Origin of the sequence: Halalkalibacterium halodurans (assembly GCF_004376175.1) — a bacterium.
Classification (GTDB): domain Bacteria; phylum Bacillota; class Bacilli; order Bacillales; family Bacillaceae_D; genus Halalkalibacterium; species Halalkalibacterium halodurans.
This window is the reverse complement of record NZ_SNUY01000022.1, coordinates 1-55,353: the sequence shown is the minus strand read 5'-3', so window position 1 is coordinate 55,353 and position 55,353 is coordinate 1. Positions and strand designations below refer to the sequence as shown.

General features: G+C 42.6%; 63 protein-coding genes and 1 tRNA gene. 35 read left to right on the top strand and 29 right to left on the bottom strand.

Annotated features, from left to right (window positions below):
• Nucleotides 1-241 precede the first annotated feature (241 nt).
• From E2L07_RS09280 to E2L07_RS09270, 3 genes are all read left to right on the top strand, one after another.
• Complete coding sequence (locus E2L07_RS09280) at nucleotides 242-877, top strand: class I SAM-dependent methyltransferase (protein ID WP_134229417.1); 636 nt, start codon at nucleotides 242-244, stop codon at nucleotides 875-877.
• A gap of 80 nt (nucleotides 878-957) precedes the next feature.
• Nucleotides 958-1,287, top strand: a complete 330-nt coding sequence (locus E2L07_RS09275; protein WP_010899033.1) for a hypothetical protein — start codon at nucleotides 958-960, stop codon at nucleotides 1,285-1,287.
• Nucleotides 1,288-1,355: 68 nt separating this feature from the next.
• A complete protein-coding gene (locus E2L07_RS09270; RefSeq protein ID WP_053430669.1) occupies nucleotides 1,356-1,610 on the top strand; it encodes a hypothetical protein in 255 nt (84 codons plus the stop codon).
• A 95-nt stretch (nucleotides 1,611-1,705) separates the two neighbouring features.
• Here the strand turns inward: E2L07_RS09270 and E2L07_RS09265 are convergent, their stop codons facing one another.
• Nucleotides 1,706-2,005 carry a hypothetical protein gene (locus tag E2L07_RS09265; RefSeq protein ID WP_010899031.1) on the bottom strand — a complete coding sequence of 100 codons (300 nt, stop codon included), beginning with the start codon at nucleotides 2,003-2,005 and terminating at the stop codon, nucleotides 1,706-1,708.
• Between the two features lie 222 nt (nucleotides 2,006-2,227).
• Here E2L07_RS09265 and E2L07_RS09260 point away from each other — a divergent pair, with 222 nt between their 5' ends.
• Nucleotides 2,228-3,166, top strand: a complete 939-nt coding sequence (locus tag E2L07_RS09260; protein ID WP_053430670.1) for a beta-ketoacyl-ACP synthase III — start codon at nucleotides 2,228-2,230, stop codon at nucleotides 3,164-3,166.
• Nucleotides 3,167-3,203: 37 nt separating this feature from the next.
• On the top strand, nucleotides 3,204-4,439 hold the full coding sequence (gene fabF, locus E2L07_RS09255) for a beta-ketoacyl-ACP synthase II (protein WP_053430671.1): 1,236 nt from the start codon (nucleotides 3,204-3,206) through the stop codon (nucleotides 4,437-4,439).
• Nucleotides 4,440-4,535: 96 nt separating this feature from the next.
• Here fabF and E2L07_RS09250 read toward each other — a convergent pair whose 3' ends face one another.
• Together E2L07_RS09250 and E2L07_RS09245 are read right to left on the bottom strand one after the other, a co-directional pair.
• The gene (locus E2L07_RS09250) at nucleotides 4,536-5,819 is read right to left on the bottom strand and encodes a CCA tRNA nucleotidyltransferase (RefSeq protein ID WP_134229416.1); all 1,284 of its coding nucleotides are present in this window, start codon (nucleotides 5,817-5,819) and stop codon (nucleotides 4,536-4,538) included.
• 88 nt (nucleotides 5,820-5,907) lie between these two features.
• A complete protein-coding gene (locus tag E2L07_RS09245) occupies nucleotides 5,908-6,147 on the bottom strand; it encodes a hypothetical protein (RefSeq protein ID WP_134229415.1) in 240 nt (79 codons plus the stop codon).
• A gap of 72 nt (nucleotides 6,148-6,219) precedes the next feature.
• Between E2L07_RS09245 and E2L07_RS09240 the strand changes: the two genes are divergently transcribed.
• The gene (locus E2L07_RS09240) at nucleotides 6,220-7,449 is read left to right on the top strand and encodes an IS4 family transposase (RefSeq protein ID WP_134228582.1); all 1,230 of its coding nucleotides are present in this window, start codon (nucleotides 6,220-6,222) and stop codon (nucleotides 7,447-7,449) included.
• Between the two features lie 171 nt (nucleotides 7,450-7,620).
• Here E2L07_RS09240 and E2L07_RS09235 read toward each other — a convergent pair whose 3' ends face one another.
• A complete protein-coding gene (locus E2L07_RS09235; protein WP_134229414.1) occupies nucleotides 7,621-8,139 on the bottom strand; it encodes a hypothetical protein in 519 nt (172 codons plus the stop codon).
• 131 nt (nucleotides 8,140-8,270) lie between these two features.
• Nucleotides 8,271-8,858, bottom strand: a complete 588-nt coding sequence (locus E2L07_RS09230; protein ID WP_010899026.1) for a cell wall hydrolase — start codon at nucleotides 8,856-8,858, stop codon at nucleotides 8,271-8,273.
• A gap of 363 nt (nucleotides 8,859-9,221) precedes the next feature.
• Here E2L07_RS09230 and E2L07_RS09225 point away from each other — a divergent pair, with 363 nt between their 5' ends.
• A complete protein-coding gene (locus E2L07_RS09225; protein WP_134229413.1) occupies nucleotides 9,222-9,995 on the top strand; it encodes a CAP domain-containing protein in 774 nt (257 codons plus the stop codon).
• Between the two features lie 411 nt (nucleotides 9,996-10,406).
• A complete protein-coding gene (locus E2L07_RS09220; RefSeq protein ID WP_134229412.1) occupies nucleotides 10,407-11,594 on the top strand; it encodes a D-alanyl-D-alanine carboxypeptidase family protein in 1,188 nt (395 codons plus the stop codon).
• 270 nt (nucleotides 11,595-11,864) lie between these two features.
• On the opposite strand, the gene E2L07_RS09215 is transcribed toward E2L07_RS09220, so the two are convergent.
• The 3 genes from E2L07_RS09215 to E2L07_RS20795 form a co-directional block, all read right to left on the bottom strand.
• A complete protein-coding gene (locus tag E2L07_RS09215; protein ID WP_010899023.1) occupies nucleotides 11,865-12,062 on the bottom strand; it encodes a hypothetical protein in 198 nt (65 codons plus the stop codon).
• 24 nt (nucleotides 12,063-12,086) lie between these two features.
• Nucleotides 12,087-13,037, bottom strand: a complete 951-nt coding sequence (gene coaA, locus E2L07_RS09210; protein ID WP_134229411.1) for a type I pantothenate kinase — start codon at nucleotides 13,035-13,037, stop codon at nucleotides 12,087-12,089.
• 263 nt (nucleotides 13,038-13,300) lie between these two features.
• Nucleotides 13,301-13,441 carry a hypothetical protein gene (locus tag E2L07_RS20795; protein ID WP_153231710.1) on the bottom strand — a complete coding sequence of 47 codons (141 nt, stop codon included), beginning with the start codon at nucleotides 13,439-13,441 and terminating at the stop codon, nucleotides 13,301-13,303.
• Between the two features lie 138 nt (nucleotides 13,442-13,579).
• Here E2L07_RS20795 and E2L07_RS09205 point away from each other — a divergent pair, with 138 nt between their 5' ends.
• The 4 genes from E2L07_RS09205 (at nucleotide 13,580) to E2L07_RS21515 (ending at nucleotide 15,768) form a co-directional block, all read left to right on the top strand.
• On the top strand, nucleotides 13,580-14,461 hold the full coding sequence (locus tag E2L07_RS09205; protein ID WP_134229410.1) for a DUF2268 domain-containing putative Zn-dependent protease: 882 nt from the start codon (nucleotides 13,580-13,582) through the stop codon (nucleotides 14,459-14,461).
• Entirely contained in the window at nucleotides 14,458-14,685 is a 228-nt protein-coding gene (locus tag E2L07_RS09200) for a YuzI family membrane protein (RefSeq protein ID WP_041820753.1), read from the top strand. Before E2L07_RS09205 ends, E2L07_RS09200 begins: the two co-directional genes overlap by 4 nt.
• A 93-nt stretch (nucleotides 14,686-14,778) precedes the next feature.
• On the top strand, nucleotides 14,779-15,525 hold the full coding sequence (locus tag E2L07_RS09195; RefSeq protein ID WP_010899019.1) for a YjbA family protein: 747 nt from the start codon (nucleotides 14,779-14,781) through the stop codon (nucleotides 15,523-15,525).
• Nucleotides 15,526-15,645: 120 nt separating this feature from the next.
• A complete protein-coding gene (locus tag E2L07_RS21515; RefSeq protein WP_010899018.1) occupies nucleotides 15,646-15,768 on the top strand; it encodes a hypothetical protein in 123 nt (40 codons plus the stop codon).
• A gap of 49 nt (nucleotides 15,769-15,817) precedes the next feature.
• Here E2L07_RS21515 and trpS read toward each other — a convergent pair whose 3' ends face one another.
• The 3 genes from trpS to E2L07_RS09180 form a co-directional block, all read right to left on the bottom strand.
• Nucleotides 15,818-16,810 (bottom strand): tryptophan--tRNA ligase, encoded by a 993-nt coding sequence (gene trpS / locus E2L07_RS09190; protein ID WP_010899017.1) that lies wholly within the window; start codon nucleotides 16,808-16,810, stop codon nucleotides 15,818-15,820.
• 111 nt (nucleotides 16,811-16,921) lie between these two features.
• The gene (locus E2L07_RS09185) at nucleotides 16,922-17,101 is read right to left on the bottom strand and encodes a hypothetical protein (RefSeq protein WP_010899016.1); all 180 of its coding nucleotides are present in this window, start codon (nucleotides 17,099-17,101) and stop codon (nucleotides 16,922-16,924) included.
• A 316-nt stretch (nucleotides 17,102-17,417) separates the two neighbouring features.
• The gene (locus E2L07_RS09180) at nucleotides 17,418-18,851 is read right to left on the bottom strand and encodes a DDE-type integrase/transposase/recombinase (protein ID WP_134228568.1); all 1,434 of its coding nucleotides are present in this window, start codon (nucleotides 18,849-18,851) and stop codon (nucleotides 17,418-17,420) included.
• 173 nt (nucleotides 18,852-19,024) lie between these two features.
• Here E2L07_RS09180 and E2L07_RS09175 point away from each other — a divergent pair, with 173 nt between their 5' ends.
• Entirely contained in the window at nucleotides 19,025-19,579 is a 555-nt protein-coding gene (locus tag E2L07_RS09175; protein WP_134229409.1) for a TlpA disulfide reductase family protein, read from the top strand.
• A gap of 37 nt (nucleotides 19,580-19,616) precedes the next feature.
• Here the strand turns inward: E2L07_RS09175 and E2L07_RS09170 are convergent, their stop codons facing one another.
• Both E2L07_RS09170 and E2L07_RS09165 read right to left on the bottom strand, forming a co-directional pair.
• Nucleotides 19,617-20,609, bottom strand: a complete 993-nt coding sequence (locus E2L07_RS09170) for a sodium:calcium antiporter (RefSeq protein ID WP_010899014.1) — start codon at nucleotides 20,607-20,609, stop codon at nucleotides 19,617-19,619.
• Nucleotides 20,610-20,696: 87 nt separating this feature from the next.
• Nucleotides 20,697-21,236: an HD domain-containing protein gene (locus E2L07_RS09165; protein ID WP_053430681.1), complete on the bottom strand. Its 540-nt coding sequence runs from the start codon at nucleotides 21,234-21,236 to the stop codon at nucleotides 20,697-20,699.
• A 221-nt stretch (nucleotides 21,237-21,457) separates the two neighbouring features.
• Here E2L07_RS09165 and trhA point away from each other — a divergent pair, with 221 nt between their 5' ends.
• The 5 genes from trhA (at nucleotide 21,458) to spxA (ending at nucleotide 24,367) form a co-directional block, all read left to right on the top strand.
• Complete coding sequence (gene trhA, locus E2L07_RS09160) at nucleotides 21,458-22,105, top strand: PAQR family membrane homeostasis protein TrhA (RefSeq protein ID WP_010899012.1); 648 nt, start codon at nucleotides 21,458-21,460, stop codon at nucleotides 22,103-22,105.
• A gap of 125 nt (nucleotides 22,106-22,230) precedes the next feature.
• A complete protein-coding gene (locus tag E2L07_RS09155; protein ID WP_010899011.1) occupies nucleotides 22,231-22,458 on the top strand; it encodes a hypothetical protein in 228 nt (75 codons plus the stop codon).
• Nucleotides 22,459-22,751: 293 nt separating this feature from the next.
• Nucleotides 22,752-23,318: a GNAT family N-acetyltransferase gene (locus E2L07_RS09150; RefSeq protein WP_134229408.1), complete on the top strand. Its 567-nt coding sequence runs from the start codon at nucleotides 22,752-22,754 to the stop codon at nucleotides 23,316-23,318.
• 44 nt (nucleotides 23,319-23,362) lie between these two features.
• On the top strand, nucleotides 23,363-23,488 hold the full coding sequence (locus E2L07_RS21510) for a hypothetical protein (RefSeq protein ID WP_010899009.1): 126 nt from the start codon (nucleotides 23,363-23,365) through the stop codon (nucleotides 23,486-23,488).
• A 483-nt stretch (nucleotides 23,489-23,971) separates the two neighbouring features.
• A complete protein-coding gene (gene spxA / locus E2L07_RS09145) occupies nucleotides 23,972-24,367 on the top strand; it encodes a transcriptional regulator SpxA (protein WP_134229407.1) in 396 nt (131 codons plus the stop codon).
• Nucleotides 24,368-24,396: 29 nt separating this feature from the next.
• On the opposite strand, the gene E2L07_RS09140 is transcribed toward spxA, so the two are convergent.
• Complete coding sequence (locus tag E2L07_RS09140) at nucleotides 24,397-25,068, bottom strand: TerC family protein (RefSeq protein WP_010899007.1); 672 nt, start codon at nucleotides 25,066-25,068, stop codon at nucleotides 24,397-24,399.
• Nucleotides 25,069-25,465: 397 nt separating this feature from the next.
• On the opposite strand from E2L07_RS09140, the gene mecA reads away from it, so the two are divergent.
• The 4 genes from mecA (at nucleotide 25,466) to pepF (ending at nucleotide 31,116) form a co-directional block, all read left to right on the top strand.
• Complete coding sequence (gene mecA, locus E2L07_RS09135) at nucleotides 25,466-26,104, top strand: adaptor protein MecA (protein ID WP_053430684.1); 639 nt, start codon at nucleotides 25,466-25,468, stop codon at nucleotides 26,102-26,104.
• A 216-nt stretch (nucleotides 26,105-26,320) separates the two neighbouring features.
• Nucleotides 26,321-27,832, top strand: coding sequence for a cardiolipin synthase (cls, locus tag E2L07_RS09130; RefSeq protein ID WP_134229406.1), 1,512 nt, complete (start codon nucleotides 26,321-26,323; stop codon nucleotides 27,830-27,832).
• Between the two features lie 182 nt (nucleotides 27,833-28,014).
• The gene (locus E2L07_RS09125; protein WP_134229405.1) at nucleotides 28,015-29,232 is read left to right on the top strand and encodes a competence protein CoiA family protein; all 1,218 of its coding nucleotides are present in this window, start codon (nucleotides 28,015-28,017) and stop codon (nucleotides 29,230-29,232) included.
• A gap of 87 nt (nucleotides 29,233-29,319) precedes the next feature.
• On the top strand, nucleotides 29,320-31,116 hold the full coding sequence (pepF, locus tag E2L07_RS09120) for an oligoendopeptidase F (RefSeq protein WP_134229404.1): 1,797 nt from the start codon (nucleotides 29,320-29,322) through the stop codon (nucleotides 31,114-31,116).
• Between the two features lie 87 nt (nucleotides 31,117-31,203).
• Here pepF and E2L07_RS20790 read toward each other — a convergent pair whose 3' ends face one another.
• The 3 genes from E2L07_RS20790 to E2L07_RS09110 all read right to left on the bottom strand — a co-directional run bounded on the left by E2L07_RS20790 (nucleotide 31,204) and on the right by E2L07_RS09110 (nucleotide 32,906).
• Nucleotides 31,204-31,377 carry a hypothetical protein gene (locus E2L07_RS20790; protein WP_166740050.1) on the bottom strand — a complete coding sequence of 58 codons (174 nt, stop codon included), beginning with the start codon at nucleotides 31,375-31,377 and terminating at the stop codon, nucleotides 31,204-31,206.
• 200 nt (nucleotides 31,378-31,577) lie between these two features.
• Entirely contained in the window at nucleotides 31,578-32,498 is a 921-nt protein-coding gene (locus tag E2L07_RS09115; protein ID WP_134229403.1) for a ClpXP adapter SpxH family protein, read from the bottom strand.
• Nucleotides 32,499-32,513: 15 nt separating this feature from the next.
• Entirely contained in the window at nucleotides 32,514-32,906 is a 393-nt protein-coding gene (locus E2L07_RS09110) for a globin domain-containing protein (protein WP_134229402.1), read from the bottom strand.
• A gap of 173 nt (nucleotides 32,907-33,079) precedes the next feature.
• On the opposite strand from E2L07_RS09110, the gene E2L07_RS09105 reads away from it, so the two are divergent.
• On the top strand, nucleotides 33,080-35,104 hold the full coding sequence (locus E2L07_RS09105; protein ID WP_134229401.1) for a molybdopterin-dependent oxidoreductase: 2,025 nt from the start codon (nucleotides 33,080-33,082) through the stop codon (nucleotides 35,102-35,104).
• Nucleotides 35,105-35,166: 62 nt separating this feature from the next.
• Here the strand turns inward: E2L07_RS09105 and E2L07_RS09100 are convergent, their stop codons facing one another.
• Both E2L07_RS09100 and E2L07_RS09095 read right to left on the bottom strand, forming a co-directional pair.
• Nucleotides 35,167-35,865, bottom strand: coding sequence for a lytic transglycosylase domain-containing protein (locus E2L07_RS09100; RefSeq protein WP_134229419.1), 699 nt, complete (start codon nucleotides 35,863-35,865; stop codon nucleotides 35,167-35,169).
• A gap of 56 nt (nucleotides 35,866-35,921) precedes the next feature.
• Nucleotides 35,922-36,500 carry a CYTH domain-containing protein gene (locus E2L07_RS09095; protein ID WP_134229400.1) on the bottom strand — a complete coding sequence of 193 codons (579 nt, stop codon included), beginning with the start codon at nucleotides 36,498-36,500 and terminating at the stop codon, nucleotides 35,922-35,924.
• Nucleotides 36,501-36,656: 156 nt separating this feature from the next.
• Between E2L07_RS09095 and E2L07_RS09090 the strand changes: the two genes are divergently transcribed.
• From E2L07_RS09090 to E2L07_RS09075, 4 genes are read left to right on the top strand one after another with little or no spacing between them, the layout of a single operon-like run.
• A complete protein-coding gene (locus tag E2L07_RS09090; RefSeq protein WP_134229399.1) occupies nucleotides 36,657-37,037 on the top strand; it encodes a UPF0738 family protein in 381 nt (126 codons plus the stop codon).
• Nucleotides 37,038-37,058: 21 nt separating this feature from the next.
• A complete protein-coding gene (gene yjbM / locus E2L07_RS09085) occupies nucleotides 37,059-37,694 on the top strand; it encodes a GTP diphosphokinase (protein ID WP_010898996.1) in 636 nt (211 codons plus the stop codon).
• Nucleotides 37,695-37,710: 16 nt separating this feature from the next.
• A complete protein-coding gene (locus E2L07_RS09080; RefSeq protein WP_134229398.1) occupies nucleotides 37,711-38,508 on the top strand; it encodes an NAD kinase in 798 nt (265 codons plus the stop codon).
• Entirely contained in the window at nucleotides 38,498-39,406 is a 909-nt protein-coding gene (locus E2L07_RS09075; RefSeq protein ID WP_134229397.1) for an RluA family pseudouridine synthase, read from the top strand. Before E2L07_RS09080 ends, E2L07_RS09075 begins: the two co-directional genes overlap by 11 nt.
• Before the next feature lie 52 nt (nucleotides 39,407-39,458).
• Here the strand turns inward: E2L07_RS09075 and E2L07_RS09070 are convergent, their stop codons facing one another.
• Complete coding sequence (locus E2L07_RS09070) at nucleotides 39,459-39,899, bottom strand: hypothetical protein (RefSeq protein ID WP_134229396.1); 441 nt, start codon at nucleotides 39,897-39,899, stop codon at nucleotides 39,459-39,461.
• A 53-nt stretch (nucleotides 39,900-39,952) separates the two neighbouring features.
• On the bottom strand, nucleotides 39,953-40,693 hold the full coding sequence (gene prpE, locus E2L07_RS09065) for a bis(5'-nucleosyl)-tetraphosphatase PrpE (protein ID WP_134229395.1): 741 nt from the start codon (nucleotides 40,691-40,693) through the stop codon (nucleotides 39,953-39,955).
• A gap of 148 nt (nucleotides 40,694-40,841) precedes the next feature.
• On the opposite strand from prpE, the gene E2L07_RS09060 reads away from it, so the two are divergent.
• A complete protein-coding gene (locus E2L07_RS09060; protein WP_134229394.1) occupies nucleotides 40,842-42,902 on the top strand; it encodes a cation:proton antiporter domain-containing protein in 2,061 nt (686 codons plus the stop codon).
• 162 nt (nucleotides 42,903-43,064) lie between these two features.
• Nucleotides 43,065-43,844, top strand: a complete 780-nt coding sequence (fabI, locus tag E2L07_RS09055; RefSeq protein WP_050769032.1) for an enoyl-ACP reductase FabI — start codon at nucleotides 43,065-43,067, stop codon at nucleotides 43,842-43,844.
• A 51-nt stretch (nucleotides 43,845-43,895) separates the two neighbouring features.
• On the opposite strand, the gene E2L07_RS21045 is transcribed toward fabI, so the two are convergent.
• Nucleotides 43,896-44,318 carry a hypothetical protein gene (locus tag E2L07_RS21045; RefSeq protein WP_208402014.1) on the bottom strand — a complete coding sequence of 141 codons (423 nt, stop codon included), beginning with the start codon at nucleotides 44,316-44,318 and terminating at the stop codon, nucleotides 43,896-43,898.
• Between the two features lie 136 nt (nucleotides 44,319-44,454).
• Between E2L07_RS21045 and E2L07_RS09045 the strand changes: the two genes are divergently transcribed.
• Nucleotides 44,455-44,805 carry a DUF1360 domain-containing protein gene (locus E2L07_RS09045; protein WP_010898988.1) on the top strand — a complete coding sequence of 117 codons (351 nt, stop codon included), beginning with the start codon at nucleotides 44,455-44,457 and terminating at the stop codon, nucleotides 44,803-44,805.
• 15 nt (nucleotides 44,806-44,820) lie between these two features.
• Here the strand turns inward: E2L07_RS09045 and E2L07_RS09040 are convergent, their stop codons facing one another.
• From E2L07_RS09040 to E2L07_RS09030, 3 genes are all read right to left on the bottom strand, one after another.
• On the bottom strand, nucleotides 44,821-45,768 hold the full coding sequence (locus E2L07_RS09040; RefSeq protein WP_134229393.1) for a CgeB family protein: 948 nt from the start codon (nucleotides 45,766-45,768) through the stop codon (nucleotides 44,821-44,823).
• Between the two features lies 1 nt (nucleotide 45,769).
• Complete coding sequence (locus E2L07_RS09035) at nucleotides 45,770-46,513, bottom strand: hypothetical protein (protein ID WP_134229392.1); 744 nt, start codon at nucleotides 46,511-46,513, stop codon at nucleotides 45,770-45,772.
• A gap of 165 nt (nucleotides 46,514-46,678) precedes the next feature.
• Nucleotides 46,679-47,368 carry a BMQ_0737 family morphogenetic spore coat protein gene (locus E2L07_RS09030; RefSeq protein WP_134229391.1) on the bottom strand — a complete coding sequence of 230 codons (690 nt, stop codon included), beginning with the start codon at nucleotides 47,366-47,368 and terminating at the stop codon, nucleotides 46,679-46,681.
• A 602-nt stretch (nucleotides 47,369-47,970) separates the two neighbouring features.
• Here E2L07_RS09030 and E2L07_RS09025 point away from each other — a divergent pair.
• Nucleotides 47,971-48,672, top strand: a complete 702-nt coding sequence (locus E2L07_RS09025) for a hypothetical protein (RefSeq protein WP_134229390.1) — start codon at nucleotides 47,971-47,973, stop codon at nucleotides 48,670-48,672.
• Nucleotides 48,673-48,700: 28 nt separating this feature from the next.
• Here E2L07_RS09025 and E2L07_RS09020 read toward each other — a convergent pair whose 3' ends face one another.
• Together E2L07_RS09020 and E2L07_RS09015 are read right to left on the bottom strand one after the other, a co-directional pair.
• Entirely contained in the window at nucleotides 48,701-49,348 is a 648-nt protein-coding gene (locus E2L07_RS09020; protein WP_010898983.1) for an HD domain-containing protein, read from the bottom strand.
• Complete coding sequence (locus E2L07_RS09015) at nucleotides 49,345-51,687, bottom strand: ATP-dependent helicase (RefSeq protein ID WP_134229389.1); 2,343 nt, start codon at nucleotides 51,685-51,687, stop codon at nucleotides 49,345-49,347. The genes E2L07_RS09020 and E2L07_RS09015 overlap by 4 nt, the downstream gene beginning before the upstream one ends.
• A gap of 109 nt (nucleotides 51,688-51,796) precedes the next feature.
• Here E2L07_RS09015 and E2L07_RS09010 point away from each other — a divergent pair, with 109 nt between their 5' ends.
• Nucleotides 51,797-51,982, top strand: coding sequence for a hypothetical protein (locus E2L07_RS09010; protein ID WP_134229388.1), 186 nt, complete (start codon nucleotides 51,797-51,799; stop codon nucleotides 51,980-51,982).
• 41 nt (nucleotides 51,983-52,023) lie between these two features.
• On the opposite strand, the gene E2L07_RS09005 is transcribed toward E2L07_RS09010, so the two are convergent.
• Nucleotides 52,024-52,095 (bottom strand) — tRNA-Gln (locus tag E2L07_RS09005).
• Nucleotides 52,096-52,210: 115 nt separating this feature from the next.
• Here E2L07_RS09005 and comGA point away from each other — a divergent pair.
• Both comGA and comGB read left to right on the top strand, forming a co-directional pair.
• Nucleotides 52,211-53,257 carry a competence type IV pilus ATPase ComGA gene (gene comGA, locus E2L07_RS09000; RefSeq protein WP_134229387.1) on the top strand — a complete coding sequence of 349 codons (1,047 nt, stop codon included), beginning with the start codon at nucleotides 52,211-52,213 and terminating at the stop codon, nucleotides 53,255-53,257.
• Entirely contained in the window at nucleotides 53,247-54,284 is a 1,038-nt protein-coding gene (comGB, locus tag E2L07_RS08995; protein ID WP_041820735.1) for a competence type IV pilus assembly protein ComGB, read from the top strand. Before comGA ends, comGB begins: the two co-directional genes overlap by 11 nt.
• A gap of 33 nt (nucleotides 54,285-54,317) precedes the next feature.
• On the opposite strand, the gene E2L07_RS08990 is transcribed toward comGB, so the two are convergent.
• Nucleotides 54,318-54,791 (bottom strand): glutathione peroxidase, encoded by a 474-nt coding sequence (locus E2L07_RS08990; protein WP_010898978.1) that lies wholly within the window; start codon nucleotides 54,789-54,791, stop codon nucleotides 54,318-54,320.
• 270 nt (nucleotides 54,792-55,061) lie between these two features.
• Here E2L07_RS08990 and E2L07_RS08985 point away from each other — a divergent pair.
• The coding region (locus E2L07_RS08985; RefSeq protein ID WP_208402012.1) for a UPF0236 family transposase-like protein at nucleotides 55,062-55,353 on the top strand (292 nt) is incomplete at its 3' end.

The window sequence follows — 55,353 nt, the reverse complement described above, 5'->3', positions numbered from 1 at the left end:
GGTTTTCGGCGTTATGATCGCTTGCGAAACCGTATTCTCTTGCATCATCAATTCAAACATCAAACATTCGGGGTAGGATAAGAGGGGCTCGCCCTCCTATGCCACCCCAACATTTGACTAAGAACCAGTAAAAGAAGCTTTTTGCCCTTTAAGAAAGTTTACTTGCAATAAGCAAAAGCTTGTGATGATATTACATTTTTTCCTGTAGTACGAATAGGGTTCAAATAAAAACGGGGAAGTGATGGGATTGGGGTCAAGCAATCGTCAGACGGATGACTGGAATGCGAAACTTTATGATGAGAGGCACCGTTTTGTATCAGCATATGGGGAAGATCTTATTCAATGGTTAGCGCCGAAGGAAGGGGAATGCGTTCTTGACCTTGGATGCGGAACAGGAGATTTAACCGAGCAAATTCATCAGCTAGGGTCAAGGGTAATCGGTGTTGATGTGTCAGAGTCAATGATCGAACAAGCCAAGGGAAAGTTCCCTCACCTTGATTTTCAAGTGGCAGAAGCGACAGACTTGAGCTTTTCTGAAACATTCGATGCTGTATTCTCGAATGCTGTCTTTCACTGGATAAAGGACGCAGAAGAGGCCTTAACGGTCATTTATCGTTCACTGAAGCCGGGTGGAAGATTTGTAGCGGAATTTGGCGGAAAAGGAAATGTGGAGACGATTGTGAACACTTTAGCAGATGCGATGAGTCAGGCCGATAGCCGTTGGTCAAAAGAGGAGTTACCATGGTTCTTCCCAAGCATTGGTCAAGCAGAGATTGTGCGGTTTGTCGAAGCGGAAGTGAAGGACGCGTTATTTGATGGAACGAATTGGTGGGCCGATTATAAGCGGATACGCGTGGTAGGTATGAAGCAGCTGTGACAAGCGAACGTTTTTATCATGCACGTGATTCAATCACCCCATTTATGTAGTATGAAATGAACAGGAAAAGGGGCTTGAAGATGAACAAAGAGGATGCACTACGATCGTTTGTAAAAGAAGTAAAAAAAGGAAAACAACAATTAAAAGACAAGCGTTTTGAAGAAGGAATCCAAACGTTGACCCCGTATATCGAGCTTTTCCGACAGACAGATGTGGCCGAACCGCAAGTGTTTGTTTCCTATGCCATTGCTCAGTTACGAACAGGTGAATTTGAAGGGTTTCTTCGTACAGTGGAAGACATTAAAGGGATGGAATTAAAGACAGAAGCGGAAGTGAAGGCCGTTGAAAAATTAGAAGGCTTTTTGCATGATGTGCTGGCTCAATTGGCAAGTAGTGATAAACAGTTATAACGGGACGTGCGCAACTGACGGACAAAGGGCATAAGATGGTATGAACACCTATTAGAAGGAGTGTCACGATGAACGTTTATACGCATGGCCCTTACTATAGACAGTATGGATATATCGGAACAGGGGAACGCTTTTATCCTGCCGTCCTTCCCTTTTTAGCCGGCCTCGCCGTTGGACCGTTATTATTTGGTGGAAAGCCTTATGGAGGGTACGGACCAGCTTATGGCCCTTCGTATGGCCCGAATTTTGGCCCAAATTACGGTCCAAATTTTGGTCCGATGTATGGTCCTCCTAGCCAGTCACCTTTTGGCTACTATAAATAAATCAGCCCTATGCTTCTTGGTTTTTGATTGAAAGAACGATGAATGGAAGGCTGGCTCTTGTGTCATGTGATTGACAAGAGAGCCAGCCCCTTTGTTTAGTCTTTTTTCTGTTGACTTATCAATTGTTGTATCGTCTTTACATATGGGGAAAGACTTTTCAATGCTGGTCCTAATGATTGGGCCAAGCGAAAAATGTGTTCCATCTGTTCAAAAGTAAGTGGTAGTGCTGGAGCTGCATTCGTTTCTTCTTGCTTCGTTTCTCCTTCTGTTTTTGTTTCTTCTACGGTGCTACCACTTGTGCTTTCCTGAGGGTTTTCCTCAGCAACATCGGTGCTTTCAGGTGGCCGTCCGAACATAAGATCGGTGAAAAAATCTCGCTCCTCCTGATTGGACATCGTACTGACTCCTTTCTCGATCCGTTTCTTCTACTCGCTACTTAGTATATGCGCCATGAGACCATGGGTGTAGGGCGATCATCTTGTATGAAAGGTAGCTTTTGAAGAATGGGGATATAGTAGACAGGGGGAGAAAAATAAGATAAAATTTAGTAGTAGGTACTAATAATAACTCGTAATCCCTACGAGGAATGATCGTATATTAGAAAGGGGTCCTAGCTAGTGACCAGAGCAGGAATTCTTGGAATTGGAAGTTATGTGGGAGAGCATGTCGTAACAAACAAAGATTTTGAGAAACGGATCGATACGTCAGATGAATGGATCCGCACACGTACTGGTATTGAGGAGCGGCGTTTTGCCCCTGACAATGTAGACACATCAGACATGGCCTATGAGGCATCCGTCAAAGCATTAAAAGCTGCAGGAGTCTCAGCGGAAGAGATTGACCTTATTTTAGTCGCAACTGTTACACCAGATATGCCATTCCCGACTGTTTCAACATTGGTTCAGCAACGTTTAGGAGCCAAAAAAGCGGCAGCGATGGACATTAGTGCAGCATGCGCTGGGTTTATTTACGGATTAGCAACTGGACAACAATTCATTGAAAATGGTGGATATAAGCACGTCCTCGTCATTGGGGTCGAGAAGCTATCAAAAATTACAGATATGACAGACCGGAATACAGCCGTTCTTTTTGGTGATGGGGCTGGAGCCGCCGTCATGGGGGCAGTCTCTGAAGACAGAGGAATCCTTGCATATGAGTTAGGAGCGGACGGGGAAGGCGCTATGCATATTAATCAAAAAGGGGAGTACATCCAAATGAATGGGCGGGAAGTGTTTAAGTTCGCCGTCAGACAAATGGGTGAATCAGCGCTGAGCGTCCTTGAAAAAGCGGGCCTATCAAAAGAAGACGTGGACTTTCTTATCCCGCACCAAGCGAACATTCGAATTATGGAAGCTTCCAGAGAACGTTTGGAGTTGCCAGTTGAGAAAATGTCAACGACCGTTAAGAAGTATGGGAACACTTCATCAGCCTCTATACCGATGGCTATGGTGGATGAGTTAAATGATGGTAAAATAAAAGATGGAGACTTGCTCGTACTCGTTGGATTTGGAGCTGGACTTGTGTGGGGTTCATTAGCTCTTAGATGGGGAAGATAAGCATAAGAGGAAAACTGTTGCAAAGGAGAATCGTTATATGAATAGACGTGTAGTTGTTACGGGGATCGGTGCAGTGACACCACTTGGAAATACGGCAGAGGAAACGTGGGAAAAAGCCATTGCCGGCCAATCTGGGGTTGGTCTGTTAACGCGTGTCGAAGCTGCTGATTTCCCAATGAAAGTAGCTGCTGAAGTAAAAGAATTTGATCCGACAACGCATATTGACCGAAAAGAAGCACGGAAAATGGACCGTTTTACGCAATTTGCGGTCGCTTCTGCATTAATGGCGTTGAAGGATGCTGACCTTGAGATCACAGAAGACATTGCACCGCGAGTCGGGGTCTGGATTGGCTCTGGCATCGGTGGGATGGAAACATACGAAAATCAATTTAGAATGTTTATCGAAAAAGGATACCGTCGGGTCAGTCCGTTTTTCGTTCCAATGATGATTCCTGATATGGCTTCTGGACAAGTGTCAATTATAACAGGTGCCAGAGGAATCAACTCTTGCTCTGTAACCGCTTGTGCATCAGGAGCTAACTCGATAGGTGATGCGTTTAAAGTCATCCAACGGGGAGATGCTGATGTGATGATTACTGGGGGCGCAGAGGCTCCGATCACGAATATGGCTGTTGCTGGTTTTAGTATGGCGAAGGCGATTTCAACAAGCGAAGATCCAAACACGGCGTCACGTCCATTTGATGCGAATCGAGATGGCTTTGTTATGGGAGAAGGATCTGGAATTCTCATTCTTGAGTCTCTGGAATCTGCTGAAAAGCGTGGGGCAAAGATTTATGCTGAGATTGTCGGATATGGCGCAACAGGCGATGCTTATCACGTGACACAGCCCGCTCCAGAAGGAGAAGGAGCTGCCCGTGCTATGAAGCAAGCCATCGAGGATGCAGGATTGGCGCCAGAAGACATTCAATACATGAACGCCCATGGAACGAGCACGTATTACAATGATAAATACGAAACACTTGCAGCTAAACAAGTGTTTGGTGACCATGCGAACAAATTGGCTATTAGTTCGACGAAGTCAATGACCGGACATTTGCTCGGTGCAGCAGGGGCTGTAGAAGCGATCTTTTCGGTGAAGGCGATTGAAGAGGGGATTGTTCCTCCAACTATTAACTATGAAACGCCAGACCCAGATTGTGATTTGGACTATGTTCCAAATGAAGCAAGAAAGCAGGACGTGAATGCTGTATTAAGTAACTCATTAGGCTTTGGTGGACATAACGCCACTCTCGTCTTTAAAAAATATCAATAGAAAAGGGTCGCCTTCAAGGCGACTCTTTTTACTCTTAGGAAGGAGAAAACCTCGGCTTATGAAGTGGATGAGCAGCCGAGGTTTTCTCCATTTGTATCATAAGCGCTGTTTCTGATTAAAAAATTCACGGGCAAATTGGAGTGCATCCTGTTTGTTTTCGATTGTCCCTTTTAATTGTTCGCATTCATGCAGTAATAGGCACTCTTTAAATAAAGGACTGGGTTTCATCCCTAGTTCCATTAAGTCATGTCCTGTCAAAAGAGGTTGGAGCTGTTTACGTTGATGCAAATACAAGTCGAGTACCTTTTGCATTTCCTCGCCTGATGACAGGGCATAAAAGCGAAGCGGCTCCTCAGGCACTTGATATAGCTGCTTATGCAAATAGTCCGTTGAAAAACGAGTCATATTAGTTAACCGTTTTTGGATGTCCTCAATGTTTTGTAAGAACCGCTGCTCCATAGCTGTGATGGCGAAAGGAACGAGTGAAGCCTTCCAGTTGTCCTCAAGAAATCCAACCGTTGCAATTGCTTGAAACCAATGAAGTGGCTCTCCATTTTGTTCTTCCTGCAACCGCGAAAGATGGGTGGCAGAAGAAGAAGAAAACGTAAGGCCAAGCAATGCTTGCCAAACATGCAAATCTTCAAGCTTTGAAAACGAGCTGACCGGATCTGTCTCGTGACAAAGAAGCTTTAGCTCGTGGACAATCCGTTCTGGTGATACGTTAGCCAAAGCATTCGTTAATGCTGGCTGTGTGGCTAAAGCGAGGTTAGCTGTCTTTTGTTCAAATCGGTAATTGAACCGGCTGACAAAACGAACCCCCCGAAACAAGCGGGTTGGATCATCGATAAAGCTCTGTGAATGTAATATCCGTATGAGCCCATTCGTTAAATCATGACGGCCGTGAAAAGGGTCCACAAGTTGGCCGTAAGAGGCTGGATGTAAATGAATGGCCATTGCATTGATGGAAAAATCGCGCCGAGCCAAGTCATCGGTTATGTGAGAATGGCGAATCGTGGGTAACGCGGCTGGCTTGGCATACGACTCGGCCCGAGCGGAGACAATATCAAGCTTTAAGTTTTCAGCTCCAACCCAAGTGGCGGTGGCAAATGGTTCATGATGCTTGACCTTGCCACCTAAGACATTTGCAACATTTTGGCTAAAGGCGAGTGCATCCCCTTCTATTACAAGGTCTAAATCTCCACCAGGTACCCCTCTTAGCATATCACGAACGGTTCCGCCAACAAGGAAGAGGTTCATTCTTAATTTAGCGGCCATCTCGCCTAATTTCTTTAACAATTGCAAATGATCGTTTGTGAGTGTGTGGTTCATTAAATCAATTAGATTGTCAGAGTGATAAGATTCTTGATGTTCTTCACTCATTGTCGGACTCCTTTATGTTCCATTTTCTTTCTATTAGTGTACCAAAAAACGGGGGTGGGAAGAAAATAGCTTCACTATGACTGATAAATTAGCCCTTTTCTTCAATGATGAAGCCTTTTAACGGTTCACCCGGTGGATCATAGGGAGACATTTGATGCGAATTTGGCACTTGAAGTTGACTTATCGTATGATACTGCTTCAAAAGCAACGACTTAAAGCGTTTTAGTACTGCCATCACTAGCGTTGCATTAAATAAAAAAAGATTTGTCAAGGTGTAATTAAATTCAATTTTATTGAATTTATGGTAAATACTAGTCTTCAACTTCATAAAAAAATCCTTATAATTAGATGACAGAAGGTACGAAGTCCTGTCCATATCCTAATTATAAGGAGTAAACCTATGGACAAGAATAACACAAAAACGGTTTTTAAGGAATACATTCAACCGACAGACATGAAAGTCATTTCTAAAATCATTGATCAAATGCAAGTGGATAAATATGTTAAAAAACTAGATAGCCTCACCTTTATCAAACTCTTTATTTATGCTCAATTGAAACAGTTATCAAGTCTAAAGGAAATTAGTTTTAAAGTGCGGCATAAGAAAAAATTACAAAAAGAACTTGGATTAAAAAGCATCAGTAAATCCCAATTATCCCGTAAACTTTCTGATTTGCCACCAGAGATTTTTGAATCCATCCTTCATCATTTAGTCCAACAGATCCACCGGGAATTCGGGAAGGAAAAGGGAAATGCTTTATTAGGCAAAATCCATCTCATTGATTCTACTACCATCTCTTTTTGTCTTAGCCAGTATCGATGGGCTCATTTCCGAAATACAAAAGCGGGAGTGAAAATACATACCCGTGTCGTTATTCATGAAGGGGAGATTTCCCCGGATAAGATCATCATCACCCCTGCCAGGCGGGCAGATTCCACACAACTGGATGCCTTGATGGTCATCGAAAAGGATGCCCTTCACGTATTTGATCGGGGATATTTCGATTTCGATAAGTTTGACGATTACTGTAAAAATAACGTTCGGTTTTGTACTCGAATAAAAGATAACACGGTCATCAAGGTTATTGAAGAACTGCCTGTGGACCCATCTTCCGATATTCTTCGTGAGGCGGTGGTCAAGCTAGGAAAAATGAAATACCCTCTACGATTGATTGAAACGCTGGACAGTCAAGGAAACAAGATCTCGATTATCATAAATGATGCAAAGATGAGCGCAGAGGAAATCAGTGATCTTTATCGAAGCCGCTGGCAAATCGAGTTGTTCTTCAAATGGATGAAGCAGCATATGGTTCTGAAAAAATGTTATGGAAAGAGCGCCAATGCCGTTTACAACCAAGTCTATATCGCCATGATTACTTTCTGTTTAACTTTATTAATGAAGAAGAAAGTGCGTTATCAAGGAACTCTCCTTGAGATGCTTGAGTTTATAAAAGAATATTGGTGGAGAAGCTTCTCTGTTTTTCTAAAGGAGCTATTTAAAAAGCCCAAGCGATCATCAAAGGGTCGAAGGCGACTTGATCATGACCGGATTTTCAACGAAACCTTAGCACAATTTGAAGATGGTGATACCCAACATTTAAACGACCTAAGTTATGACCCTATCTACTAATTTGTAAAAAATTGGATAAGGACTACCTTCAAACAGACCCCCCTTATCCTTTTGACTTGATTACCAAGAAAAAAATAAAACTGAATATTTCGTAAAGTTATAAAATGTAATAATTATCAATAATATTCCATTTCTGTACCCTTGACTTTGTCTTCACTTTTTTGTGCAACGCTAGTGTACTGCCATAGTATCTTGGTCTGATGTGGATAACTGACAACGAAAAACATCAATGTTAAGTGTAAGGGTGCCGTTGTCGTTTAGAAGCAGGCCGAGAGCCTCCAACTCCTTTTGATGTTGTATATGCAATGCTTGGATGTCATCCATGTAAGATGTTTGAAAAAGTTGATCAAGTTTACGAATACTTTTCAACGTCTCATTGTACTTACAGATTAATGTACACGTTTGAGAGATGAGCTCTTCTTTATTTGTCCCAATGGCTTGTAGCGTGTGATAAAGCTCTTTTTCATGAAAATAAAACGATTTAAACACTTGCTTTAGCTCTTTTAAATATTGCTTATATCGTTCGTAGGAGAGGACAAAATTGTTAGATGGTTTCGCTGTTTCATTCGCCGTTCGCTCTATTGGTGGAGGCGGTTCCACTTTTCTTACACTATCTGATGTTCCCAATGGATTGACATAGGTTGCTCGGTAACCTGTCCGTGTTGAGGAAGTGCGGCTAATTCTCCTCATAGATTCACCTCCCCTTGGAAATGAGAAACACTTTCCCTACTTTCAATTTATCAAGAAATGTAGCCAAAGAACAGAAAAAAGTGACTCACACGCCTCATGGGACGGTCAGTCACTTTATACTCAGTCGTTTGTTATTTTGCAAAGATGTGATTTCCGATCACGATCGTTTGTTGACGTGTTGAAACGTAAGGGCTTGTGGCTGTTTTTGGGTTATAGAAATAGAGAGAGCCATTCCCTTGCCCACGGAATTGAAGGGCTTCATCAACTGCTCGTTTGGCCTCATCATTGGCTGGGCGTTGAATACGTCCATTTTGTACGGGAGAGAACGCATAGTATCCACTGTTGACTTCGTTGATAACATCTGTCACATTATCGGGAAATGATGGGTGGTCGACCCGATTTAAGACGACAACAGCAACAGCAACTTTTCCGGCATAAGGTTCTCCTTCTGCTTCGGCATGTACGAGACGTGCAAGTAAGTCTCGTTCAGAAGCTGTTACCCGTGCAGGGATTGTTAGCTGTTCTCCACGATAAATAGTATTGGAAGAACGTTCGTTAATACGTTTAATAGCTTCCATAGGGACGCCGTATTGCTCACTTAATAAATAGAGAGTATCTCCAGATTGAACTTGGTGTTTAGAATGACTTGCTTCTGCTTTATTGGTAAAAAGCGTGAAAGACAAAATGATACAACTGAATAACAATACAAATTTCATCATAATATCGTTTGTACCTCCTCTTGCGATACTAACAATCTATCAAAATGATACTAGAAAAGCGCGGTCTAAATTTTTCCAAAACGAAATAAGATTGGCCGGAACCCTTGACATTACTTAACTAAGCAGCCTATTTTACAAGTTTGTAACGAAATGTGGGGAAACCTAAAAAATCTATAGAAAAAGAAGAATCTGAACGATCGGAAAATTAGAATGATCCTTGTCATCGCAAGGTTTCGAAGCAAATGAGGTGAGAGTATGGGAGGATTGATGAAATAATTACCATGTTGAAAAGGCGTGCACCTATGCTAGCATGTTAACTGTTCAAACGAACAAAGCAACAAAAAAATCTAGGAGGTACAAAATATGAAGAAACTTCTAGCCACTACTTTATTAGTAGGAGCAGCTTTTGTAGGTTTTTCAGGACAGGCAGACGCGGCAGGAAAAGATCAGTTACCATTCCATATAGATTCAAAGGTTATCCAATATCAAGGAAATAGCGTAGAAGATCTCAACAATATTTTAAAAGAGATTGCAGAGCGCTATAACATCAATGTGGAAGACTTGAATTTAGATCAAATCAACCTTGATCAATTCCAAGTGCCTAAGCAAGGACAAGCTCCAGCTCCAGAACAATCTGAGCAACCAGAGCAACAGGAACAGCCAACAGTTGACGTACCACAACAGGAAGCTCAACCAGTTGAAAATCGTACACCTCAAACATCTGCCCCTGAAACATCGACTGAGCGTACCCAAGGGTTAACTCAAGATGAACAGCGGATGATTGATTTAGTGAATGAAGAGCGCCAAAAGAACGGATTGCAGCCATTGAAAGCAAATCTTGAAATTACAAAGGTTGCTCGTGTGAAGGCGCAAGATATGATCGATAACAACTACTTCGATCATAACTCTCCAACGTACGGTTCACCATTTGACATGATGCGTCAGTTCGGTATTGAATTCCGTACAGCGGGTGAGAACCTTGCAGGGAACCAAACGGTTGAGGCTGCCCATCAAGCGCTTATGAATTCTCAAGGTCACCGCGCAAACATCTTAAGCCCGAACTACACTGAAATTGGTGTCGGTGTTGTCGAAGGTGGTCCTTACGGTAAAATGTTCGTTCAAATGTTCAAAGGTTAATAGAATTAGTATGAAAAAACTCCCTTTAAGGGAGTTTTTTTCATACTAATTTACCATCAAAATGTTACATATATGCAAAAGAACTGTAACCTTTTACTGATATCATTAGTACGATATTATATTTTACTTTAAAAAACTTACTCTCTATAAATGATTAAAGGATAAAATAACTTAACTTCCGCCCTAAGACTTAGCGGTAAAGCTGAACTTTTCTACAAGTAAGGAAAATATAAACAAAGATGTCTAGTGAAAAGCACCAAAATGAGATGAATCACGAGAGCTTCCTACAATTTACATCGGTTTGCAAGCTCATCGTGATTTCTATATCTCCATTGCTCCGAACCATTACATACGGTTTTAAGCGGGCACTTTGTGCTTTTTAATTGTTTGTGTAAAAAAAGGAGATTCATTATGAGGCATTTATTCCGTGTATCTATTCTATTATTTTTATTTTTTGTTTCCCTTCAATTTTCTGTTCAAACGAATGCTTCTGCTTTTGTTTCAGAAGGTGAAACATTAAACGATGCTCATTTTCATCTAAATAGTGAATCGGTGCTTCTGATGGACCAGCTCTCGGGACAAGTGTTATATAGTGAACACGGAGATAAAAAAATGTACCCTGCTAGCATTACGAAAATTATTACAGCTTTGATTGCAATTGAAGAAGGGGATTTAGATGACATCGTCACGGTTAGTAAAACAGCTACGGAGGTCATCGGAACCCGGGTATATCTAGTCGAAGGTGAAGAAGTGACGTTGCGAAAGCTCGTTCAAGGTTTAATGATCAATTCTGGGAATGATGCAGGTACGGCAATTGCTGAGCATTTTGACGGAAATGAGGAGGCTTTTGCTGAACGTATGAATCGTTTCGTCCAAGTAAAGATCGGGGTTGAGAACACTCATTTTACAAACCCACATGGCCTGTTTGATAAGGAGCATTATACGACAGCCTATGATATGGCTATGATCACAAAGTATGCGATGGAAAACGAAAAATTTCGAGACGTCGCTTCAACAAAAGAGTTGGAATGGATCGGTGAAGGATGGGAGACGACGATCTACAATCATCACCGCCTTTTATGGGATTACCCTGGAACTACGGGTGTTAAAAATGGATATGTGTCACAATCTGGTTACACTCTTGTAACGACTGCGGAACGAGATGATCAACAGTTAATTGCCGTCACGTTAAACGCGCCAGGTGCTAGCTTTTCCTACAATGATACGATGACGTTGCTTGATTATGGATTTGAACATTTCAAGACGGAGAAGATTAAAGCGGGAGAACGATTTGTAGATTCAGATGGAAAGGAATATGAACTAGCAAAGGATTTCTACTTCAGTATCCCGGAAGATGAGCTATTTGGTATCTCTTTGGAAGAGGGCGGGGTTTTAACGGTAACTAACCATAACGGAGAACCTGTCGCAGAAAAGCATTTAAAGTTTTTAGTACCTGAAGACGATATGTTGGTTGCAAGCCAAGAGCCAGTTTCCACTGAGAAAGAAGGGAAAGGAAACATTTTTGCTCGCTGGTGGGCCTCACTCATAGAGTGGATTTCACCGGCAGAGGAAGAAGGGGCTTTTGCTAAAAGCACTTAAAACGAATCACTGGTGAACCCCCGTTCACCAGCGATTGTATCTTTTTTCGTACCAATCCTTCTCAAATTCGGCTCTTCCTACTTTATTTATAGACGAAAAATCATTCAGCGAAAAGTACCCATTGTCATCAACTCGTTAAATCTCTATTCTAGCATTCAGTCCTAAAAAAGCCGTTTAATATTCAACATTTGGTAGAGTCAAAAAAGAGAGGATGTCTCATCATTCGGTCTGCCCACAGCAGCCTTTTTGAGACATCCTCTCCCTATTTGCCTATCGATCCTTAACTGTATAAGAAAAACTGGGATCTAAGGCTCCACTTAGCTCGACTTCGTTTCCGAACGGGTCGACGACGACTGCCTTTTCCTCAACAACTTGGCGATACACTTCCTCATCGTATGCGAGCAAGGCATGTTTTACCTTCGCACCCTGAAATAATGAGAGGGACACACCGTTTAGCTCTACCTTCATCCGTCTCCTCCTCTATTGTGATCATTAGATGTTTCGTAATTTCACTTCATCAACGAAATGATGGAGGCCTTTTTGCAGCACTAAATCCGCTCGATGCTTCGTCGGTAAAATGTTTTCATGTAAATTTACACCGTTGATGTTTTTCCAAATAGAGGTGGCAAATTGCTCTGCCTCGACTTCAGATAAATGGCGAAAGCGATGGAAATAAGAGTTCGGATCCTGAAAGGCGGTGTTTTGCAATAGCTTAAAGCGTTCGATGTACCATTGGAGAATTTGCTCCTCCTTAGCATCGACATAAATCGAGAAATCAAAAAAGTCAGAAACGAACACATTCGGTATATGATGGTTTCTCTTGTTGACTTGTAACACGTTAATTCCTTCAACAATGACAATATCAGGCTCATGAACGACTTGATAGTCCCCCTCCACAATATTGTATGTTAAATGGGAATAAACAGGTGCTTTTACGTATGGTTCACCAGCCTTTACATCGGATAAAAAACGAATGAGAGCGGGTAGGTCATAGCTTTCAGGAAACCCTTTTTTGTCCATTAATCCTCGAGCCTCTAGCGTTTCGTTCGGATAAAGAAACCCATCAGTTGTCACAAGATCAACATGATGATGTTCTGGCCAAGCTTTAAGTAGTTTTTGTAGGAGTCTTGCAGTCGTGCTTTTGCCGACGGCTACACTCCCTGCAAGTCCGATAATGAACGGGGAGCGATTTTTCCCATGGTGAAAAAAACCTCTCTTCTGCTGCTGTAACCGTTGGTAAGCGGTTGCATGAACGTGTAATAGCTCAGCAAGGGGAACGTAAATATCTGCTACTTCGTTTAAGGTAATAGGTTCATTTAAACCAACCAACTGCTCTAGTTCCTGCTCATTAATCGGAAGGCTTGAAGCTTTTCGTAACGACTTCCACTGACTGCGAGAAAGTACGGTATATGGAAAAAAGTCACATGCTTCTATCGTTGCCATACGTTTGCTCCTTTTTGCATCAAATAAATATCGTTCATTGTACACTATTTTTCTAAAAAACGATACACCTTTATAGAGGATGTTCAAAAAGCCCGTGATTTATCGGTGGCAAATGACTCGTTGTCCTGTCTTATTTAGGGATGATACGAACGCATGAAATTGTTTTAAAGCGAGCGTCTTGATTCTCTTCATTGGTCCTTTTTGCTGGCTCCACCCTAACCTATTGAAAGTATTGGTAAATGGCGGCTAATTGATCGAGCTGCTCACGATAGAATCGAAAATGTGTAAAACGTGTTTCCTTCCCTAAATGGTTCCCCTTGTTCATTGAGTTGACTCACTGTTCGATCGTATGTTTGAACAAGGTCGTAATAGACGTCACGCTGCTTTTCTCGTTCAGTTTTCATTTAGAGAAAGCCTCCCTTGCACAAGTATCTTTATTCAGTGTAGCAAAATAAGGACAACTAGTATAAAAAATTGCCCGGTCATTCTTTAGGAAATCCCCATACAATAATAATAGCAATTAGGATCGTGAGGTGAGACTGATGGGGGTTGTCCGCACAGATAAATGGCTCAAGCGGTATGTTGTTCAATGGCCGAAAGCGCAAGTAGCGGGTGAGAAGTTTGAGCTTCAGCAAAAGTTAATCATCTCGCTACTAAAAGATGCTTTTCATACCGATCACCTCGATGAATTACAGCAACAGCTTCTAGGACAAGGATTGTTTTTACCAACGGATGATATTGAACTAAGCTACCGTGCGTTACAGGATCGAGCCATTTGGCATTTGGTTCATAAACAATATACAGAACTTAGAGAAAAGTGGAAGGGGCCTAATGTTCCGATCTATCTTTTTCCCGTCAATACAGCAAATCCGACGATTCGTGAGCAATTAGGAATGAAAATGGGTGTTAGTTACCGTGACAAGATTGTATTGTTTATTGGTGAAATGACTTCTGATCAAGATGTTCAAGCCCTTGTGACACACGAGTACCACCATTGCTGTCGGCTCACCCAATTGAAGCTGTATGAAGGGACGATGACCCTTCTCGAATCAATGGTAATGGAAGGTCTAGCTGAAAAAGCTGTGGCCGAAGAAGTGGGACGTGATGCACTAGCAATTTGGACATCACGGTACGACAAAGCGGACCTCCATTCGTTATGGGCGCTTCTTTTAGAGCAACGGATGATGAAAGGACGGGATCGACATTATCCATATTTATTTGGTGGAGTAGGGGGGATTCCTGAATGGGCTGGGTACTATTTAGGCTATCGTATTGTTGATCAGGCGATGAAAAATGATCCTACGCTAACGACAACCTCGATGATGAAAATGGAAGCAGAGACGATTTTGCAGCGTTCTTTTTCTGCAAAACGGGGAAGAGCTGTTGCAGTGAGAGGTCGAGAAATTTCTCGTGATCACTCATGATTCGCTTCGTGTTAGCCTTCATTGGCCTTTGTGCTGGTTTGTATGGCTGCATTAGTTTGCTCGCGTATTTAAGCTTACTGACGACAGGCTACAGCTTTACTCATTATGTCCTATTTATCGTGTTTCGTTTTGAACTGTATCTCATGATTCTCGGTTTTAGTTTATTTGTAGCTGCCTTACTTTTCCCCGATATTCGTCGACGAAAAAGAAGAGGAAGATACTAGTAGCCGTTGAATGTTTATAGTGATTGTGGAATAAACTGGCTTCCCTCTGACCATACTGTTGATACAAATAACTGAGCAAAGGGGGCTAATCGAATGGTTCATATGCGAGACGTGTGGGTAAACTGGTTCGAAGGTGAAGAAAACGGGTATAACGTCTGTGATTTCTTTGAATGGAGAAGCGATGACCGAATTGAAGTATTAGATCAAGTGGTTGTGGTTCGTGTCAGTCCACCGCTTTTTGATTATATCGAAAATCAAATGAGCGATCTTCCAGAGGATTTGTTACAAGATGTGTATCAAAAAAGCTATTTGCGAAAAAATATGTCACGAATACAGCTTGATTACGCCTTTGTGGCGAGTGATGGTGAACGAATCATTGCCGTTGATACGATGGGGTACAAAACTCCGATTCGCAAAAGTCGTCTTACTCCCCGTCAAGAGCAGCTCGTTTATGAATTGCTTCAAAATGAATCGGACATTTGCTACGATCTTCAAGGACACGAACCGAAAAAGGAACACCACATTCTTTCGCCAGATCCAATGGAAATGAAAGGGCTGACAAGGAAGGAACGTCAGTTGAAGCAACTACTTTATATGGCGTTGGATCAACTATTTACATCAGGAAATGAGGCAGAAATACGGTATTGGTTAACGGAATGGGAGCCTGACAGGTACGATGAAATTCAAGGAATGGATCATCATCAGGCGTGGGAGACGCTTTACCGTGACGTTCGACAAGGTTGGAGTGAACACCATTATCATTTTTGTGAGTCTTTAATCAAAGGACAAGCTTTCTTTGAGAAATTATGGGAACTTGAACACGGTGAGAGCGTGAAGTGATAGAAGGTGGAACGATTCCACATTCTATCCTCTCTACGAGGCATTCCGGTTACCTTTACACAAGATGAGCCCTTCCTTTATAATGTACATAACGGATTTTGTAGGGGAGGGGAAGCGACGATGGATACGATGGACGGTTTTGCCTATGGTGTTATGCAAGTGTTAACCGTTGTCCTACTTGTAGGAACAATTGGTCTGTCCCTGTTTGTGGGGAAAATATGGAAAAAGAATAATGGGTATTAAACAAAAAAGCAACGGAAACCGTTGCTTTTTTGTTTTATGACTCTTGTTACTACCGGCGTTTACGTCCCAAGCCCATGGCGCGCTCTGCTTTCTCGAGCGTTTTTCTTGCAACACGATTCGCTTTATCAGCTCCTTGATCAAGGATGTGGTCAAGCTCTTCGGACTGGATGAGCTGTTCATAGCGTTCTTGAATCGGCTTTAGGGTGTCAACGACGACTTGAGCCAACGACTCTTTAAATTCTCCATACCCTTTACCCACAAATTGTGCCTCCACTTCTTCAATCGATGCTCCTTTGCAAAGAGAGTAGATGGATAGGAGATTGGAGATGGCCGGCTTGTTTTCTTTATCGAATTTCACAATTCCATCAGAATCAGTTACGGCACTTTTGATTTTCTTCGTAATTGTCTTTTCGTCATCAAGCATAGAAATGTAACTTTTCGGATTCGGATTAGATTTGCTCATTTTTTTGCTTGGATCGTTTAATGACATAATACGTGCCCCCACTTTCGGGATCTGTACCTCAGGGATCGTGAAAATGTCATTGTATTTTTTATTAAAGCGTTCCGCCAAGTCCCTCGTCAGTTCTAAATGCTGTTTTTGATCTTCACCTACGGGGACGATGTTTGTGTGATAAAGTAAAATGTCAGCGGCCATTAAAGGTGGGTAAGTAAGCAAAGATGCCGAGACGGCCTCTTTCCCATCTGATTTATCTTTAAACTGGGTCATCCGCTCCAACTCGCCGATATAAGACACGCACTGCATCATCCAACCAAGCTGTGCGTGGGCAGGAACTTCAGATTGGATGAAAAGGGTCGCCTTGCTCGGGTCAATCCCGACGGCCAAATAGAGAGCGGCTAAACTACGAATGTTTTCCCGAAGCTTGAGCCGGTCTTGTGGAACGGTAATCGCATGTTGATCAACGATACAAAAATAGCAGTTATAGTCTTCTTGCAATGAGACGAAATGCTTCATTGCTCCGAGATAGTTGCCAAGTGTCAACGTGCCGCTTGGCTGAATTCCAGAAAAGACGGTTTTTTTCACGATTTCGACTTCCTTTCAGATAGATGATCATCGTTCAGCTGACGACTATGTATGCTCTTATCTTAACGAATTGCATGCCGCTCGTAAACTTAGTGGAGCCACCGTAAGTTTTTAAGCATCGGTATGTTTTTTGCTGTAACGTTCCTTTAAGCGCAACACCCATAGGACGAGGTTTAAAGCAACTAAAATAAAAAAAGGTATGTGGTAACGAACGTCTGTAGTGTAGGAATAGATGACGAATCCCACTAACAGGAGCACAGCGACAAGCTGATACATTTGAAGCTTTGTCATGAGTAAGTCCTCCTTTAAGCATGTTTTTGAAACCTTGGACATACGTTATTATAACAGGTTTGTCCTTGGTAATGTCAAAAGTTCTATGAAAACTCACTAGGCATTCAGTTCTTTTCTCTTTTGTGGGTGGAGGAGCCCCGCAATCGCTCTTGACAAACACGCCAATGGTTTTGACTAAGGCTAAACAAGGGCGAAGGGGACAAAAGAAGGCATACCAAATAGCCCTTGGTTATTTCCATTTTAAACCATTGGCAAGTTCGGTTTGTCAAGAGTTCGCTACGCCGATTGCTGATGTTAGGGCTCAGCTAAACAAAAGCTAGGCAGTCTGATCAATCAACCATTGTTGAGCTAAGTCAATCAGCTTGGTCCAGCGTGCTGGCATGTTTGGAAGTTGTTCTAACTCTGGAATGAGAACAGGAACTTTACCTTCCAAGGCTGAATGCGGTCTTAGAAAGTTGAAGTAAGCCACAAATAAGGTCACAAATGATACGGATCCTTGTTCTGACCCGAATCCGTGAGTGGATCGGTAGTTGCCTTTAAAGGTTCGATTCAGTCTCTCAATAATCTGTTTTAGCGGTCTATATTCCTTGGAGACTTCATCTTCATTGGTTAAGCCGATGACTTGTATTACGTCAAATGGAATCTCATGTTGGGAAAAGAAATGCTGTGCTAACAAGTAGATTGGGTTTCCATCGACAACGAATGTAAGGTTCTCAGGAATCTCTTTCAGCTTAAGTAATACTTCGTCAATCGCTCGAATGGCGGTCGCTGTGTCTCGATTTGGTGAGACAGGGTATGAGAGAATCACCTTTTTCACCGCATCAAAAAAGAAAAACAGATAGTGCCAACGACCATTCACACGGATATACGTTTCGTCACCACAGAATTGATCTGAAAGCTCATAAGGGTAGTGGTCGACGTAAGGCTTAAGCGTAAGTGCTACACTGTTTTCGTAGTTTAAAATGCTTTGGTGAGAAATGGATACACCATGAATATCTTTCATCAGTGCAGCTGTTTTACGAGCGGATAGCCCGTAATTCACGTGATACGTCAGAATGAGTCCAAGTGTATGTGGAGACACATAAAGCCTTGATAAATCGACTTTTGGCTTCTTGGGTGAATGTTTCGCTAACGGTTGATAGTCAATGTGAAACTGGCGGTAAATATACCGCATTTTAAAGGCTTGAGGGTCTTCTTTGAACCGTTTTTTCTCTTTTTGTGACATTCTACTCAATTTCTTTTGGTAGTAGGAACAGTCATTGTTTTTACACTTAAACACATTAAAGTCTTTTCTTTCCTTGATTTTTTCAAGAGTCTTGGCACAGTGAGGGCACTTAAGGATGGCCTCTTTGAGATAGCGGCTTTTTTGATTAAAAAGACAGGAACACACCTTACATTGAAACTGTCCTTTCCCTCCATTATTGGCATACAAATACTCGGATGGAGCACCACACTTTGGACATTTCATTGACGCAGGAACAGGTGTTGAATTAGAACGTCTCTGTACCGGTTTAAGAGGCTTTCCATTCGCCGCCAGATGCTCAGTTAATAACTGTTTAAAATCAAGTTTTTCTGGTACTTCAATGATCGGCAGATCGTCGACTTGAAGTTTCCGATAAGGTTTGTTCACTGGCGCTTCTATTGGCTTATCAAACATGCTTTTCCCAATCAGTAGGGTAAGCAACGTTCGAATCATTTGTTCTTGATAGTTTATTAACATAAGTAAATAGGTTATAATTTGAGGTAACAACTTGTCACATCCTTTTTTCTTAAGGGGATTGATGTCGTGTGGTTACCTCATCAATACCTTAGAATTCAGGGGGGTGGCAAGTTTTTTGCTTATAAAGCCCTCTAATATAGGATTTATTAACCTATTTCTATATAAAGTTTTGACAATACGTTGTCCTTTAAAGGGGGATTGTCATGAAAGGAAAGCAAGCATTTTACCGAAGTTTTCTTATTCTTGCCTTATGTACCGTCGGTTACTTTTACAGTCAATCAGAGCACGTTTACCGACCAGTCGATAAGGAAGCGATCACGACATTTAATGAAGGGGTTCAAGTAGGACAGCGCGCAGTACCGTTTTCCTTAACAACGCTTAAGGGTCAGGTTGTTGACCTATCTTCACTACACGGACAACCAGTCATTCTCCATTTTTTTGCTACGTGGTGTCCTGTCTGTCAAGATGAAATGCCTTCTCTTGTCAAGCTCGATAAAGAGTACAGGCAAAAAGGTGGACAATTCCTTGCGATAAACTTGACCAATCAAGAGTCTTCTATTAAAGATGTCCGAGCATTTGTCCAGCATTATCGCGCGGAATTTGATCCGTTACTCGATACAGATGGAGAGGTCATGGAGACTTATCAAGTGATCGGCATCCCGACAACGCTTATCCTAGATGAAGAAGGAACCATTGTAAAACGATATAATGGAGTGCTAACAGAAGAAATCATGGACGAAATAATGGACATCCACTAAGTTAAGGCTTAGTGGATGTTTTCCTTTTTTGTTCCACTCATTGAACGAAAATAAGATAAGAAGAGAAAAAATAAAAGACAATCAATACGAGCGAAGGCATTAAATACATCCGTTTCGACTGCTCGGCCGGGCGGAGCAACGCATAAAGTGTCATCAAACATAAAATGCCGACAGCTGCTGCGGTAAGCTGGTGAACAGGCGAAATGGCAGCAATGATTGAGCCTGGTCTATAAAGAATGTCCGAAACCCCTAAGATTAAAAAGTTAAACAAGTTGCTACCGAGGACGGAACCGAGTGCAAGGTTGATGTTCTTCAATCGCAGGGCGACGAACACCGATACCCCTTCAGGGAGAGAGGTGGTTGCGGCAATGAGGAAGCTGCCAACAAAGCTGGAGCCCAGCCCTGTGACGACAGCAATTTCGTCCCCTGTTACCGTGAGAAGCGTTCCAGCTCCCATGATGACTATAGCAGATATAGCAAAACCGATCATTGCGTGTCGTAAAGAAACATCTTTCTTTACCGGTCGATTGTCCTCTTGATCAATTGTTTGACTTTCAGGCACAGGATCATTTCGAACCGCTGAAAGTAACTTCATTCCAAAGGCGTAAACCACGATCAAAACAAGCATATCGATCCCGATCCCTAAAAGCGTTACGTCTAGTCGTAAGGTAATGGCGATTAACGTAACCATTGCAAGGAGAAGCCCGATGCTAGCGGTAAAAAAGTGAGATGTATCAGCTCCACGAAACAGTTGTGCCCGCCGAAAATATAAGTCTAACGTAGCTAAAATTAATAAATTAAACATATTGCTTCCTAATACATTCCCAACGGCAAGATCGGGGTTATTTAAAACGATCGCAGACACGGTCGTTGTAATTTCCGGCAATGATGTAGCCCCTGCTAAAAAAATGGTCCCGACTAGCATCCCACCTAATGTTGATTTCTCACCGATCGTATCAGCATAGTTGGAAAGCTTAATTGCGGTAAGTATTGTGACAATGGCGGCGACGATAAACCAAACGAACACCATGAGACATCCCTCCATTTGCGCAAATAAAAAAACTCTCTTGAAGAGTGTGCCCGAATTGCACGATCTTCAAAAGAGTAAAATTGGTCGTCAAACCGTTTTTTGATAGAGGTCATGTTCCTGTAGTGCTTTGACGATAAGCTGATCTAAGCGGTGAAGTGCTTCTAACGCTTTCTCGTCTGAAATGGTTCGATAATGGTGGCGGCCCTTTGGTTCTTCGTCTGCTTCATCGGCAAGAGCAACAACTTTTTGCAACGGACTGAGCTCCAACTTCCCCTCTGGTAAATATGAATCAGTATGGAGTAAGATGGCGAGAGCAATTTCCTTCGCCTTTTTCGGGTGCTCGCCTAAACGGATGAGGAGTTTGTGTGCTCGCTCGGCTCCTTTAATGGCGTGGATGTCGTTCTCTTTATATAAGTCGTAATCCCATGAACCATTACGATACCAAGTATAGTGACCAATATCATGGAGAAAGGCTGCTTTTGTTGCCAGATCAGGGTCGACCCCGTATTGTTTGGCCAGTTGAAGCGCATGGTACGCACAAGCGATTGCATGTGCCATCCCGGAACGCTTGACGTATTTTTGTGTAATATGGTGATTGAAAAGCTCAACGAACGTGACACGATGCATGGATCTTCCCTCCTTTGTATTTTTCTTCCTAACACGATGTAAAATAAATGAACATAAAAAAAGTGTATTTTTTCTATTATATAGAGGTGGGAGAAAGGTTGCAACATCTTTTTCACTTTTTAAAAAGATGAACTTCGATAAAAGGGGCAAGCTCAACGAGATTTTTATGACTTTATTTGATATAATGGGTCATTATGATGGAAAAGTAGGTGGATGCTGAAATGGGAACGACCCACATATTTTCACGCAAGGAAGAGTTGGCGAATGCGATTACCCACGGAATCGGTGTCGTACTTAGTTTAGCTGCTCTAGTGGTGCTAATCGTTTTTGCCAGCCTTTACGGAAGTGCGATGCACGTAGTTAGCTTCACTGTGTACGGTACGACGATGCTCATGCTTTATTTCTCGTCAACGATGTTACACAGCCTCCCAGAGGGAAAAGTAAAGGATATTTTTGAGGTAATTGATCATGCGGCAATTTATCTTTTTATTGCTGGGACCTATACACCTTTATTGTTTATTGTTGTCCAAGGAGCCCTCGGATGGACGCTATTTGGAGTGGTTTGGGGCTTGGCGGTCGTCGGCATTGTGTTTAAAGCATTTTTCGTCAAACGTTTCCTATTTCTATCAACCGCTTGTTATGTTGCGATGGGGTGGCTTGCAGTCATCGCTTTCCGTCCGATCATGGAAACATTACCATCAGGGGGGATTGCATGCTTAGTTGGTGGTGGAATCGCTTATACTGTGGGGACCATTTTCTACGTATGGCGCGGATTTTCCTATCATCACGCGATTTGGCACGTGTTCGTGTTAATTGGTAGCATCCTACACTTTGTTCTCATCTTGTTTTACGTGTTGCCAATCGGTTGACCGATGACGATATAAAACAGGGAAGTGCGCCTCAACCAAATGGAGGCGTGCTTTTTTCGCTTCCAATAAGCGATGTTCACGAATGAAAGGGAGAGAAGATATGCTAAACATGAGGGAGGGATTTTATGTACGTAACATTAAAGGAGCTAAGTGATTATTTGGAACTCCCTGAAGCATATTTAGAAAATCAAATTCAAGCAGGGCATGTAAAGGCTTACTTTATCGATGGAACTTACGTCGTTAATCAAGCTTCGTTTGCATGGTATAAAGAGCAACTGGATAAAAAGCGAGAAGAATCGCGTCGTGAAGAGCAAGAGCTACCGGAGGATTGGGATGCGAAAGATGAAGATTGAGAAAGATGGAGCCATTGGTTTACCTTTTTGGAGTGGATGAATGCAATCGTAAAGAAGGGGAGCAAGGGGAAAATAAGCCCTTTGCTCTTTTTTGTAATCCGCAAAGGCTGGACTGATGAACGTGTAGGAAGGTTCAAGGGGGATGATGTTGAGATTTTACCCTAGCTGATCGTGAATGGTTTATGGCGTCCTCGATGGCCGATTATCGAAAAATTCATTGATTAACGGCGATTTATGAAACCAACGATCAAGCGTATACTATACATATCCTACGTGCTGGAGGTTGACAAACATTGAATTGGTACGAAAAGCTAAACCAATACTTCCCTATTGAAGAGATGAAGTCCAAGGAACATATGGAGTTACTTTTAAAGGAAAAGTCAGATATTTATCATAAGGATGAAGGTAAAAATCATGTTATGATGTATGTAGAAACAGATGATTTTATTTTTGTGGATTATTTGTTTGTTTCGAAAGATGCGCGTGGACAAGGACTCGGCAAAAGGTTACTCAATCAGTTGAAAGAAAAGGGGAAGCCAATTATCCTTGAAGTAGAGCCGCTTGACTACGAAGATTCTGATTCTGAAAAGCGACTGCGCTTTTACGAGCGAGAAGGTTTTAAGCATGCTGAATCAATCGGTTACAGCAGACGTTCACTGGCGACAAATGAAGTCAACGAGCTAGAAATTTTTTATTGGTCACCAACGGATGAATCAGAAGAAAGTATTTATGAAAAAATGAAGCATACGTATGAGACGATTCATACGTATAAGGATGAAGAGCTATATGGTGCTTCCTATGAAGATGTGGATCAGGTGCTTACATTTGATGAATCTAAGCAGGAGGACACACAGCTTTAGTTCTTCCCATTATCATACCCTTTCGGTAGCAGAGGTGGTTGTCCATGAAAAAGCGGACGAAAGCAAAGCAAAGAAAGAAAAGGGAGTTGCTGAAGGAACTCCTTAAGAAAAATCTAAAAAATTTAAAAGCTCCTAGACGTGGACCTGCCACTCAATCGACGAAGCGATAACGTACGAAGCCCTAAACCTAGAGAAAACTCTAGGTTTTTTTATAAGCAAGTAAGTCTAATCGTGAGATACCTTGCGCAAGGGGCTGAGATCATCCGTTTGCAGCTCACCTTAATTTTTTTATCTCCGTTGCTCAGGACAGCCGGTGCGTTTTTAAGTAGGCGTTTTGCATTTTTCTAATAAAATTAAGTTCATTTTTTATACTTTTCGTTATACGAAGGAATAGACGAATTCAAATGTTTTTGTTAAAATTGTAACTAAACATACACAAATGTATAGAAAGTCGAATGGGTTTTCGTTTAAAATAGAGAGAGAACGGGAAAGATCCCTATGTGTGTTTTAGTCGTCTCGTCTATATTTGGTTATTGGATAGTAGTTTTAGCAATAAATGCTATGCACAACTTGTCTATTCATGTATAATAAGTTTCGTATAAGCAGGAGCGAGTTGGCATAGGAGTTTAATTCCGAAGGGAGAGGTCCGGACGATGGTTACTCTTTTAACATCACCGAGCTGTACGTCTTGTCGTAAAGCAAAAGCTTGGCTTGAAGAGCATAATATTCCGTTTGAAGAACGAAACATTTTTTCTTCCCCACTAACAGTTGAAGAAGTGAAGGAAGTCGTACGTATGACGGAAGATGGTACGGACGAAATCATTTCTACACGTTCAAAAATATTTCAGGAGTTGGATGTTGAGCTAGAAGCATTACCTTTACAAACTCTGTTTAAAATTATTAGTGAGAATCCTGGTCTGTTGCGACGTCCGATCATTTTTGATGAAAAGCGTCTACAAGTAGGATACAATGAAGCTGAAATTCGTCGTTTCCTACCAAGAAAGGTTCGTACATTCCAACTACAGGAAGCACAGCGTTTAGTAAACTAAATGAAAATTAGTCACAAAGTCAGCTTGTGTCATGCAAGGTGGCTTTTCTTTTTATTTTTGCAAGTATAACCAAGTGCTAAAACAAAAGCGATAACCGTTACCTGAAAGAAAATCATAAAACCTGGTTGATTAATAAACAGGGGAGCTAGCATCGGTTCATGCGTAATCATGCGCGAGGCTGTAAAGGCTAATATTCCTGCACCAATGTAGACAATGATCGGAAATGTATCAAAAAGAACGAGAATGAGTTTGCTCCCCCAAATGATGATTGGGACAGAGATCAATAGGCCAGTAATGACGAGAATGGGGTTCCCATGAGAAGCGCCAGCGATTGCCAACACGTTATCAAATCCCATGACACAATCAGCAATGACGATAGCTTTTATCGCACTCCCTAGTGTGGGTCCTGTGCTAATTTCTTGCTCACTGTTGTTATCGACTAGCAATTGAAAGGCAATATAAATCAAGAGTGCACCACCAATGCCTAATAAAAATGGAATCTCCAATAGCTGAACTGCAACCATTGTAAGGAGCACGCGAACGAGTAGTGCAAGGCCAATTCCAATCATGATCGCTTTATTTCGTTGCTGCTTCGGTAAGTGACGGCACGCGAGAGCAACGACGATAGCGTTATCTCCACCTAAAATGAGATCGATGCCAATAATTGTGATCACAGATAGGATAAAGTCTAAATCGAACAAGTTGTATCACCCTTTGGCTTTAAAGATTGCTAGAACGTAGATCCTTGACATTTGGAGCTATATCGTTGAGAATGAAAAATTATAGACGGTGTTGCTTGTCTACTAATACAATCTATACAAATTGGCGTAAATAAGAACTTGAAATTATCGAAGAGTAGGTCCAGTCCTTAACATGACAGTCCATTCGTAGAAATTTTCATAAAAATCTTTGGAAATCGGGTTTTTTCGTTTCCAATCCAAGCCGATTTATCATAAAATAGAGGTAACAAAAAGACCAAGCTTTTTTGGTTTTACACCATTTTAGTCCTACACTATGGTGGAGTCGAAGTGTCATTTGCGTTCAAAGGGAAATTCTCGAACGAAACAATCCTCTAAAAGAGTAGGAGGGAGAGCAAAAATGGAAATCGAACGCATTAACGATTCAACAGTAAAGTTTTTTATAACGTATAAAGATATAGAATCACGCGGTTTTGACCGTGATGAGATTTGGTATAATCGCGAACGGGGCGAAGAGCTCTTCTTTGAAATGATGAATGAGGCCAATGATCGGGAAGATTTTGAATTAGAAGGTCCATTATGGATTCAAGTCCATGCGTTAGAAAAAGGGTTGGAGATTGTCGTGACTCGCGGGCAAATCTCTGACGGAAATGTGAAGTTGGAGATTCCGGTAACCCAAGAAGATGGGGATGGTCAAGGACAAGAGTCTTCTATGATGACCGAAGATGATTTTCTTGAAGAGTCGCTTGAAATTGTGATCGGCTTTGCAGATTTTGAGGACATTATTGACCTTAGCCATAATTTCTTTATTGATGATATTAATAACACGTTGGTTCATTTTGAAGGAACGTACTACTTGCACGTCGTCTTTAACGATGAAACGTACAGTGAAGATGAGCAGGATGACATGTTAAGTCAAATGTTAGAGTATGGCTATGAGTCGGATTTATCGATTTATCGGATTATGGAATATGGAAAGGTGATCATTGATAGCAATGCTTTGACGGTAGTACGTGAGCAATTTCCAAAACGTGCATAAGTACATTGTTTGTTAGACGGCCTTTCTCCACTTGAGGAGAAGTGGTCGTTTTTCTGCTTTCAGGAAAAACTATTAAGAATTAGCAACCTTTTTCTTTATATTTCGTATAGATCTAAAGAAAAGGAGAGAGTCTTTCTTTCCTAAACGATACGTGTATAATAAAAGTTGGAATTGTACGATCTAGATTCGAGAAAGATGAGATAGGAGCTCGTCACTATGAAAAATCGGTTAAACGTCTTACTCTTTTTATTGATCCTTTCGACAGGTTTATACCTTACCCGTTCGTTTTGGCAAGGCTGGATTGTCGGGGTTTTTAGTGTACTCATTACCATCACGGTTGTCTTTATAGGTATCGTTATTTTTTTAGAAAACCGTCACCCGACAAAAACGTTAACATGGTTAATGGTGCTTGCCGTGTTTCCAGTCGTTGGCTTCATCTTTTATTTGATGTTCGGACAAAATCATCGAAAAAGTAAAACCTTTATGAAAAAGGCATTATCAGATGAAGAGGCATTTGAAAAAATAGAGGGAAATCGTCAGCTAAATGAAGAACAGTTACAGAAAATGGGTGGTCATCAACAACTGTTGTTTCGACTGGCTCATCGACTAGCGAACAATCCGATTTCATTTTCAACCAATACGAAAGTGCTGACAGACGGGAAAGAAACGTTTGCCCATATTAAACAAGCGTTACGAATGGCAACGCATCATATTCATCTCGAATATTATATTGTTCGTGATGATGAAATTGGTCAGGAAATTAAAGAGATCCTAATGCAGAAAGCGAAGGAAGGAATTCATGTACGTTTTCTTTATGACGGTGTAGGTAGCTGGAAGCTCTCTAAATCTTATATTCAGGATCTGAAGCAGGCCGGAGTAGAGATTGTTCCGTTTGCCCCTGTAAAGCTACCGTTTATTAATCATACGATCAATTACCGCAATCACCGAAAGATTATCGTCATCGACGGAACCGTGGGCTTCGTAGGTGGTTTAAATATTGGCGATGAATATTTAGGAAAAGACCCATATTTCGGATTTTGGCGAGATACCCATCTGTATGTTCGCGGAGAAGCTGTACGTACATTACAGCTCATTTTCCTCCGGGATTGGGCCCACGAAACAGGAGAAACGATTTTGAAGCCATCTTACCTATCCCCAGCATTGACAAATATGAAGGATGATGGCGGTGTCCAGATGATTGCGAGTGGTCCTGATACTCGTTGGGAAATTAATAAAAAGCTATTCTTTTCCATGATCACATCAGCGAAGAAATCGATTTGGATCACCAGTCCATATTTCATCCCGGATGAAGATATTTTAAGTGCTTTAAAAATTGCTGCCCTAAGTGGTATTGATGTTAGGATTCTCGTTCCTAATCGTCCAGATAAACGGATTGTTTTTCATGCTTCCCGCTCTTATTTTTCAGAGCTTCTTGAAGCGGGAGTGAAAGTATACGAATATACACGAGGCTTTCTTCATAGCAAAATTATTATCGTCGATAATGAGATTGCTTCGATTGGAACATCGAACATGGATATGCGAAGTTTCCATTTGAATTTTGAAGTGAACGCTTTTCTTTACCGCACGAAAAGTGTAACCACACTCGTAAGTGATTTTGTCTACGATTTGGAGCATACAAATCAAATTCGCTTTGAGCAATTTAGAAACAGAGCTTGGTATTATCGCGTACTTGAATCCACTTGTCGGCTATTATCACCTTTGCTATAGACAGAAGAAGATAGGGCTTATGCTCCTGTCTTTTTTTTACTTTAAGAAGGATAAAATACGGTCACATAGGATTGGCAATTAGGACAAGTTTTTCTTAGTACACTTTTATTTCCTGAGAAATAATGTGAACGAAGCAGGATTTTGTAATAATAGGTCGAATGGAATAGGAGGGAGGTGCTGCTATGCTCACAGCAAAATTACAAAATGGACAAACCGTTAACTTGCTTGACTCTTGGCAAAAGGAGGTGTTGCAATCGCTTCAGAAGAAGCAGGGCTTCTACTGCCCAGCTTGTAAGGAAAAGCTCGTACTGAAGATTGGCTCACAACGGCAATGGCATTTCGCCCATCAATCTAAAGAAGCTTGCCGTGTCTCAACGGAACCAGAATCTCATTATCATTTATCAGGAAAACGGTTATTGTATCAATGGCTAAAGCGGCAAAAGCTTGAAGTGGCGCTAGAGGTATATCTTCCGATTTTGCAGCAGCGTCCAGATATTCTCCTTCGAAAGGATAAACAACTGGTTGCTGTCGAATATCAATGTTCCTCATTGCCCCTTCAAGAGATAAAAAAGCGGACGGACGGCTACAAGCGAGCAGGGATTTACCCTATTTGGGTTCTTGGAGGCAATCGGTTGAACCGGGAAGGGACGTTTCATTTTCGCCTTCAATCCTTTGAATGGTTAGCTTTATGCAAAGATCCATACGAACATTTACATCTACGGTATTTTTGTCCAACATCGTTAAAGTTTTTTACCCTCTCAAACATAACCCCGATTTCTCTCACAAAAACGTTAGCCGTCCTAAAAGAAAAAGCTCACCTTAACCAAACATTCCAAGATTGGGTGTATCCTTCTCTCAAACCTCATGAAAGCTTACCAAGCGATGCGTGGTTAACGCAGAAGAAACAGTGGCGTTTTCAATATCCAATCCCCTACCCTTCACCAGATCAAAGACACTTCCAATCATGGTTCTACGAACAAAATTTACATCCTCAGTTGTTTCCGATCGAAGCAGGTTGGCCAAGCAAAGGTCATGAATGGGTTGCCACTCCAACATACCTTTGGCAGTCTTGGATATTATGCCATGTCATCGAACGGCAACCGCTCATGGCTTCGTTCCCACTTCTCACTGTTTTACGCTCCTTTCAATCCCAGCGCATATTCAAATTACGTCCTATCGTTCAACACCTTTCTCATCTTGAACAATCCATCAAAGGATATTTAGATCTACTTGTTTCAGCAAGGATACTTGCAAAGGCCCCAGGTCACAACCAATATGTGCGCCTACGTGAACGATCATTTCCACATTCTGCTGAGGAAGCCCTCACCCAAGATGAAGCATTCTATCATGCATACTTAACATTAGATGAGAATAGGTTATCATGTAATACCTATTCATGAATTGTAGCGATTAAAATAGGTAAGACTGGAAAACCTAAGAAAAAATCGGTATTCTAGGAGAGAGTCAACTAGAAGGAGGTCGGAAACATGGCAAAAACGTTACCGAAGAGAAGCGAAATCCCTGTCGACTTAACATGGGATTTAGAAGCCATCTTTAGTACAGATGAAGAATGGGAAAAAGAATTTAATGAAGTGAAGGGACTTATTTCATCATTAGTACAGTTTAAAGGAAAGTTAAGTCAATCTGCTGAGATTTTGTATGCAGCCTTGCAACAACAGGATGAAATAACCGAACGATTGGGACGACTGTATACATATGCTCATATGCGTTATGACCAAGACACAACCAATTCGTTTTATCAAGGGCTAAATGATAGGGCGCAGACCTTAGCTTCTCAAGTTGGGCAAGCGGCTTCATTTGTTGTCCCAGAGCTTATGTCAATCGAAAAAGAGAAGATCGACACCTTCCTCAATGAACATGAACCACTCACGTTGTATCGTCATATGTTAGATGAACTAAACAAGCAACGTCCCCATGTGCTGTCAGAAGCCGAAGAATCAATTTTAGCACAGGCGAGTGAAGTGACGAGCGCTCCTAGCAATACATTTGGTATGTTAAACAATGCAGATATGACATTCCCGACCATTGTGAATGAGAATGGAGAAGAAGTAGAAGTCACCCACGGAAGATATTTGCAGTTTTTAGAAAGTGGAGATCGGCGTGTACGAAAAGATGCGTTTCAAGCGGTTTATTCCACATATGAAAAATACAAGAATACCTTTGCTTCTACACTGAGTAGTCAAGTGAAGCGAGATTTGTTTTACGCAAATGTAAGAAAATATAAATCGGCTCGGGAAGCGGCATTGTCACGCAATTTTATTCCCGAAGTGGTCTATGATCAACTCGTTTCAACCGTCAATGACAACCTACACTTACTTCATCGCTATGTTAAATTAAGAAAGCGAATTTTAGGTGTGGATGAACTCCATATGTATGATCTGTATACACCGCTCGTCAAGGATGTGGAGATGAAGATTTCCTACGATGAAGCGAAAGAGCTTGTGTTAAAAGGATTCGCTCCACTAGGCGAAAGCTATACAGATGAAATTAAGCAAGGTTATGAGAAACGTTGGATTGACGTTGTTGAAAACAAAGGTAAACGAAGCGGAGCCTATTCTTCTGGAGCGTACGGCACGATGCCATACATTCTCATGAATTGGCAGGATAATATTGATAATGTCTTTACATTAGCCCATGAACTTGGACATTCGATGCACAGTTTTTATTCGCGGAAACACCGACCATATCCTTATGGCGACTACACGATCTTCGTTGCCGAAGTCGCTTCCACTTTAAACGAAGCACTGTTAAATGATTACATGGTGAAAAACACAAACAATGAGCAAGAAAAGATTTATTTGCTCAATCATTTCTTGGAAGGTTTTCGTGGAACAGTCTTTAGGCAGACGATGTTTGCTGAGTTTGAACAGCTTATTCATGAGCAATCTGCAGATGGCATTCCATTGACGCCAGAGCTGTTATCAAAGCTGTATTATGATTTAAATGTAAAGTATTTTGGAGATGAGATTGTCATTGACAAGGAGATCGGTCTTGAATGGGCAAGAATTCCTCATTTCTACTATAATTTTTATGTCTATCAATACGCGACAGGATACAGTGCTGCTGCTGCCCTTGCTAAACAAATTTTAGAGGATGGAGCTCCTGTTGTTGAGCGCTATCTCGACTTTTTGAAAGCTGGTAGCTCGCAATATCCGATTGACATTTTAAAGCATGCTGGTGTCGATATGACGTCAAAGAAACCAATCCAAGAGGCTCTTTCTCTATTTGAGAAAACGTTAGATGAGATCGAGGCACTCCTTTAAAACAAAGGGTGAATAACCATGCAGTCTATCATAGAACTGCATGGTTATTTTTCGTACTAAGGTAAAAGGGGAAAAACAGTTCCCACTTTAGAACCCACGAAACCGGTTGCGGTGGTGAAACTGGTACACAATTAAATAGATGCTAGCAAAAAGAAGGGGGGCGGAGATAAAGAGCGGGAACATGCTCAGAAAAGAGAGAAGTAAGAAATAGAAGCTTACGATCGTTCCGATAAGGCCGACTCCGATCAAAAAGCGCGACATGTGCTTCATTCCTCCCATGTACAAATCGTTTCTTTTTCAATGTATGCAAAAGTTTGCTGAAATAGGAATGTGTCAATTCTCTGAACGATCATTGAGCCCCATTGTTTTACTGTTTCCAGTATGATACATTATATATGTGAAGCACATCACATTCTCTCCCCCCATAAAGAAAAAAGACAGCTTTCTCGGCTGTCTTTTTTCTACTCTAAATATCTCCAAAAGTTCCCGTATTTCATCGGAACCAGTTCCAGTTTTTGCTTCAGCACTAGTTTCTTTAACTGCTTTTCCGCTTCATCGATCTCTAAGTCAAACACAACGGCAACCTCAATCGAAGCAACAAATTCATATTTCTTTAAAAAGTGTTCTAACGACATTGGAGGTTGGCGTTCTGGTTTAAATCCAAGCATGTCCTCCAAAATTTGAACGTAAATGGAATAGGGGTAATGACCTGTGACTTTGATTCCTTCTTCATCTACGTTATCGTTAAAAAACACGAAAGTTGGAACAAGGTCCACATCCATTTCCTTTGTTGTTTGCATATCACAACGTAAGGCTTTAGCTGCTCCTTTTGAATGAAGGTCCTGCTTAAACTCCTTTACATCCAATCCAGCACGCTGGGCACAGCTTATAAGTATGTCTTCTTTCGTGACATTTTGCTTATTCAAAAACAGGTGCTCCCGAAGCTTTCGTAAGAAGCGCACTCCTGCTTGTGGCCCTTGTAATTCAGCCGCTTTAATAGCCAAGGATGGCGTGTAGGAGGACGTGATAGGGTCCTCTAGCCACACATCACCGTCACAAGGCATCCCAAATGTTTCGGTGATTTTTCTCCACACATGAGCTAAATCTTCTCGTGATTGGGCCCCTTTATATTTTCCACGACATAAATTCCACGCTTCTAGTTTCCCAGCCATAATGAAACGAATACGAAAATATTGACCGTACTCCACTTGTAGCTTTTTTAAAATGGGCTCAAACGCCCAGCATTCAGGACATAGTGGATCGATGAATGTATAAATTTCGAGCGGCTTTCGCTTTTTTTGCTTCTGGTCGTCAGCGTCGGAGTCAAGGCTACATATGCCCCTCTCGTCATTGCAATTCGTTTGATTCTCGTGATGCGCCATGGTCAATCCCCCTTTCTAGCGGTGCTCCTCTGGTTGGTTGACCATATGATGAGCAGTCATCGTTAGTCGTGCCATCATTTCCTCTCGCTCTGGGCTTGGCAAGTTGATTTCATCCATCGCTCGTTCCATACATGTGAGCCAAGCTTTTGCACGACGAGGCGTGATTGGAAAAGGTAAGTGTCGTGCTCGTAACATAGGATGTCCATGTTCCTCTGTATATAGTGAAGGTCCACCCAAAAATTGCGTAAGAAATTGTTGTTGTTTTCGTTTCGTTTCTGTAAGGTCATTTGGAAAGAGTGGCGCAAGAATTGGGTCGCCTGCAACATTCGTGTAGAAGGCATCCACAAGGGCGGATACCGTTTTGTCTCCACCGATACGCTCGTAAACCGTACGATTTAGTTCAACCATGTTTATCCCCTTTTAGTTGTTCATCGTCTTATCTATGCTTCATTTTAGCAACAGCCTGCGCTGAGGGCAAATGATCTGTTCCTAAAGGGGGCAATCAGCTTTTTTCAAAGGAGCTATCATTTGTTATGATCAAATGGAGAAGTAGTTGGTGAAGAAAAAGGAGAGCTATCGAAATGGCAACGAGGAAAAGTGTCTGCCCTCACAACTGTCCTGATACGTGTGGACTTATCATAACAACAGAGAACGATCAAGTGATTTCACTCCATGGGGATCCACAGCATCCCGTAACCGGGGGCGCAATATGCGGGAAGGTTCGGCAACATTACCGTGAGAAAGTGCATGGGTCCCATCGAGTGTTAACCCCGCTCATTCGTACAGGTGAAAAGGGGAGCGGGGCATTCAAGCCGATATCATGGGAGCGGGCACTTTCCATAATTGTGGATCGATTTGAGGCAGTTATAGCTTCCGCAAATTCAACGGCCATATTGCCTTACAGCTATAGTGGAACGATTGGGATCATTCAAAATGGTAGCATGGACCGACGCTTTTTTCACCGTTTAGGTGCTGCGACACTTGAACGGACGATCTGTGCTGCTGCCGGAACCGAAGCTTTTCGCTATACGATGGGAGCCTCTGTCGGCTTACAACCAGAGGAGACGAGGTTCGCCAATCTGGTCATCGTATGGGGAAGCAATCTAGTCGTAACGAACGTCCATCAATGGTTGTACATACTTGAGGCTCGTAAGCGTGGAGCGAAGGTTATTGTTATTGATGTAGAGCGAACAGAAACAGCAAGGCAAGCCGATTGGTTTATTCAAATCAAACCAGGGACGGATTTAGAATTGGCTTTAGGCATTCAGCATGTCTTAATCGAAGAGGAGCTCATTAACGGTTCTTTTATTGAAAGGCAAACTGTCGGGTTTCGGGAGCTTGCAGCGCATGTTGCCACCTATTCATTAGATCGAGTAGAACGAATGACAGGAATCAATAAAGAAGACATTCAAAGGCTAGCCCGCGTGTACGGGACAGAAAAGCGATCCTTTATTAGGATTGGCAATGGCCAGCAACATCACCATTCAGGTGGAATGAGTACGAGGGCGATTCTTAGTTTACCTGCTCTTACAGGAGCTTGGGAAACGAAGGGAGGTGGGGCGATTTATTTTAACTTGAAACACGGGGAGTATTCTTCCGATATTCTCCACCGTCCAGATTTACGGACGAATGAGGAACGACGTGTTAACATGAATGAGCTAGGAAAGGTCCTTCTTAGTCAACAAGAGCCGATTTTGGCATTGTTTGTTTACAATAGCAACCCAGCGTCGGTTGCTCCAGATCAAAGGAAGGTGCTTCAAGGGTTAGCCCGAGACGATTTGTTTGTTGTCGTCCATGAACAGCAGCTGACCGATACGGCTAAATTTGCGGATATCGTTTTACCGGCCACGACTTTTTTAGAGCATGACGATGTATATCGTTCGTATTGGCATCCTTACTGGCAGTTAGGGAGACGAGTGATTTCCCCGATCGGTCAAAGCAAATCGAATACCGAGTTGTTTCGAATGCTAGCAAACGCCTTTCATTTTCAAGAGCTATGCTTTCGCGACAATGACGAAACGTTAATGAAGCAGGCGATATTTGGAGACAGCCCTGTCGATTCCAGTGTCTGGGAGCAGTTTTTATCAGGAAAGCCAATTCGTTGGAAGCCGACACATCTATCAGCGCAACAAATTGAGCCGTGGAAAATCGGTGAATATGAAACACCGTCAGGAAAAATTGAACTTTATTCAGAGGCGATGCATGAGGCAGGATTACCACCTTTACCAGAAAAAATCCCATATACACAAGCAGCCGCTCCGTATCAGCTAATCATTTCACCGTCAAGAAAAGGGTTGAATTCTCAATTTATAGAATACGCGAAAGGAAAGCCGGTCGTTCAGCTTTCAAAAAAAGATGCAATGCGAGAAGGAATCTATGATGGTGATCGTGTTTGTCTTTTCAACGATCATGGACAGCTAACGTGCACAGCGAACGTTTCAGAGGCATGTCAGCAAGGCGTTATCATCGCTCGCGGGGTATGGTGGCATCATCAACATGAACAACAAGGAAATTTTAATACCTTAACAGGAGGAGACTTATCTGATTTTGGCGGCGGGGCAACATTTTTTTCTACCTATGTGCAAGTCAAGAAGGGTGAGGCGTAGTTTGATTTTAAGTTTAAAAAGGTCTGGTGAAATTTCCTCACCAGACCTTTTTGAGGTCAAAACTAAGCATTTAAGTACGTTTCGTATACCCGGGGAACATAATGTTGCGTCTCTTTAAATGGCGGAATTCCCCCATATTTATCGACATTTCCCGGGCCAGCATTGTAAGCAGCTAATGCAAGCTGGATATTTCCGTCATAACGGTCGAGCATTTGCTTTAAGTAACGTGTTCCTCCGTCAATGTTTTGCTGAGGATCGAACATGTTATTCACATTTAATTGACGGGCAGTTGCTGGCATGAGTTGCATCAAACCAGAGGCACCAGCTCTGCTTTTCGCAAGTGGGTTGAAATTCGACTCGTGTTTAATAACAGCATAAATTAAATTCGGATCAACACCGTATTTTTTGGCAGCTGCATTAATGAGTGGACGGAAACGTTCCCCTTGGTCAAATTGGGCAGAGAGTTCATTCGAGCTCATCGCTGGCTGTGACTGTTGAATGTTCATTTGCACAGGTTCATATGAAGCGATTACTTGAGCTTGCTGGCCTAGGACCTTCCTCCTGGTCGCTTCATCCAAAAATAAATCAGATTTATCGTTCGTGCTCGATTGGCTCATTTGCTCCCCGAGCAATAACTGTTCTGTTAAAAAGGCAGAAAAGACGGATTGAAAGTATGTAGATTGATTGGTTGCTGTTGTAAAAGGTTGGGGTGTTGATTGAAATGACTGAAGCCCCAAGATGGATGGATTCATGCTTGTCATCACCTCGTACTTATTCACTACATCCATCATACCATATCTGCATCACAGCTTCACCGTTAATTTTTCTCTTTTTTTGAAAAGAATCGTTGAATTTTGTTTTCTGTCGGAACTTGCGAAATGCTGAATGTCTTAAGGATTTCTTGAAAAGTAACTGTTGCATGTTCTTCGCTCGTTCCTTCAAACTCTATTTCATAATCCTCTATACCTAAATAGGAACTATGGTCGAGACAAAGAATGCCTTGCTCGTAGGAAATTTCAGCTCTAGAAGTGGAAAGGGTGCCAATATGTTTAAGCTGCGAAATAGGAATCGACAAATCCCGTAATGCGTCCATCACTTCACCGCTTGGAAAGTGTGCCGATTCAAGGGCGAGTTTGGCCTCCTGTTTGCTAAGCGTTTGATTGGTTTCAAGAAGTCCAGCAGGATGGGGCTGCTTTAACGTAAAGGTAAAAGTAGCTTCCTTTTCACGAATTCTTAAAGCCGAGCTTTGTTTTTTTAACTGGAAGTCGTCCGTTTCAAAATAATGATTGCGCTGAAGCTTAAAATCACCTTCTCCAATATGTAGTTGGCTAATTAGACGTTTGAACGTTTCCTTCGATACGAGTGTTTTCCGTTCGATTTCAATTTCTTTTCCCAATGATGATCGTCCTTTCAATCATTAAAGTTGTCGAAGCTATTACGCTTAGTTTGCATGATCACGTGAGATTTTTCAATGGTGCAATCAGTTCTTACGCACGAGAAAATATGATAAACTGAATAAGGTTATGTCATTTGTTTTCGGAGGGATTTAAGAATGAATAAAGGAACAGTTGCCGAGCTTAGATTGGAGCACAATACAGTGGTGGCGACATTAGAAGAAGAAGTAAAAAGGGAACTGGCTAAACAATTACAAGCGACAGAGCGAATGCTCGTTGATTCAGACGATCATGCCTTCGTGTATGTACTTGAAGATGAGGAGACGTTCTTTTACCTGCGTTTCCCTGAAGCAACATGGACTGTTCTAAAGGAAGGGATGAACAGCGGGAAAGAGGTAGTCGCTCATCTTAACCAAGAAACGTTGATTACGTGTCACAATTTCTATAACGAATTACGTTATTTAATCGATAATATTGCTGGCAATGGTAATTATGGAGAAGAGATGGAGAGGGCGGTACAAAACGCGTTCGGTGAGTAGAGCTGACAGGACGGTGATTTAGTGAACAATTGGGATGTTTTCTTAACACCATACAAGCAAGCAGTTGAAGAATTAAAAGTGAAATTAAAGGGAATTCGCGAACAGTATCAAAAATCATCCAAACATACACCGATTGAGTTTGTTACTGGGCGGGTAAAACCGATTTCAAGCATATTAGATAAAGCGATTCGGAAAAATATTCCCCTTGATCAATTAGAGGAAAAAATGCAAGATTTGGCTGGGCTTCGGATCGTGACTCAGTTTGTGGAGGATATTGAAACGGTCGTTCAACTCATTCGTTCCCGATCGGATTTTGAAATCGTGGAGGAACGGGATTATGTGGAGCAAAAAAAAGATAGCGGCTACCGCTCCTATCATTTGGTGCTCCGCTACCCAGTGCAAACGATTGAAGGGGAAAAGCGAATTCTCGTTGAGCTGCAAATCCGGACGTTGGCGATGAATTTTTGGGCAACGATTGAGCATTCATTAAATTATAAATATAGTGGAGAAATCCCGCTAAACATAAAAACAAGACTGCAACGGGCGGCAGAGGCAGCTTTTCGGCTTGATGAAGAAATGTCACAAATTCGTGATGAAGTTCGTGAAGCCCAGCAAATTATTACGCGAAAACAGGAGCAAGGGCGTACATTGACGTAAAAGGAGGCGAGGCAGCATGCGTTTTACCGTTACTTCCAGAGGGGATGACGTTTCCAACACATTGCAGCAAAAAATTAAACGCTATTTACTCGATTTTGGCTTAAAGCTCGATGAGCAAGAGCCTGATATCGTCATAACCGTCGGTGGAGATGGGACGCTATTGCATGCGTTTCATCGCTATACGAGTCGGTTAGAGGATACTGCGTTTGTCGGGATTCACACAGGACATTTAGGATTTTACGCTGATTGGGTTCCTGATGAAGTGGAAAAACTCGTGATACATGTTGCAAAAACTCCTTATCAAATTGTCGAATATCCCTTGCTAGAAGTTGTGGTTCGTCATACGGATGAGAGCGAATCGAAACGACTGCTCGCCTTAAATGAGTGTACGGTCAAAAGTCAGGAGGGCTCCCTTGTAAGTAATGTAGAAATTAAAGGGGACGTGTTCGAAGTGTTTCGCGGAGACGGGCTTTGCATTTCGACCCCTTCTGGTAGCACTGCCTACAACAAAGCGTTAGGTGGTGCCATCCTACACCCATCCTTAGCATCGATCCAAATTTCCGAAATGGCGTCGATCAATAATCGGGTCTACCGGACGATTGGCTCGCCGCTCGTATTGCCTCAGCATCACACGTGCTTGATTAAACCGCTCAATCAGGTGGAACTTCAAGTGACAATCGATCACTTTACCCTTGCTTATAAGCGAGTCAAATCGATTCAATGCCGAGTGGCGGAAGAAAAAATTCGCTTCGCACGCTTTAGACCCTTTCCTTTTTGGAAACGAGTGAAGGAGTCATTTATCGGTGATTCGTAAAGCGAAAGTGGAATGGACGGTGGATGAACAATGGGACGGGGAGTTGTTACGAACATTTTTACGCGAGGGAAAACACGTTTCAAAACGATCGTTAGCAGCGATAAAGTTTAAAGGTGGCACGATTTTGTTGAACGGGGAAGAGGTCACCGTCCGCGAGACCGTCCACGTGAATGATCAAGTCACTTTAGAGCTCCCTCATGAGTACCCTAGTCCTTCGATGATAGCTGAGCCAGTCCCTTTCGATGTCATCTACGAAAATGATCATTACTTGGTCGTGAACAAGCCAGCGGGAGTTCCGACAATCCCTTCCCGCGATCATCCGCAAGGGACGCTTGCTAACGGGTTACTTAATTATTTTCAGCGACAAAAAATGGCTGCAACCTTTCATGCGGTGAACCGACTTGATAAAGATACCTCCGGACTCTTGATTGTGGCCAAGCATCAATTAGCCCATGATCAATTATCAAAGCAGCAGCGTCAAGGAAACATTAAACGAACATACATGGCGATCGTTCAAGGGGAAATCGAGCAACAAGAAGGGACGATCACAGCTCCTATTGCCCGAAAAGAAGAAAGCCTCATTACAAGAGAAGTACGGGAAGATGGGCAGCTGGCGATTACTCATTTTAAAGTCATCGATCGTCTTAATCAAGGGACAATTGTACAGGTGCAGCTTGAAACGGGACGAACTCATCAAATTCGAGTCCATTTTTCCTATTGGGGCTACCCTCTATTTGGGGACGACCTTTACGGCGGGGAGCGGAAGGGGATCGAGAGACAGGCCCTCCACAGTACAGAGCTTACTATCCATTGTCCGTTTACAGAGGTGGAACAAACATTTACGGAAGGTTTGCCCCCTGATATGAAGGAACTGATTCGGCATCTGAAAAAGGCTTAATAATGAAAAAAGATTGCGACCGGATTGTTTATCCGTTGCAATCTTTTTTCCGCTACTCTTCAATCGCGTGTTCAATGGTAAAGTGAGCAATTTCGTTTCCATATCGATCAAAAATCGTAACCGACACATCACCAGCTAATTCTTCAATCGGGGCTTCCCAGTCAATATCGAAGGACTCAGAAAGAAAGTAAGTTCCATCACCGGACACGGAAAAAGGAATGGGTTCTCCATTGGATGAGAATACGACATAGCCCTCTTCAGAAATTTGTTCCTTTAAGAGAGGATGATCAAATTCAAAGCGGGCGGTTAAATTGTTAGCATCGGCTGATGATTCATTTAACAGGCGGGCAAAAATGGTTAATTGCCCACGCTCATCATTCCAGCTGATGTAACTTTCCTCTATGTCTCCGATAATATCGGGTTCCCCCGCTTGACACCCAGCGAACAGAGCGATAAAGAGGCTTATTAGACTGACTTGAACAAAACGTTTCATAAATTCATCACCTAATGGCTATTTTTCCACATTTCCTCATGACGGATCAACGGTTAACTCGGAAAGTTACGAAATTTTTCAGAAACGAGTGGCTGCCTAGAAGGGATCGAAACAAACTCAATTTCAGGGAAGCGTAGAGCAGTTAGCGCCCCACCAAAGACACAGCCCGTGTCAATATTCACTGTTCGATGAATGATGCGAGGCCTTCGAACAGGGGTGTGCCCGTAAACAATCCACCAATCTCCCTGATAGGTTGCAGCCCAATCTCGACGAACCGGTGTACCATCAGGGTTGGTTTCCCCAGTAATATCGCCATATAGGACAAACGTTTCCACCCGCTTACCGTAAGAACCTATGTCGTCCTCGCGAATTCCTGCATGGGTAATCACAAGCTCGTCCTCAGGGAAAGAATGATAGAGGGGCGCCTGTTCATACAACTCCTTAAATTGAGCAATGACTTCGATTCTCTCTTCTTCAGAAAGAGCATTTAGTTCAGCGACCGTTGTTTCTAGGCCGTGCTTTACTTGAACCTTTCGACCGATCATGTAACGGTAGAGCTTGTTGCAATGGTTTCCAGGTACATAATAGGCCGTCTTTTTTTTCACCATGTGGCTTACGAGCCGAATGACTTCGAGAGAATGAGGCCCGCGATCGGTTAAATCACCAACAAAGGCTAACAAACGACCATCAGGGTGATCATAACTGCCTCGTTTATATTCATAGCCAAGTTTATCAATTAGCTCCATAAGCTCATCATAGCAACCGTGTACATCACCAATAATATCGAATTGCATGTCTTTTCCTCCCGACAATGGTATGATGACATCAATAGTAAGTAAAGCATACTTGAATACATTCGTGTTCTACAAATGAGTTGACAGTGAGATTGGTCGGCTTTAAGATTGGAAAAAGTTAAACAAAAGTGGAAAGGAGGATGAACCTTTGATTGATCATCCGATCACAGATCCTGTGCTAATTTTTGCGATTACCATGGTTGTGTTTTTCGTTGCTCCGTTGTTGATGTCTAGGTTGCGAATCCCAGGAATTATCGGATTAATCCTTGCAGGTGTTGTGATCGGACCGAACGGCTTCGCCTTACTTGACCGTGACCCGACGATTGTGCTGTTAGGAACCGTCGGTTTACTCTACATCATTTTCATCGCCGGACTTGAAATTGACCTCGAAGGTTTTAAAAAATACCGTAACCGAAGTGTTCTTTTCGGTACGTTATCCTTCACGATTCCATTTCTGTTTGGCCTTGTGTTTACGTTCATTCTCGGCTTCTCTACCCCGGCTGCGATTTTGCTTGCCTCTATTCTCGGTTCCCATACGCTGCTGGCGTATCCGATTGCGAGCCGGCTAGGGATATCAAAAGATCGAGGGGTCACGACGGCTGTTGGTGGCACAATTATGACCGATACGTTAGCCCTTTTGGTTTTAGCCATTGTCGCTGGTTCTATGCAAGGAGAACTAAATTCAACCTTTTGGTTTACGATAGCCGTTTCCTTAGTTCTTTATGTGGCCATTACGCTGATCCTTATTCCTATTTTGGCTAAGTCGTTCTTCCGGACAATGAGCAGTGAAGGTGCATTAGAATTCATTTTCGTCATGTCGATCTTATTTGTTACGGCATACGGGGCAACGCTTGCAGGACTTGAACCGATCATAGGGGCGTTCCTTGCCGGTCTAGCATTGAACCGGTTCATCCTAGAACATAGCCCCCTCATGAACCGAATTAAGTTCGTCGGAAATGCGCTATTTATTCCGTTCTTCCTTTTATCTGTTGGGATGCTAATGGATATCAGGGTCTTGCTTGGAGACCCTTCCGCCTGGCTCTTAGCAGCGCTTGTCGTGATCTTCGTCCAACTAGGGAAATTTCTTGCTGCGTTTATTAGTGGTAAGCTCTACAACTATTCCATGGACCAAATTAAACTCATGTTCGGTTTGTCCGTGCCTCAAGCAGCGGCGACTTTAGCAGCAACACTCGTCGGTTTTGACTTAGGATTGTTCGATTCGGCTGTTGTTAATGCGGTCATTGTGATGATTCTAGTGACGTGTATGGTCGGCCCATATGTTGTGGAGAAGTACGCGAGGAAGCTCGCATTAGAAGAAGAGCTAAAACCATTTGATCCATCGGAAGCACCTGAGCGTGTGATGGTTCCAATTGCCAATCCGAAAACGGTCGAATCCTTGCTTGATCTGGCATTTATTGTTCGTGGCCAATCATCAGAGCCCCTCTACCCACTAACGGTTGCCCAAGGAACAAATGGCGATGCAGAATCGGAGGTGGCGAAAGCGGAAAAGGTGCTTGCCCATGCCGTGACATACGCAGCTGGCGCCTCTGTTCCGATCCAAATGCTGACGCGACTTGATCCAAATATTGCGTCAGGAATTATCCGAGCTATTGAGGAAACAAGAATTACAACGCTTGTGATCGGGTGGAATGGGAAGCGATCGACGCCGCAGCTTATTTTTGGTGGGATTCTCGATCAATTGCTAGAACGGACAGAAGAGATGGTACTCGTGTCAAAATTAGGGCATCCGTTAAATACGATGAAGCGGATTGTCCTCGTCCTCCCGTCGGGTGTCGACCATAAGACAGGGTACTATCGAAGCTTGCGAACGGTCAAACGTCTTGCCAACCAAGTGGGTGCTACACTCGTATGTGTTGTTGTTAAGGATGATGCACGTCCATACGAAAAAACCATTAAGGAAATCAAGCCTGATGTGAGCACGACGGTTGTTGGAATTTCCTCATGGAATGAGTGGCACAAACAATGGATGTTAACGTTGCGAGCAGATGATCTCGTCGTCGTTTTAAGCGCGAGAAGAGGAACGCTCGCATGGCATCCGCAATTGGAGCAGTTACCAAACGTATTGGCGAAGGCCAACCCCGAAAGCTTTATTATGATTTATCCTCCTGAAACGGAGAAAACCGATTCAAGAGGGAGTAGAGGAACCGACGTCCCGCGCATGATGTCTTCACGTTCCTATGAAGATTAAAAGACTTGATTGAGAGGATGTCTCTGTAGGCATCCTTTTACCCTGTTTTACTTGAATGGAACGGACCTCCCTTCAAAAGAATAGAGAACCGTGATATAATTAGGACCAAGTATTAAGAACAAATATTAATTCTGAAATCCACGATTGGAGGAGACTAAATTGATTCAATTGTCATTAGTTGATCGTACATATGTTGTCATGGGCGTCGCCAATAAGCGTAGCATTGCTTGGGGAATTGCTCAGTCCCTAGCCAATGCAGGAGCAAGGCTGATTTTTACGTATGCGGGAGAACGACTTGAGAAAAATGTTAGAGGATTAGTTGAAACGTTAGAGCGTGATGATCACCTCGTATTAGAGTGTGATGTGACAAGTGATGAAGCCGTTGAAGCAACATTTGCGAGCATCAAGGAGCAAGTTGGCACAATTCATGGATTGGCTCACTGCATCGCTTTTGCTAATAAAGAGGAGTTAGAAGGGGAGTATTTAAATACGACTCGCGATGGCTTTTTATTAGCTCACAATATTAGTGCATACTCTTTGACGGCTGTGGCGAAAGCGGCCCGTCCGCTCATGAACGAAGGAGGAAGCATCGTAACACTTACTTATTTAGGCGGTGAAAAAGTTGTCCGTAATTACAATGTTATGGGCGTAGCGAAGGCGTCTCTTGACGCAAGCGTAAAGTATTTAGCAAACGATCTTGGCAAGGAAAACATTCGCGTAAACGCTATTTCCGCTGGACCGATCCGCACCCTTGCGGCCAAAGGAATCGGCGGCTTCAATGACGTCTTAAGAGAAATCGAAGAGCGTGCACCACTCCGCCGAACAACTACGCAAGAAGAAGTGGGGGATACTGCATTGTTCCTCATGAGTGACCTTTCAAGAGGAATCACAGGGGAAATTTTACACGTAGACAGCGGATATAACATTTTATCTCTTTCATAAATAACAAAGGTAAAAGGCTCCCAAATGACTGGGAGCCTTTTTCTGCGGCAACTAGTCTTCCATAGTTCCGCCAAATCCGCCTCCACCCCATTGACCTGATTGGCCCCATGGGAACCAAGGGAACCACCACCATGGAGGACGAGGTCTAGGTGGCCAAGGTGGTCGAGGAGGTCCAGGAGGTCCAGGAGGCTGTGGCCTAGGAGGTGTTGGACCAAAGTACGGGCTAATTCCGACAAGGTTGCTATGGTGAACTTGAATGAACTGCTGACGGTACGTTGGTGGAGGGTAGATAAGTAACGATACCATGCCAGTCCGAGGGTTGTAGTCTGCCACATATGCGACCACGCGTCCATAGCCTGGAATCGTCGTCGTGACCCACTGATTGAGGTAGCGTTCGATCACAACAGGGGGAAGGTATTGAACGATAGGTTGCTGTCGATACGCATTAAAGGGTTGCTGAGTGTATGGATACATAGACATTCTCCTCTCAAAGCTTTCCACTTTTAGGCTATGGCCTCAAGAGAAAATGTGTGTCTGTACGAAAAAAATGATCGTGAAACATGCAGCGGAACGCGTATACATAGGGAAAAAGCAAAGAGGAGGATGAATCTTGATCTCAGCACTTGAGCTTGTGATCTTGTCTTTAGCGACGTTTCGCCTCACCCATCTGATTGTATTTGATGAGATTTTTGAATGGGTCCGCGGCCTGTTCTTAACCACGTATGAGAAGAAAGATGAGCAAGGGCAGGAGTATTTATTGGTTGAACCAAAAGGACGCGGAGTGAGGAAATTTATCGGGAAGATCATCTCTTGCTATTGGTGTACTGGAATTTGGATGGCCGCTTTTCTATTGACGGGCTTTTTTCTATGGCCCACCACCTTTACTTTTTTCACTATTTTTTTAGCGATTGCTGGGATTGCAAGTTTTTTAGAGGCGATCGTGCAACGAATGGGAATGTAAGTACGAAGACCTGTGCTATATATGAGCTAGGTTGTTTATAATGGTCGTGATCCTTTGGTGAAAGGTATGGCGTGTTAACGCTTCTTCATACGCTTTTTGTGCTTTTTTTTCTCGCTTCTTATCATGGAGCAGATAGTAATCAATTTGCTTGATAAGCTCCTCCAGCGATTGAAAGGAAACGATCGAATCCTTTGAAAAGTGGTTGTATAAATCTTGTTTATATTCACTAATCTGCATGACATTGCAGCTTGCAATTTCAAACGTTCGATTGTTAACACTAACATTTTCGATTTGTTGCGAATTGTGATTGCCCTTTTCATCCTTACGGCGGTAGGTATTTAAAACAAGCTTACTACTATTATAATAAGAAGCGACTCTATCTGGTGGGACCCACCTGTTTATGACGGAAACATGGTCAGGTAGCTCCGGCCATGGACCAACGACGCGAATACGATAAGAGGTTGACAGGGCAAGGGAACGAATCATTTCGACTCGATCAGGATAGGGATGTCCAACCAAAATGACATCCACCTTTTTTGCTGAAGGTAGTGGTCTATAAACCGTTTCGTTCGTCCCGAGGGGAAGATAATACGCGTTGGAGTGCCCTTGCTGTTTATAAAAGCTAAGTGCATTTTGGTCAATTGTCAACGGCATGACCGTATAAGGGAGAACTTCAAGAGATCGGTCGATCATATAAGGGTCTTCTGTAAACCAAGTCACAACGGGGAGCCCTTTTCGCTTGCACCATGTCCACAAAGGTGTCGTCCATTTATACCCAAGTAGGGTAAAAATGAACGACGGCTTAAACGTTTGACACATTTGTTGGAGCTCCATCAGGCTAGGGAGATGGTGGAAGCGTTGAACTTCTAGTTGTGAGTTTGCACAAAATGCCTCGTAAATAGACTGGTCAAGATAAGAGTAAACCCGACTGTAGCCTGAAGGAACATATAGCAGCTTTAGCATGTTACGGCACCTGAATCATCACTTTATTTTTCGCAGCCATTCCTTCTTCCAGCCCTTCCCCATAAACAAATCCATCAAGGATTACCAGTGTTGCCTCTTTTTCTAAAGGGATCGCCACTTCAAATTGAGAAAAGCTAAGTGTGTCATTGGCTCCAATTTTGTTCGTGTGAAGCGGTTTGAGCCAATGTTCACCCGTTCGTCTTACGTGCTTATACCCATCCTTTTGTGCATATCCCCATTGCTCTTCAAGGCGTTCATCATCAATGATCACCTCATCTAGTTGTCTTTGGCTAGATAAAACAAGTTTACCAGACAAACTGGCGATTCCAGGTTTATTAAAAGCAAGACAGATCACTGGGGACTTTAACGGCTCTCGCCGTCGGTTATGGATCAGAAAGTTTCCTTTAATAATTACCTGTTCATCTACACTTTTCATGTTAGGTAAGATCATCGTGTAGTTGAAAAAAGCGTCAACGGCTGTTTGATCAGGAGCGTTTAACTGGGCAGGTGGGCTTGGCTTACGATCTGTAAGAGATGGTTCGTTTGCCGAAGCAGCTTCATTCACCTCTTGCAGCTGTTGGACTTTTTCTAGGAGAGAAGCAATCGTTTGTTTTTGTTCAACTAACTTTTCTGCTTGCTGTTCATTTACTCGATTGATCCTCTTAAATTCAGATTGATAGTATAATAGCTTTTGTTTAACCTGAATTAATTGATCGGGTGTTCGTTTCACATCTTGACGGCTCAAGCAGGTCAACTCCTTTCGCTAATCCATGGAACGTCTTTATCATATGTATGAAGGAATTCATGAAACGATGAACCCTCATGTAGAAACGGAATTGTTAAAAAATGTGAATAAATTCCCTCAGAGTTTAAAAAAAAAGCAGAGCGGTCGGGCCACCCTGCTTTCCACTTATTTCGGAATGCAATGCTTACCGTGTTTACCTGGGAAAATTTCAGGACATTGTGGTGGGAAACGATCTTCTGGACATACGAGATCTGTAATTGGCAATTCTGGACGTGGCTTGCAGTATGCACCTTCCACTTCAAGTTTTACTAATGCTTCCATTTGCACATCTAAGCAAAGGACGATGGAGATGTCGAGCTGTTCAAAGTCATCTGTAAGGATGATTTCAGCATCGGCTTGGAAGTATGTCATATGACAGAAGACATCTGTACCTTCCGGGGCGCAAAGGAAGAACGTTTGCGCTGTGGCAAATGGAATTGGATCAGATGTAAGAAGAAGATTTCCATTCGCATCAAAGATGTTGACAACTAGCAGCCCTTTTAGAAGAACTTTTACTTTCTCTAAATCAACCGTGTCACCATCTGGCATGGTCACTGAAAGTTCTTGACGTCCATTTGTTTGTTGAATTTCTTGGCAAATGACCGTCTGATCTTGAAGGACTGCTTGAACAGTAAATCCAGGAAAGTTTTCCAAGAAATCGGCTAATGTTTCGGCTGGAGTTGTTGTATCATCGAAACAAAAGAGTGCGTCAAGTTCTTCATTATCAAAGCTAATGAGCGGTAAATCCACTTGACGTGCAACCCAGTCAAACACTTTTGGCACTCGAATACACAATTTGTGTAAGTCTTTGCCCATCTTAATACCTCCTAAGTTTTTTTACCCTTAACTGTTTAATGTCTTGGGTAATCAGACTACTGTATAGTATGAGTAGGGTGAAAATGTGTTCCTTTCCTAGATATAAAAATGAAAAATAGGCGAGGGCCGATATGCAGTTAGGGAAATGTCCAAACATAAGACAATGTGTGTTCATAAGATATAACGTTCGATTGAAAAGGAGGAGAGGATCAAATGAAAAAGAAAGTGATAAGCAGTTCCTCTAGAACAAGAACACGTGTGAGACCGAACCAGCCACAAATAAAGCCTAATCAAGAGAGTAAAGTGAAATCCTGCTGTGGGGCTAAACGAAGAATGACGGAATAGCCAGTTCACATATAAAACTTAAGGATTTTGAAAACAAGGGATCGCCTTCGGATAAGGTGATCTTTTTTTTCGCTTCTAGAAACGTAACCTTCTATAGCGGATTAAGGGTCTGTATTATTACTTGAAGATAAGCTGATTTTTTCTATTTTTACTAATTAGGTAAGAACAAGTAGCTCTTAATTTTAGAGAGGACAGGTGAATCTCTGGCAGTCATGAATCATATACGTAGAAAGAGATAACTATGAGAGGTGATTCAAGTGTCAATCGAACGGCGGACGCTTTCCTTAGAAAGATTGACTCCTGTTCAATTACAGCAGCGTGTCATTCATGCTGAAGCAGAGCTTGAAAAATACCGAATTCGTGTGAAGAAATACGAAAATGATTATTACTACGGGATGATTGATGAATTAAAACAGGAAAATGAAGCGTTGTCTGCACAGCTGAGCAAATATGAGCGGTTAGAAGAACTAGTAACGGAAATGACAAAAGAACGAGAGAGGTTAAGAGCGACCATTGTTGAACTAGAAGAACAGCTTGAGAATATGCAAGCACGGGAAAAAGTAGCAGAGGTGGAGAGTGTAGAGGAACGAGTAGAAGACGTGCAACAAGAAGCGATTGAAGATGCAGGGCAAGAAGAGAAATCGCACGAAGGAGAAGCAGTGGAGTCTACTGAAGGAGTAAAGGAGCAAAAAGTTGAACCACAGCTTGACAATGAAACAACCTCCACCGAAGAGGTCAAGGTGGAGCACCGTGTAGACGTCAACGAAAAGGAAGGAAAGAAGGCGGCAGAGGAGCAGCTATCACCTACATCCTCAGCTGGAGATTTTTCATTTTTACAACAGCGAAAGCAGGAAAAAAAGCCGTCACGGAAAGTAGAGAACATTCAAATTCCTGAGACAAATGATGCGGAAGTGAATTGGTTTTTACGAAATGTAAAAGATCAACAGAAAAGGAGGTAGTCGCAATGCGGGCTACCTCTATAAACAATTACATATCTCCATTCCATTCCGATAAAAACCTCTCAATAAACTGTTCCATGAACACGTGACGCTCTTTCGCAAGCTGTTTGCCCGTCTCAGTGTTCATTAAATCTTTTAATTTGAATAGCTTTTCGTAAAAATGGTTAATAGCCGTTGATTTACCATGACGGTACTCTTCTACTGTCATCGTTTCACGAATGGGTAACTCTGGATCGTAAATGGGCTGCCCTTTGTTACCTGAATAGGCAAATGTTCGGGCAATGCCGATGGCGCCAAGGGCATCGAGCCTGTCAGCGTCTTGAACAACCATGGCCTCTCGCGTAGCTAGAGATTGACCGTGTCCACCTTTGAACGAGATCGTATTGATAATGTCCATAGTATGGTCGATTTTTTGGCTAGGTACTCCAGCCGCTTCCATCCAGTCGATTAACTGCTGTTTGGCTGTTTCTGGATCATCGACTAGTTTATCATCGATTAAATCGTGAAAAAGTGCAGCGATTTGAACAACAAATACGTCGACCTTCTCTTGTTCTCCAATGGCCTTCGCCATTAGTGTAACTCGTCGAATGTGATACCAATCATGTCCTGAGTATTCATCCATGAGCTGTTTCTTGACCCATGCTTCAGCAGATTGTAAGATCGCTTGCTCGTTCATTGTTCCACTCCTTTTCTTTGGTGTTGTCTGTGATTGCGTAACATCTCTCGTACAAATCGGGAGCGCTGGGCGTTTTTACCGCGGCGCATCGATGGAACGGAAATGAACAGTTGTTCTTGAGCTCGCGTCATCGCGACATACATCAATCGTCTTTCTTCTTCTAATGGGCGATCGTCTCCTTCTCTCCAGGCATCGAGAGCATAATCATGAGGGAGGCTTCCTTCCACTGCGCTTAATAAATAAACATGCTGAAACTCTAATCCTTTTGCACGATGAATGGTCATGAGCTGAACCGCTTCCTCTTGGGCAGGTGCTTTTTTTAGTTCGTGATGCTTTGCAATCATGTGACTCACATGATCCAAAAAGGTAGGAATGGTTGCAAAGGAGTTAGCCGCAACGATTAAATCCTTCAAATCATCAGACCCCCGATCCATGACATTCCCTTCATTGCCTCGCTTTTTAATAAAGTCTGTCAGCCCCATGTGTTTTTCGATCATGCTAATCGCTTGAGTAGGTGAAAGGTGTGGAAGCTTCTGAAAATAAGGAAGGAGCTCCTTTAGCTTTTTCTGTTGAAACGGCTGTACATTTTTAAGATGAAGGAGGGCGTCGAGTAAAGAGCAATCGTGAAAGATCGTGATCGCCTTTAGTTCTTGAAGCGTGTCTTTTTTTAGAAAAAGAGCCGGTAACAATTCCTCCATCGCCTTCGGATCATCTTGATTCACACTTAAACGTAGATAGGCTAGCACTTTCCGGACGGTGGAGCGTTGGTAGAATGATTCACCTTCCTGCTCCATTCGGAATGGGACATTCGAAGCGACCAACCGTTCAAACATCGCACGTACACTAACATTTGTACGATATAAAATGGCAAATGCTGAAGGTGAGGTGCCAGAGGCAATCTTCTCCTGAATATCGCTTAAAATCATCGTCGCTTCTTCCTCTTCATCATAAGGGTAAAAAAGCAAAGGCGCCTTTTCTGAATCGTATTGCGCACGCACCGACTTCGCAATCCGCTGTTTGTTATGATGGATCACATTTTGCGCACACATGACAATTGGATGGGAGGAGCGGTAATTGTCTTTAAGGACGATTTGTTTTGCGTGCTCATAGTCTCGTTCAAACGCTTGAATATAAGAAGGGTCACTCCCTCTAAACGAGTAAATGGACTGATCATCATCTCCAACGACGCAAATATTCTTCTCTTTTTGTGTTAACAGTCGGATGAGCTCATACTGAACTTTATTGATGTCTTGATACTCATCGACAAACAGATAACGAAATCGCTCCTGGTACCGCGCTAATAGCTCGTGGTTTTGTGTAAGGGTTTCATATGCGCCGATGAGCATATCATCAAAATCAAACCATTGCTGGCTAATACGTGAACGCTCGTATCCTTCATAGAGGTATAAGCAGTTTTCTTCCCAAGTTGACTTTGGTTGGATGTCACCTGGATGGAGCATATGGTTTTTCCACCAACTAATCTGTGTTAACGCTTGGTCGTAAGCAAATTCTTTCTCATCCAACCCCTTTTTCTGACCATGCTCTCTTAAAAGTTGCATTCGTTGCCAATCCCATTTTAATAATTTATCCATTCGCCACTTCTCAGGAGTTGCATGGGCAGCGATTCGATAAAAAATGCTATGGAATGTACCGATAGCTAACCGCTTTAAGCGATTGGTAGGGAGAGTAAAATAGGTTGACATCCGTTCTTGCATTTCGCGAGCAGCTTTTTGTGTGAAAGTGACTAGCAGCATACTCAACGGATCGATTTGTTGTTCAGAAATCATATAGGCGGCCCTTGTCGTGAGAACGCGTGTTTTCCCACTTCCTGCACCAGCTATAATAAGCAAAGGACCTTCTGTTGTTGTAATGGCCTGCCATTGGTCGTCATTTAAGAAAATTCCTTGTTCCTTCAAGCGTTCGTCAAAAGGGGAGCGAGATTGGTTTGTGTTCACCTCATTCGGGATAAAGGGAGGGAAGGATGTCATTCGTTCAGGTTCCTTCCACTTTTTTATCATTTCAGTTGAACCGTTTGAAATTTTTTGTTGCTTCGGTAAGCGAAAGCTCCCAACGAATGTTCCAGTTGGCGAAGATGTGTGATTGCTCTTGACCTGTTGCTTTTGTTCTATGTAGTCCACTTCTTTTTGCAGACAGAGCTCGGACGGGTGACGGTGAACAAAGGTAGGCTCATGCTGAATGGTTAAACGTAACCTAACGGGTTTTCCGCAGTGCATACATTTTATTTCTTGTCCAACACTAGCCATATATAGCTTTTGCCAATCTTGTCGGTCACAATGTGCGAGATCGACGTGCTGTCCGTTATGTAAAGCAATACGCATAGTGACCTCCTCTTATCTTAAAAGTTCATCTTTACTATCGTAGCAAATTTTTTAGTGTTTGTGACATGCTAGTGCTTTAGGAAATGAAGAAAAAGGAGGGTGGTAGTGAATGAAAGCCTTGATTGGACTAGGCTTGGTGCTTACGTTAATAGCCGGGTTTTTAATGATTTATGGATGGTATTTGCATAGGCGGCTCTTTTTTGGACCATTTATTGCGTTATTGCTCGGAGTGAACTTTTTGCTCATTTTGAAAGAGCGTGTAGCTGTGCGAAGGATGGCCGGAGATCGATCATAATAAAAAAACGACAGATCGTTGAACGATCGTCGTTTTTTTTACTGGGCTAGCTGGATTCGAACCAGCGCATCACGGAGTCAAAGTCCGTTGCCTTACCGCTTGGCTATAGCCCAATGGGTTACACACTCTAGTATGACTAATTGGTTCAGCTTTATTCAAAAAAATGAAGGATTGTCCTAATTTTTGTCGAATGTAAAACTTTAGATGTAGATGGAAGGAGGTGAACGTTTGACGACCATTCACAACCAGAGTCGAAAGCTCCTACTTCAAGCATTACGTCAAGGGGCAAGTGACATTCATTTGTCAGGAACAAGAGAAGACGGGATCATCCAGTTTCGTTTAAACGGTCGGCTCGCCCCGTTTCAAAGGATTCCCCTTCAAACGGCAGAAAGACTCGTCAGCCACTTTAAATTTTCAGCAGGTTTAGATATTGGCGAACGGCGAAAGCCTCAAAGCGGGGCGATGGATCTTATACTAGAACAAAAGATTCCAGTTTCTCTGCGCGTTTCCACTTTACCCACTCCCCTTTTCGAAGCGGTGGCCATTCGACTTCATCCTCAGCAAACCCCTTTTGCCCTTGAGTCAATTCCGTTGATAAAAAGACAAGCTCAACAGCTCATTTCCTTGATGACACGAACGCAAGGGCTCATTCTCCTAACAGGAGCGACAGGCTCAGGGAAGACAACAACACTCTACGCCATGCTCCAGAAGGCACTCCACATGCAAAACCTCCACATTGTCACGATAGAAGATCCGATTGAACAATTAAATCCTGCGTTTACACAGTTTGAAATGAATGAAAAGGCTCAGTTAACCTATGAAGTCGGTCTGAAAGCGGCCTTGCGCCATGATCCCGATGTGATTATGATTGGGGAAATTCGCGATCAGACAACGGCCGTTTATGCTGTTCGTGCCGCTCTAACCGGTCACCTCGTATTGGCAACGATCCATAGTGCCAATGCCAGGGGAACAATCACCAGGTTATGTGAGATGGGGGTTGCGCTTCATGACCTTCGAGAGGTAGTGGTAGCGATCGTTGCTCAAGAGCTGATCTCACGAAAATGTCCCCTTTGTCTCTCGAGCGATTGTTCCCCTTATTGCACATGGCTCAACAATCGAAAGCGTGCCGCTATTTTTGACATTCTCGAAGGAAAGGCATTACAAGAAGCATTAACAGCAAACGATTCTTCTTTTGACGGATTAGGAAAAGAACGTAGGTTTGCCATTGCACTAGGCTATATAGAAGAAAAGGAGGCAAAGAATCGTGCCCTTTAAAGGTGCAGAGTGGTCAAAGGAAAAGAAGGCGCGCTACTTAATGCACGTTGGTCAATTGCTTGAACAAGGATACCACCTTTATGAAGCTGTTCAATTTCTCGCAATTCACGCTCCCTCCTCTGCACAAAAGAAAATGAACGCAATGCTAATGGATTTACGATCAGGATACCCGTTGCACAAAGCTCTTGACCATTTGCAGCTTCCGCAAGACGTGCAGCTGCTATTGTATGTCAGTGAACGGAATGGGGATTTGGCCCAAGGGTTTCGGAAATCTGGAGAGCTATTTAAGAAAAGGGAGGAGATGAAGCGAAAGTGGGAAGGCGCGATGCGCTATCCACTTTTATTAATCATCGTAACGCTGCTGCTGATGTTTATCCTTATGTATTTTGTCCTTCCCCACCATCAAACGTTATACCGTTCCCTACAAATCGAATTGCCAGTTATTACGAAGCTTGTAATCGCTTGTAGTGAAAAGCTTCCATGGTTGTTTACTGCCTTTTTCGTTGTGGCGATTTTACTTGTATTGACCTATTTTGTTACGTTTCACCGTTTTCCCCCAACGAAAAAAGTAACAGTGCTTTTACGAATACCAGGTTTGTCACAATGGACGAAGGAAGTGATCACATGTCTATTTTGTTTAACGCTAGGTGGTTTATTAAAAGGAGGACTTTCCATCATGGAGGCGCTTTCAATCTGTAAAGAACAAGATTTCTTTTTGTTCTTTCGAAGTGAGGGCGAGGAAATGATGTTAGAACTGGAGAATGGTGAACGACTTTATGAGTGCTTACGGCGCCGTCCTCATTATTTAAAAGAACTCCCATTTGTTGTGGAGAACGGGGAAAAAACAGGAAATTTAGCAAAGGATCTTTTATATTTTAGCGACTATCAACTAGAAGAGTTTGAGCGGAGAGTGAAAAAATGGCTTGTCGCAATCCAACCAATCGTTTTTAGTATGATTGGAGCGGTCATTCTTGTTCTGTTTTTAGCGATGATGCTTCCAGTTTTCCAAATGATCGGGGCTATATAAACGAAGCGGCCTGAATAAGTTCAGACCGATTTGTTAAAGGAGCTCTTCTATGTCGTCTTTTATTTTTATAGGAGAAGTACTTGGTGCATACCGTTTTACCACATTGCCGGAACGATCAATGAGAAATTTCGTGAAATTCCACTTAATCTTTTCAGTAAACAAGCCTCCTTGCTGACTTGTTAAATATTGAAACAGAGGGTGGGCTTCCTTTCCGTTTACCTTTACTTTTTCAAAAATAGGGAAGCTCACCCCATAATTCCGTTCACAAAAGGCAGCAATTTCGTTATGGTCACCAGGTTCTTGGTTCATAAATTGATTACTAGGAAATCCAAGCACAGTGAATCCTTGATCTTTATACGTTTCATACAAGATTTGTAGCTCTTCATATTGAGGGGTGAGCCCACACTTGCTGGCCGTATTGACGATGAGTAGAACTTGATCCTTATAATCAGAAAGAGCCTTTTCTTCTCCGTTAATAAGTCGTGCGGAAAATTCATGTATGCTCATCACGAGCCTCCTTTTCCTTCTTTTAAAAATAATGTATACTGTACAACAAGGAATTTCAAAGAAAATGAGCCAATAAATTTTTTTTGGAGTATGAGTAAAATGTTTGTGGGAGAAGAAAAAACCTCCTCATCCAAGTAATGGAAATTTCCGTTACTTGGATGAGGAGGCCACCAAGCGAAAGCGCGGTAGGGTTTAAGCAAAATACATGAAAAAAGGGTCTCTCCTTGGTAGAATCATAGTCGACAAAAACCGATTCAAAGGAGAAACCCTATGCAAAAGGATAACACAGAATACCCAACTTTAAAAGAACTTGAACAGCTAGTTTGGAGGAAGTTACAGGAAACCTTCTCAAGTGTGATGACCTGCATACTAGAGGAATATGACGAAGAAATTATGCAACAACGTGATAAGCAACGCTTCCATTATAAAGATAAACGGCCTCTAAAAATAGACAGTTTATTTGGTGAGATTGAGTTGAAGCGCTCCTACTATCGCGATCGTGAAACAGGCAAATATGTCTATCTCCTTGACCAATACCTACAATTCGAGGGGATCAAAGGGT

Coding starts and splice junctions, on each gene's coding strand:
- E2L07_RS09100 (WP_134229419.1), bottom strand. CDS start 35,865: ATGACAAGCATGAATCCATCCATCTTGGGGCTTCAGTCATTTCAATCA.
- E2L07_RS09220 (WP_134229412.1), top strand. CDS start 10,407: ATGAGGCATTTATTCCGTGTATCTATTCTATTATTTTTATTTTTTGTT.
- E2L07_RS09040 (WP_134229393.1), bottom strand. CDS start 45,768: ATGCTAAAGCTGCTATATGTTCCTTCAGGCTACAGTCGGGTTTACTCT.
- E2L07_RS09275 (WP_010899033.1), top strand. CDS start 958: ATGAACAAAGAGGATGCACTACGATCGTTTGTAAAAGAAGTAAAAAAA.
- E2L07_RS09240 (WP_134228582.1), top strand. CDS start 6,220: ATGGACAAGAATAACACAAAAACGGTTTTTAAGGAATACATTCAACCG.
- E2L07_RS20795 (WP_153231710.1), bottom strand. CDS start 13,441: ATGAAAACTGAACGAGAAAAGCAGCGTGACGTCTATTACGACCTTGTT.
- E2L07_RS21515 (WP_010899018.1), top strand. CDS start 15,646: ATGGATACGATGGACGGTTTTGCCTATGGTGTTATGCAAGTGTTAACC.
- E2L07_RS09080 (WP_134229398.1), top strand. CDS start 37,711: ATGCGTTTTACCGTTACTTCCAGAGGGGATGACGTTTCCAACACATTG.
- E2L07_RS09030 (WP_134229391.1), bottom strand. CDS start 47,368: ATGGGCAAAGACTTACACAAATTGTGTATTCGAGTGCCAAAAGTGTTT.
- E2L07_RS09205 (WP_134229410.1), top strand. CDS start 13,580: ATGGGGGTTGTCCGCACAGATAAATGGCTCAAGCGGTATGTTGTTCAA.
- fabF (WP_053430671.1), top strand. CDS start 3,204: ATGAATAGACGTGTAGTTGTTACGGGGATCGGTGCAGTGACACCACTT.
- trhA (WP_010899012.1), top strand. CDS start 21,458: ATGGGAACGACCCACATATTTTCACGCAAGGAAGAGTTGGCGAATGCG.
- E2L07_RS09070 (WP_134229396.1), bottom strand. CDS start 39,899: ATGAAACGTTTTGTTCAAGTCAGTCTAATAAGCCTCTTTATCGCTCTG.
- E2L07_RS09170 (WP_010899014.1), bottom strand. CDS start 20,609: ATGGTGTTCGTTTGGTTTATCGTCGCCGCCATTGTCACAATACTTACC.
- E2L07_RS09280 (WP_134229417.1), top strand. CDS start 242: ATGGGATTGGGGTCAAGCAATCGTCAGACGGATGACTGGAATGCGAAA.
- E2L07_RS09105 (WP_134229401.1), top strand. CDS start 33,080: ATGGCAACGAGGAAAAGTGTCTGCCCTCACAACTGTCCTGATACGTGT.
- E2L07_RS09125 (WP_134229405.1), top strand. CDS start 28,015: ATGCTCACAGCAAAATTACAAAATGGACAAACCGTTAACTTGCTTGAC.
- prpE (WP_134229395.1), bottom strand. CDS start 40,693: ATGCAATTCGATATTATTGGTGATGTACACGGTTGCTATGATGAGCTT.
- spxA (WP_134229407.1), top strand. CDS start 23,972: ATGGTTACTCTTTTAACATCACCGAGCTGTACGTCTTGTCGTAAAGCA.
- E2L07_RS09270 (WP_053430669.1), top strand. CDS start 1,356: ATGAACGTTTATACGCATGGCCCTTACTATAGACAGTATGGATATATC.
- E2L07_RS09010 (WP_134229388.1), top strand. CDS start 51,797: ATGAAAGCCTTGATTGGACTAGGCTTGGTGCTTACGTTAATAGCCGGG.
- E2L07_RS09020 (WP_010898983.1), bottom strand. CDS start 49,348: ATGAACGAGCAAGCGATCTTACAATCTGCTGAAGCATGGGTCAAGAAA.
- E2L07_RS09215 (WP_010899023.1), bottom strand. CDS start 12,062: ATGAAGGTAGAGCTAAACGGTGTGTCCCTCTCATTATTTCAGGGTGCG.
- E2L07_RS09185 (WP_010899016.1), bottom strand. CDS start 17,101: ATGACAAAGCTTCAAATGTATCAGCTTGTCGCTGTGCTCCTGTTAGTG.
- E2L07_RS09195 (WP_010899019.1), top strand. CDS start 14,779: ATGGTTCATATGCGAGACGTGTGGGTAAACTGGTTCGAAGGTGAAGAA.
- E2L07_RS09230 (WP_010899026.1), bottom strand. CDS start 8,858: ATGATGAAATTTGTATTGTTATTCAGTTGTATCATTTTGTCTTTCACG.
- E2L07_RS09155 (WP_010899011.1), top strand. CDS start 22,231: ATGTACGTAACATTAAAGGAGCTAAGTGATTATTTGGAACTCCCTGAA.
- E2L07_RS09175 (WP_134229409.1), top strand. CDS start 19,025: ATGAAAGGAAAGCAAGCATTTTACCGAAGTTTTCTTATTCTTGCCTTA.
- E2L07_RS21045 (WP_208402014.1), bottom strand. CDS start 44,318: ATGTATCCATACACTCAGCAACCCTTTAATGCGTATCGACAGCAACCT.
- pepF (WP_134229404.1), top strand. CDS start 29,320: ATGGCAAAAACGTTACCGAAGAGAAGCGAAATCCCTGTCGACTTAACA.
- E2L07_RS21510 (WP_010899009.1), top strand. CDS start 23,363: ATGAAAAAGCGGACGAAAGCAAAGCAAAGAAAGAAAAGGGAGTTGCTG.
- E2L07_RS09200 (WP_041820753.1), top strand. CDS start 14,458: ATGATTCGCTTCGTGTTAGCCTTCATTGGCCTTTGTGCTGGTTTGTAT.
- coaA (WP_134229411.1), bottom strand. CDS start 13,037: ATGGCAACGATAGAAGCATGTGACTTTTTTCCATATACCGTACTTTCT.
- E2L07_RS09165 (WP_053430681.1), bottom strand. CDS start 21,236: ATGCATCGTGTCACGTTCGTTGAGCTTTTCAATCACCATATTACACAA.
- E2L07_RS09015 (WP_134229389.1), bottom strand. CDS start 51,687: ATGCGTATTGCTTTACATAACGGACAGCACGTCGATCTCGCACATTGT.
- E2L07_RS09225 (WP_134229413.1), top strand. CDS start 9,222: ATGAAGAAACTTCTAGCCACTACTTTATTAGTAGGAGCAGCTTTTGTA.
- E2L07_RS09250 (WP_134229416.1), bottom strand. CDS start 5,819: ATGAGTGAAGAACATCAAGAATCTTATCACTCTGACAATCTAATTGAT.
- mecA (WP_053430684.1), top strand. CDS start 25,466: ATGGAAATCGAACGCATTAACGATTCAACAGTAAAGTTTTTTATAACG.
- E2L07_RS09245 (WP_134229415.1), bottom strand. CDS start 6,147: ATGAAGTTGAAGACTAGTATTTACCATAAATTCAATAAAATTGAATTT.
- cls (WP_134229406.1), top strand. CDS start 26,321: ATGAAAAATCGGTTAAACGTCTTACTCTTTTTATTGATCCTTTCGACA.
- E2L07_RS09110 (WP_134229402.1), bottom strand. CDS start 32,906: ATGGTTGAACTAAATCGTACGGTTTACGAGCGTATCGGTGGAGACAAA.
- E2L07_RS09235 (WP_134229414.1), bottom strand. CDS start 8,139: ATGAGGAGAATTAGCCGCACTTCCTCAACACGGACAGGTTACCGAGCA.
- E2L07_RS09115 (WP_134229403.1), bottom strand. CDS start 32,498: ATGGCGCATCACGAGAATCAAACGAATTGCAATGACGAGAGGGGCATA.
- E2L07_RS09090 (WP_134229399.1), top strand. CDS start 36,657: ATGAATAAAGGAACAGTTGCCGAGCTTAGATTGGAGCACAATACAGTG.
- E2L07_RS09265 (WP_010899031.1), bottom strand. CDS start 2,005: ATGTCCAATCAGGAGGAGCGAGATTTTTTCACCGATCTTATGTTCGGA.
- E2L07_RS08990 (WP_010898978.1), bottom strand. CDS start 54,791: ATGAGCATACATGAATTTTCCGCACGACTTATTAACGGAGAAGAAAAG.
- E2L07_RS20790 (WP_166740050.1), bottom strand. CDS start 31,377: ATGTCGCGCTTTTTGATCGGAGTCGGCCTTATCGGAACGATCGTAAGC.